The following is a 56375-nucleotide window of genomic DNA, read 5'->3' as shown; positions in this document are numbered from 1 at the left end:
GCGACACGAAGTTTTGCCCGGAGGACGCGAAGGACACGTTCTCCTTCGCTGCGAGCGAGAGAATTTCCTCAAACTTCACCTCGTCCGCCCGGAATCCGCCCGTGTTCATGTTTGCAACATTGTTCGCAATCGTGTTGAGGCGCTTTTCCATGGCCACCTGGGCGGACAGCGCAACATAAAGCGAAGATTGCATCGAGGAACTCCGGCCTTTCTCTCATGAGGGCAGCCTGCGAGGCCGGCCCTGATGGCGCGACATCTGTCTGCCGCATGAAGCTGGCCGAGGGGTAATCGAACAGCCTTGCACGAGGCTTGCTCCCCTGTTTCCAGCTTCGCGCAAGCCTCCGCGCTTAAGACATCCTCAACAGGTTGGACTTTCACAAAAGGGACCACAACTTTGGGCGTTTTGATCGGATTGGCAGTCGCCATTGGCTCGCTCGTGAGCGGCTATGTCGCCATGGGCGGTCACCTGGCTGTTATTTGGCAGCCTTGGGAATACGTGATCATCTGCGGCATCGCGATCGGCACATTCATCATCGCGAACCCCATGTCTCTGGTGAAGGACACGGGTCGGGCCGCGCGCGAGGCGATTTCCGGCACCGTCCCTAAGAGAGATCATTACCTTTCAATCCTGGGGCTTCTTTATGCCCTCATGCGGGAACTGAAGAACAAGCCCCGCAACGAGGTCGAAGGCCATATTGATCAGCCCGAAGAATCGGAGATCTTCAAGGCTTTTCCGAACGTTCTCAAGGATAAGGACCTCACGCTCTTCATCTGCGACTACGCACGGCTGATCATCATCGGCAATGCGCGCCCTCATGAGATCGAGGCTCTCATGGAAGAGGAAATCGGGACTCTCAAGCGTGATCGCCTGAAGCCCTATTATTCCATCAATACCGTCTCGGAGGCGCTTCCGGCCCTCGGCATCGTTGCAGCCGTGCTGGGAATCGTGAAGGCTCTGGGCGCCATCGATCAATCACCCGCGATTCTGGGTGGATTGATTGCTTCCGCGCTAGTCGGAACCTTCGTCGGCATCTTCATCTCCTACGCATTCCTGTCGCCGCTAGCGAACAAGGTAAAGTCGACTCGCGAAAAACAGACCCGCGTCTATGTCATCGTCAAGCAGGCTCTCATCGCCTACATGAACGGCGCCCTCCCCCAGATCGCCGTGGAACATGGCCGTAAGGGCATCTCCGTGGAGTATCGCCCGACCATCGACGAAGTTGAAACCGCGACGACGACCGGTGGCCGTTCCGAAGACCTGAAAGAGGCCGCGTGATGATGAGCGGAGCACAAAGCGCCACCGACATTCGCGACATGCTTCTGGATGCCGCAGGCCTCTCTCTCGATCGCCTGCCGATGCTTCATGTGATCTTCGACCGCATGTCGACCAGTTGCGCCGAGCACCTGCGCCACATGGCGGCATCGCCCATGTACTACTCGCTCAGCGGGCTCGAGAGCGGACGCATCACCGAAATCCTGGAGATGTACGAAGCGAACGCCGTCGCGGGGATTTTTCATGCTCCGGAATGGGACAGCCATATCCTGATCGGTTTCGACCGTGATTTCATCTACACGATGGTGGAGGTGCTCTTCGGCTCCGATGGCTCAGAACCGCCGGTGGAGGAAGCGCGGGGCTTCTCGAACATCGAGCTCAGGATGGCTCAAACGCTCTTCGAGCAGGTCGCCAAGGCTCTGCAGGCATCATTCTCGCTGATCGTCGACACGAAATTCAAGCTCGAGCGCATCGAGACCCGTATGGACTTTGCCGTCATCGGGCGGCGGAATAATCAGGCTGTCGCAGCCAAGTTCCTTCTCCAGGCGCTCAACCGCGGCGGCGAAATGTTCGTCATCATTCCGCAATCGGTTCTCAACCCGATGCGGAAAGCCCTCTCCCATGTGGTGACCGGCGAATCGTCAGGCCGCGACCCGCGGTGGATGAAGCAAATCGCCACGGAAGTGAAGAAGACCGAGGTCACGCTCAAGGCGGTTCTCGAAGAACGCTTCCTGTCACTCGGCGAGATCGCCGATCTCAAGATCGGAGACGTCATCGAACTGCAGGCAACCCCGCGCAGCCGCGTCAAGCTTGAAAGCAATCAGCAGGGTCTCTTCTGGTGTCATATCGGGCAGTCGGAGGGATCATATGTTCTGAAGGTCGATGAACTCATCGACCAGGAAAAAGAGTTTCTGGATGATGTCCTCCCTCGCTAACGCAATCCTGTTCCTTGCTCTCGTGACGACTGCCGTCATGGTCGCGGTCATGTATCGAAAGCTTAAGAGGCTTGATCGCTACCATGCCGAGTATCAGCAGATCTTCGACAAAACCGGAGTTGCGCTGATGACCGCCCAAAACGCCGTGGCGAGCTTCGGCGCGGAGGGAAAGGAGACCCTCGTTCTTCTCAGTCAGCGCATCGAGGAAGCCCAGGCCATCGCCACGCGGCTTGAGCACCTCACTCAAGAGGCACGCCTGCAAAGGCAGTCATACTCCGGCACATCTCACTCATAAGGCCCAATCCGATGACGAATCCCTTCGAGCCCAAACCCCAGGACAAGGCAGTGTGGCAGCAGGAGAACGCCTTTGAAGGCTCCTCTCTGCACGACGACAAGCTGGGTGGCGGAAAGAATCTCGACTCGATCCTGCGCATTCCAGTCACGATCCAGGTTGTCCTCGGTTCCGCAACGATGCCTGTTGCCAATCTGATGAAGCTCGGGCGAGGCGCGATCGTGCCCCTCGATCACAGGGTCGGCGAACCGGTCGATGTCGTCGTGAATGGACGCATCATCGCCCGCGGTGAAGTCGTCGTTGTCGAAGACGACAATTCCCGATTTGGCATCTCACTGACCGAAATTGTCGGTCCTCCTACCAACGATCTTAACGGCTAAGTTGGTTTCACGACATGGTCGCTCACGTTCCCATGAAGGCGAATGGCACAAAGGTCCTGAAAGGACCTGAGCGCGTCGCAACCCTCCTCTTTGCTATGGGAAAGCCTGCCGCAAGCAGGATCCTCAAGCACTTCAGCGAGGAGGAGATTCGCCTTGTCACCAAATCCGCCGCTCAACTTGGACCGGTATCCCCGACCCAGATCGAGCAATTGGTTGAGGAGTTCGCATCGAACTTCACCGACGGCGCGGACCTGGTCGGCGGTGCGGCCCATATCGAAAAGCTGCTGACGGGAATTCTGAGCCCTGAGCAGATCGCCAGCATCATGAGCGAGGTCGTCGGAAACGCGAACAGAAGCATCTGGGAGCGTATATCGACCGTCAGTGAAAGTGCGATTGCCTCCTATCTCATGAAGGAGCACCCGCAGACAGCGGCTCTCATCCTGTCGAAGGTGAAGCCGTCCTGCGCCGCGAAGGTCATGACGCAGTTGCCGCAGCCGCTGCGGAACAATCTTATGCGGCGCATGCTGAGCATGAAACCCATCGTCGACGAGACGATGAAGAACATCGAGAAGACGTTGCATGAGGACTTCATGGCGAACTTCTCAAAGAACGCCGGGGCCGACACGCACGCGAAGATCGCCGACATCATCAACAAGATGGAACGGGACCATATGGAGGATGTCCTGACCAGCCTCTCGTCCGTGCGCCCGAAATCGGCCGAGATCCTCAGAGGTCTGCTCTTCACCTTCGACGATATCGTGAAGCTGACGCCGAAGGATCGCACCACCCTCTTCGACCAAGTGCCTCCGGATCGTGTCGTCCTGGCTCTGAAGGGTACGAACGACGATTTCCGCAAGGTCGTCCTGACCGCTCTCTCATCGCGCGTTCGCCGTATGATCGAGCACGAGCTCAACAGCAAGGAGCCATCCGCCCACCGAGACATCGCAGAGGCCAGACGTACCATTACGGATCTCGCGCTGGAGATGGCCGGTCGAGGGGAGATCGTCATCAACTCAGAAACCGAGGATGAAGCCTACTTCTAGCGCGACGTGCGGAACCGCAGGTCCGCATCAGCGACCCGAAGGGCCACGCCAGTGAAAAGTGGACCCGCTTTTCGTAACCAACGAGGCGCAAGCCCAAGAAATGAGCATCGGATTAGATCCCAGAAGTGGTCTCCACTGTTGGGTCCTATGCTCTAGCAGTCGAACCTCGGATCATGTCTGATACGGACGATAAGGACAGCAAAACAGAAGCGCCTTCCGATAAGAAGGTTCGCGAAGCTCTCGAAAAGGGAAACATTCCCTTTTCGAGAGAAGCGCCCATGTTCGCGTCCATCTTGGGAATCCTGCTCGTTCTCGCATTCTCGGCGCGCAGCACCACCAAGACCCTGACCGAGAAGCTGTCGCTCTTCGTCAATCGTCCGCAGGACTTTCGCCTTGAATCCGGGCCGGACGCGGCTGCACTGATCCAGGCAATAGCCCTTGAGGTCGGTCACTTCCTCCTCCCGATCATTGTCATTCTGGCAAGCTGCAGTCTTGCTGCATCGATATTGCAGAATGTGCCATCCGTTGTCTCCGAGCGGATCAGACCGCAGTGGAACAGAATTTCACCTGTGAGCGGGTGGAAGCGGATCTTCGGCCGCCAGGGTTTAGTGGAATTTTCAAAGTCATTGTTCAAATTCGCAACGATGACAATCGTCAGCCTCCTGCTTCTGAAGTCGGAGCAATATAAGGTTCTGAATGCCATGTTCACCGATCCCTCCCTCCTTCCGGAGTTGATGTTGACCATGGCAATGCGTCTTGTCTCCGCCATCGCCATTGCGACGATCGTCCTTGTTGCGGCGGATCTGCTCTGGGCCCGTTTCAAATGGCACAGCGATCTAAAGATGACGAAGCAGGAGGTTAAAGAAGAGTATAAGCAGATGGAGGGCGATCCGATGGTCAAGGCCCGGATGCGCTCCTTGGCTCAGGACCTGAGCCGCAAGCGAATGCTGGCCGCGGTTCCCAAGGCTACCTTCGTGATTGCCAATCCGACCCACTTTGCCATTGCCATGCGCTACGAGCGCAGCGAGGCGAGCGCTCCGATCGTCGTGGCCAAGGGCAAGGATCTCATCGCACTGAAGATCCGTGAGATTGCCGAAAAAAGTGGCATCCCGGTGATCGAAGACAAGCCTCTCGCAAGATCCATGTACGATCATGTTGAAGTCGATCGGATGATTCCTCCCGACTTCTATAAAGCCGTCGCTCAGATCCTGTTCTACATTCTCACGAGGTCGAAATGAGAGGCCTTCGCGTCGTCGAAGTTGCTGCTCTATTGAGAGAGCATTGGGACATTCAAGCCTTCGAAGAGGTCTTGGCGTGCAACATCAAGGATGTCATCGCCGATTTCTGTCTTGCAGACGCTGAGATCATTCGCTTCTATGCCGATAATCAGTTGCACGGCAACATGGACGAGATGATCACGTCGTCCGCCGAACTCTATTTCAAGGGCGAAACGCTATCCTACGGCTATGTCGCTCACGTAAATTCCGGACAAGAAGATTCGTCGTGTATCGTTCTCGAAATGGAATTCGTACACGATTCCATCACGGTCTTCTTCCAGCTCATCTTCGGCAACTATTACATCGGCGTAAAGATCAACGAAGTTCTATTGGACGTAACATTCCACAAAGCGGATTTCAATCCATCGTCCTTTGAGAGGATTCTTTCATCCGCCCGCTTGCGGCCGCTGCCATCCCGGTTCAAGTCGTCCTACTGCCTTGCCGGAACCGTGCGCCATTGAGCGCAGGACGATCACAGACCGATTCAATGCAAAACAAACTTCTGACAGCGGCGAGTCTGATGGCAGTGGCAGGGGTGATTTCGGCCTGCAACTCGACCGATGCCTCATACAGTCAAGGACCTTGGGGGCCTGGACATGTCCGTCGGAATTACCCGGAATATTCCGCACCATGGGGCGGGCGGCTGCCCGCATCGCCCGAATATGCGATCGGCGGCCCCGTTATCGCTGCGGCCAATCCGATCGAACTCGACATGGCGCGCCCCGAAAGACGGCGCGAAGTCCATCTTGAAGCGGATATAGGTCCTGCCCCCACGACCCAGGACATCGGCATCGCGCGCCCTTCAGATCAGGTCATCCTGGCCGCCCCGACGCCGATTACGCCGGATCGACCATCACGCGCGGCAAACCCAGCCCCTGCTGATAGCCAGTCGAGCCCTCCGGGCATTTTCACGGCACCTCAACGCGCTTCTTCCTACGCAGGAACCTGGAATGCTCGCGTCGGCGCGTCCTCCTGCAAGGTGCAGCTTTCCAGCGTCCCGTCTCTGGATCTTTACAAGGCCTCAACGCAAGGATGTACGCATGAGACCATGCGGAGCGTGAACGGATGGAGCTTCCGCGAGAACCAGGTCATCCTTTTCTCGCGCGGCCAGCTGGTTGCCCGCTTGTCAGGAGCGGAGGCCGCGCTTGCCGGAACATTGAACAGCTCCGGCTCGGAAATCAGGATGTCACGCTAGAGCATCATTCGATGCTCTGGATACCGCTGCCTCAACCGTCCGAAGCCGTCTGTCCGCTGCTCAAGCCAGGAGCATCCGCGCAAAAAGCTCTGGCTCCTGGGGTCCACTGACCGAATCCGGTTGCGACCATGTTGGCAATGACGCGACAGACATATCGCTTTTGTGCCGGATCGTTGTTCGGCCCCGCGTGATAGCGCGCGACGGCCATCGTCCAGGTGTCATGACGCGTCTTGAGCTCACTCAGGAAGCGCGCGGCATATTCCACGTTGGTGCGTGGATTCAACATGCTTTCCAGTGATGGAAAGTTCTCACGATGATAAAGATGATTGATCTGCATGCAGCCGAGATCGATGAGCCTTGCGCCGCCTCTGCTGGCTTCCTGGAAACGCTGCATCGCCTCAGCCGCGCTGCTCGAGAACACGGCCTTTCCTTCAACATTCATGGCGTATGGCTGCAGGCTGCCGCGACGTCCCGTTTCGGTGAGACCGACGGAATAGAGCATGCCCAAGGGAACGCCATATTTCGACGAAGCTCGCATCATCTCTCGTTCGCATAGGCCGCTCGGAGACTGCGCCATGCTCGAGGTGGCGATTCCAATGTTAAAGGTAGATCCCGCCAGTACGGCTACCGCCAGGAGGCAGGCTCTCTTTCCCATCCCTGCGCAGTTCCGACCCGCCTCTGCCATACCGCTCGTCCTGATGACGCGAGGAGTTCCCCTGACCTGCCGCCGCGCCCTGGTCAAAGGCCTGGCCCTGTGACTGAGTTCCTTGCTGAGGACGCTGGAATGAGGAACGGTCATGAGAGGCAGCTTCAGTAGATTGAATGTTGATTGCATCGGGGCGATAACCGGAGACCCGGAGGAGGCTGGACAGCTTCTCCGCATCATTCCTCAGGAGTTCGGCCGTATCCTCGTTTTGAGCTTGAATCTCCATTTCGATACCGTCGCCGGCAAGCCGCATCCTGATCGTCACGAGGCCGAGCTCCGCCGGCTTCAACTGAAGATCCAGGACTCTGAGAACCCCAGCGGATGCTCTCGCCGTGGCGACCCGATTCAAACCATCCTGCTGAAAGGACGGCTGTTGAGGTTCCGTCAGTCCCCTGACATCTTCGATGATGGACTTTGCGAGATGCTGAAGTGTTGATGGCGGAAGAGAAGCTGTTTCCGATTTCGATCCGCCAACCGGCGACTGCTTTTGCAGCTCTGCGCGACCGGAAGCGCGATCCAGGGAAACGTCTTTCACGATTCCTTCTTCCTCGCTTCTCTTTGCAGCCTCGGCTTCGGCAGTCATATCGGTCAAAGCTTGATTTAACCCATCGCCATTGCCTGCCAGCTGGCTTTTCATCTCAGCGCCTTTGGGCTTCACAGGGAGCAGAGTTTCCGTTGTCGGACCTGTCCCTTCGTCTGGAACTGTCGCGCCTGACTCAGTCGATGAGATGCTTAACCCTTCGACAATAGGCCTGAAATGCGTTTCCTGGTTCTGAACCGATACCGCAAGCTTCGATCCCAATCCTGAGTTCGCCGGACTCAGCTCGTCCACCCTCTGCTGCGGCATGGCCAAATTAGCAGATGCAAGGGATGCGCCCGATTGTCCAGCATCGGCATTGCCCCCATTCCCGGTCCGCGCCAGAATGCGGGGGAGAAGATTCTCAAGAATCGAAAGTACGGGACTTCCCGATTGAAGCGCTAAGGTGCCTGCGGAACCGTCGCTCGGCGTCACGTCAGGCAGGAGGGCCTGCAGCGGATCGATTTCGGCGCCATCCAGTTCCGGACTCACCTTGTCCGCTTCACTGCCGAGAAGAATTGTCTCCTGCTGAGACGCGCCGACACCTTCCTTCTGCGAGCGCCCTGAAAAGCCATCCAGGAGCGAACCGAAGTCAGATGTCGCGGCGTTGCCCGAATTCTCTTGGGCGTCCGAATTCACGGATGCGTTGCGCGACTGGGTGTCCACAAGCCTCGGCGTTGTCTGTGACAGAAGATCTAATCGGCTCATCGGCTTGTATACGCCTAGTTCTTAATCAACTTGTCAACGCGGCTTAAGGCGTCACGTGCTTTAGATAGCGCCTGAAGCTGTTCCAGCCCTTGCGCGGGAGCAGAAGCCTCTATCGGCTGACCGACTGCGACCTTGGTCAACTCCGGTTTTGCTGGAACGACCTGCTGAGCCTGGATGTCGGGCATTTTGCGTATCTGGCCTGCCATAGTGAGGGCAGACTCCAGCAAGCCGAGGTCACTCTCTGCGAGAGCCGACCGGTCGAGGCTGCGAAGATCGCTGACGGCACCATCGATGGCCTGAGGCGACGTGATCAACGATGCCGCACGATAGAGCCTTGCTCTTACGGCACTCGCCTTATCTGATCCTACCAGTTCCTGAGCCTTGTCGGCCAGCAATCTGGCCGAGGTGGTGAACCCCTGTTCAATCGATGAGCGCGCTGCCAGAAGATAAAGATCGCGTCTTGCTTCCGGTTCAAGCTCGGACATCATCGCCACGACCCCTTCAAAGCGCGAAGCCTCCTTCCCGAAATCGATTCGCGTCAGCACGGAGGCCAATCGCTGCCGGAAGTTGCCGGCGTAGATCGAGTGGCGATAGCGTCGCAGGTAGTCGGTGGCGAGTGACTGGAACTTTTCCATATTGTTGGTCTGGCTCACCACGAAGACCTGCCTGCGCAGAGCCGCCTCCTCAAGGAGCGTGCCGGGTGCCTGAAGTCGAACGAAGTCCAGCAACTCGTCGGATTTCGCAGCATTCTTTCGCACGACCAGAGCCGATTGAACCAGGGCCAACTGAGCTCCCAGGGTCGGAGGAAGGAAGTGAGGATCCAGGGAGGCCAGCGAATTCTGCGCCGCCTCCTCCCTGCCCTCGACATAGGCCAGTGCACCCTCAATCAATGGCCGGTCATTTTCCGCAATGACGGAGGAGCCTAGTTCCAGAAGTTTTCTCAAGATGCCTGGGTTACCGCCGCTGAGGACGAAGGACACCGCTGCTCGAACATTTTTGCTCGTCTGCCAGGTCTCCGGCTCCAGATTCATGAATCTGTCGTCCAGGATTCCGAGCAGGCCGCGTTGCCCCATATGAGCCTCCGTGGATCCGATCGCAATCTGATCCTGCATCAGATGCAACGTTCGCACGAGCTGCACCGGACTGGGAACTGACGCCGTCTCGGCCCTCTGCTCTCCAGCTTCCTGTGAAGGCGCGGTGTTCTCAGCCATCGCCGCCTGTCCGACGAGGAGCAAAGAGATCGCAATGAGAGGCAATGAAAGACCTTTCATCATGATCACTCCTGCAGAAGGATCTCGACCCGGCGGTTCTGATCCGCATTCGGATCGCTCGGGATCTTCGGCTCACGATCCGCATGTCCCTCGACGCGCACGATTCTGCTCTCGCTCAACCCACCGCGAACGAGCATGTAGAGCGCCATCTGGGCCCGCGCATGGGACAGCCGCCAGTTATCGTAATTGGCCGATTTGAAAGGCCGGGCGTCCGTGTGGCCGCGGATGACGATCTTGCCCGGGCGTGACTGCAGAATTTTCGCGATCTCGGCCATGGCCTTCACGACCTTTGAATGCGGCTCGGCGGAGCCCACGGCAAACATCGTGAAGTCGAAATCGTCCGTCAGGCTGATCAGGGTTCCTGCACCGGTCCGGCGCACCTCGATGTGCGGCTGCGGTGAGACATCCTTCGAAGGCTGGACAGCCTTCAGGATTTCCCTCTTCAGCTCTGCGGCCTTCAGGTCCGCCATCGTGGCCGCATTCGGATCGACATTCGATGCCTGACCGCCCGAATCAGAAGACGTGCCATTCGGCTGGCGTTCCTGACCTTCATTCGGCACAGAGGTCTTTGAGTCCGGTTTGCCGTCAGTCGGAGATTTCCGGCTTAAAGCCGTGATGGCATCTATGACGGCCTTCGAAGGAGCTGGCGCTGCGGTTCCTGGCTTCGAAGGTGTGTCCGTTTTCAGTTCTTCGACCGGGGCGACCTGCCAATACAGGGGATCGAACGGATCCCTGAAGGCCTCCCCTGCCTTGAGGCCAGGCACATCGCTCTCGCCTGGAGTGACATCGGCACCAAGAGTGTCGTGGGGGTTTGCTTCGATCTCATCGGCGATCTTGGCCAAAACGGCATAGGGATCCTGGAAAAGAGCCCCTTCCTTGAAACGCGGCTTCCGTAACTGGTGGGACTTGCCACCCGTCCCCTCGCCGCTTCCCTTCTCCTTGCCGTCCTTGGTGTTGTCCGTTTCATTGTCAGGCGGAACGTTCTGCGGGTCGTCGAGCCCCTTCTTGTTCGGGGTCGACTCGGCCAGTTGGACCGGATTGAAGTAATTGGCAACGCCGCTTCGGGTCTCCTCATCGGTCAGACTGATGAGCCACATCACCAGGAAAAACGCCATCATGGCCGTCATGAAGTCCGCATGGGCGATCTTCCATGCGCCTCCTTTGACGATATCCTCGCCATCGTCGTTCCTGCGAACGATGACGATCTCCTGCTTATTTGAACTCGCCATCGATCATCAGCTTTCTAACGCCTGGGCCAACCGAACCGACCAGGAATGCAATTGCGTTTGAACAAGCGTATCCTGCGCCACGGCACTGACCTCAACGTGCTCGCTCGGAAGAAACTCTATCAAACTCTCGTAATGTCCAAGATGCGACTTCATGGTCGAGAGAAGATCTTCCGGCCCGGAGATCCTCAAAAGTCTTGCATCTCGCCCGGAAAGCAGCGCCGCAAGGACATCCTTGAACTCGGCAAGAGTTTGCTGACGGAAAGCTTCCGAGACAAAAGGCCTGAGGATATTTGCAACTCTCTCCGAGAGGTTCTCCTCGATGCGCTCGACCGCCGCTGAGATCTGAGCCGACATCTGCAGCGCCTGCTGCTCGACCCAGATCGTCCGCTGATCATTCATCTCCTCCAGATGGCGGCCCCTTTCAGCGGCAATGGCATCCTCAAGCTCTCTGTGCGCTCTCTCTCTTTCCTCAGTCCTGACTCTGACTTCTGCAGACTTGATGAGCTCTGCCTGCCGATCAACGATAGGCGGCGGGGGCTGCGGCGGCTCAGGATCGGGCGTGACCTTGACGGCGCGCAGGAGACCGATTCCCGAAGGAGCGCCAGAGGCTGGATTTGAGAAGTCCGCCAAAAGTCTCGCTATCGTGCCTGCCATTACGCGGCCTCCCGTCCGAGCCACTGCTTCAGAACGGCGGCGGCTTGTTCCTCACTGAGTTCGATGATTTGCTCCAGTTTCCGCTGCGGAGTCCGCGGCATCTCGATCAAGTTCTGTTCGTCCGCTTCGGAAGCAATCTGCAGAGCAGCTTCCTTGCTGGCTTCGAGGGCTTCCTCAGCCTCGGCCGCAGCCAGCGCCGCCGCCTGCTCACGCTGGAGCTCGAGCTCGGCCTGATGACGGGCCATGAGCATCCGCACGGCGGGACGCAAGCCGAACCAGATCATCATGGCGCATAGAGCCAGGATGGTCAGGGCGTTCACAACCGTTCCGAACTGGCGCATGAGGATTTCAGTCAGCGATGGACCCGGCACCGGTTGAAGCATTCCACCGTCATCGACAAAGCTGACAGCGGCAACCTTGATCTGGTCGCCGCGGGGCTTGCTGAAGCCTGCCGCGGATGACACGAGCTGCTCGATCTCTGCGATCTTCGCATCGATCTCGGCAGGCGTTGCGCTATCGCCGAGCAGCGACGTGATACGGGACTTGTTCACCAGAACGGCTACGGAGAGATTCTTGATCTGATAGCCGTCGCTGATCGTCTGGACCGTCTTGGACGAAATCTCATAGTTCGTCAGCTCTTCGCGCCGCTGATTGTCCTCGCTCGAGCTGTCACTGGAATCGCCCCGAACGTTCTCATCGGGAAGGTTCTGCTGAACAGTGGTTGGCTTCTGGCCGCTCCTGTTCTGCGAGACTTCGGTTTCCTTGATCGTGCGCGTCGATCGCTCGACCTTCGATTCGGGATTGAAGATCGTTTCGTTGGTGCTGACCTTATCCGTGCTCAGACGGGCAGCCACGCTGACTTCGAAGTTGCCGGTCCCGAGATAGGGCGCAAGCGTGCGGCGCACACTGTCCTGGATTTCCAGGCCGACGGTCTTTTCGAGCCGGGCCATCTTGCCGGTCGCGGCGTTGGCGGCATCATCACCGGACATCAGAAGCGTGCCGTCCGTATTCATGACGGTGACCTTGTCGACCGCCATGCCCGGGATGGCGGCTGCCACCAGATGCCTGATCGCCTGCGCGGACGATGCATCGTCGGAGGGAACGGTACGAATCACGACGGAGGCAGAAGGCGGCTGCTGCTCACGGCGGAAGGAACCGCGGTCCGGCAACACGATGTGAACGCGCGCGGCCTTGATTCCCTTCATGCCCTGAATCGTGCGGGAAAGTTCGCCTTCGAGGGCCCGCACCTTGGTGACTTCCTGCATGAAGGAGGTGAGACCGAGCGAGCCGAGATCGTTGAACAGCTCGTAACCGGATTTCGTGCTGTGCGGCAGTCCCTTCTCGGCGAGCAGCATCCGGGCCTGGGCCGTATTGCCATAGCTGACGAGGAGAGCTGTTCCGTCGGCGCTCACATCGAAGGGAATGCCTGCGTCCTTCAGGACCGCTCCCATCCGCCCGACATCCTCACGGTCAAGTCCTGTATAGAGCGTTTCTTGGGCGGGCCGGCTCAGATAATAGGCGCCGATGCCGACGGATAGGAAAACAGCAAGACCGATCGCGGCCAAGGCAGCCAGGCGGCGGGCGCCCAGCAGCATCAAACTACTCCACAATCTTTCAGCGTGTTGACGACCAGGCATAGAGAATCTCGGTACTGGTGGAAAGTGTCGAGATCACTTGTGCGTCGTCAACCTTGTGCGAAGGTTGCTGCTTGTCCTTTGGCATCCAAGTTTGCGCAGTGCCATGGAAAGAGGGGCGATCAGAAATATGATCGCACCAGGCCGCTCACGAGAATGTTCCAGCCATCGATCAGGACAAAGAATAGGATCTTGAACGGCAGCGCCAGGACGGTTGGGGGCATCATCATCATGCCCATGGACATCACCAGAGTCGCTACGATCATGTCGATGACGAGGAAGGGCAATGCGATCAGGAAGCCGATCTCGAACCCGCGCCGCAACTCGGAGATCATGAAAGCGGGGATCAGGATCCGCAAATCGATCTTCTCCCCCTCGTTGGGCTTGGGATAGTTGACCGCGGCCAAGTCACTGAACATCTGGAGATCCTTGGGCCGCACATGAGTCAGCATGAACTCGCGGAAAGGTTCCGTCGTCTTGGTAAACGCCTCGCCCTCGGAGATGCGATTCTCGGTCAGCGGCCTGACCCCGTCATTCCAAGCCCGGTCGAAGGTCGGCCCCATGACGAAGAAGGTCATGAACAAGGACAGGCTGATCAGGAAAAGGTTGGCAGGCGTGCTCTGGAGACCGAGACCGGAACGCAGGAACGAGAAGGCCACGACGAACCGGGTGAAGCTGGTCACCATGATCAGCAGGCCAGGCGCCAGGGATAGAACGGTCAGGAGGACGACAAGCTGAATGATCCGGCCGCTGACCGCGCCGTCGCCGGCGGGAATGAGCGATTCGAGGCCGGCGATCTGGGCGTGGGCGCTCGTTGCCGCTAGGAAGAATGCACTGGCGAATATGAAACGAAGTGGCATCGGTCACTATGTCTTTCAAGAAAGTGGGGAGGCATCCGCCAAATGAACTGCGAACGCGCCAAAGACTGCTTCCTACTGAACAATCAGGGTTTCAAGCACCAATTCCTGGATCACGCCCTTTGAACGCAATCTCGCACGCTCATTGAGATCCTCCCGCAGGTGGAGGAGACCGCTCGGACCTTGGATCTGTGCCAATGACATGGTGCGGATATAAGACAGGATGTCCTGCCTCGTCTCGGACACCAAGACATCCGGATGCTGTTCGTCACGCGGCTTATAAACAATCGATGCCTCGATCCTGACCCAGTCGCTTTCCGAGCCCGTCAGGTTGGTCACGACCGGGGCGAGTTTCTTGATCGCAATATTGCCCGTATAGGGGCTGACGATCTCGGTCTTCTGATGCAGAGCCTTGTACTTTTCCTCGACCTGCCTCTGAATTCCGGACACCATGACCAAACCAAAGCCTCCGCCGATGGCGGCGGACAGGAGGGTCAGGAGGCCGAGTGTCAGGAGCCAGCGGAGCGACCCCTCTTTGCTCGACACGCTCCCGGAAGGCGCTGGAAGTTCTAAAGCTTTGGCCATTCTTCTCTCGTCCCAAGGATCTGGTTAGAAGGGCGCCACGGCATCGTAGATCTGCTGCCCATAGGCTGGCTGCTGGACTTCCATCAGGCGTCCGCGACCGCCATAGGACACTCGAGCCTCCGCAATCTTGTCATAGCTGATCGTGTTCTTCGGCGAGATATCCCGCGGTCGCACGATTCCGGCAATGTTCAGGATGCGGAGCTCATAGTTCACGCGCACTTCCTGCGACCCGCTGATCACGACGTTTCCGTTCGGCAGAACCTCATTAACGACAGCGGCGACGGAAAGGCGCAGTTTCTCCGATCGATCGATCGTTCCCTGGCCGGTCGAGGAGGATGATGAATCGAGACCGATGTCTCCGGTTCCGTCGGAGTTCCAACCTTTGAAGGAGAACGCATAGGCCAATCCCGCGCTGATCGAGGACTGCCTCGATCTGTCGCTTGCATTGTCGAATTCAGCCTTGTCGTCGATCTGAATATTGACCGTGACGATGTCACCAACCTGCCTTGCCCGCGGGCTCGTGAAGAGATCGGCGCTGGCATTGCTCCAGGTGGAGTTCGCCGCAGTCCGGCCAGTGGCTTTAAACAGATGAGGCAGCGGTTCACGGTCGACGACGACGCCCGAACCGACGGGCGTCATTGCCGGCTCACGACCGATCTCCTCAGGCCGCGTCGCGCAAGCACCGAGAAAGCACAGACCGGCAATCAGGAAAAGATGTTTCAATTCTGCCTCACGGTGTTCTTGTCCCGCTTGGGGGCATCGGTGATGACATTCGCCAGCTGAGCGGCGCGCCCCGGCTCCATTTCATTCAGGACAGCGCTTGCCACTCGCGGATTGAGCTTGGCGATGACAGCCGCCGCAATCTCCTCATCCATATTGGTAAGCTGCAGGGCAGCCGCGTCCGGGCGCATACGCGAATAGATCATGACGATGGTCTCGTCCGCCTTCTCCAGGACCTCGTTCCGGCGGCGCAGCCATTCCTCATATTCGGCGCGCTTGGCTTCCAGGACCTTGAGACGGCCTTCGATCTCCTTCTCCATATCGGCGAGAGCCTGCTTCTGGAGTGCAAAGCGCGCATCGGATGCTGCATCGGCGATATTGGCGCAGTATTGATTGTTCCTGGTGTCCGCCTTGACATCCTGCGCCAGGGCGGCCTGGTGACCAGCCGTCCCGAGAAGCATGCCAGCGGCGAGCGCCATCTGTCGGAGAGATTTGATGATCATGGTCGCGGTCATTGGATCACCAGTTCGGCTTGAAGGGCACCGGCCGTCTTCACGGCCTGGAGGATGGCGATGACATCCGACGGCTTGAGACCCATCTGGTTGAGTCCCTTAACGAGCGTCTGCAGATCCGCCCCCCGGACAATGGCAAGCGGCACCCGCTCCTCGGTAGCTGTGATCTGAGTGCGCGGCACGACGACGGTCTGTCCGAAGGAGAATGGATCCGGCTGCGCCACTTCGGGAGCTTCGGTTACGCGAATCGTCAGAGCTCCATGGGTAATCGCCACTGTCGAGATCTGAACGTTCTTTCCGATTACGACCGTTCCGGTCCGTTGATCCACCACGATCCGCGCCGGCGTGTCCGGCCTGATCTCGAGATCGCCCAACTCGGCAATGAATCGGGTCGCGGCAACATTCTTCGGCTTTTGCAGAACAACCGTGCGGAAATCGCGCGGAGATGCGACCCGAATGCCATAGCGCTGCTGCGCATACTGGTTGATCGCATCGGTGATCAGCGTAGCGGTCTTGTAGTCAGGGTTCTTGAGCTCGAAAGCCAAGGGACCGACGGCATTGAATCCGCCTTGGACTTCCCGCTCGATCAGAGCACCGTTGGGAATGCGCCCTGCCGTCGCCACGCCTGAAGTGAGCGTCTCGGCCTGGCCCTGCGCGGAAAAGCCAGAAACGGCAATCGCACCCTGCGCGACGGCATAGACCTGTCCATCGCCGCCCTGCAGGGCCGTGAGCATCAAAGTACCCCCCTTCAGGGAGGTCGCATCCCCCATCGATGTAACCGTCACGTCGATGCGCGATCCTGCTCCCACGAAGGGAGGAAGGTCAGCCGTGACGATAACAGCCGCGACGTTGCGGGTCCGCAGGTTGATGTCGCGAACGTTGACGCCCATACGGTCCAGCATCGATTGAAGGGACTGCTCGGTAAACTGGGAATTGCGAAGCGTGTCGCCCGTTCCCTGCAGGCCCATGACAAGGCCATAGCCGATGAGCTGGTTATCGCGCACACCTTGAACGGCGGCCACGTCCTTGATGCGTGTCGCGGCATGGCCTTGGAAAGAGACAAGAACCGCGAGAAGGAAGAGGATCGTGCGGAGCATCATTAAAATCCGATCCGAATCCGGCCATCCGGCTGAACCCGACCGGTAATGATCCGGCCGCTATCGACGTTCTTGACCTGGATTGTTTCACCCAGGGTGCCGGATTGCAGTGGGATGCCGATTCCCATGATCGACAGTCCGCCTTCCTCGAACATGATCTGAGTCTGGACGCCGCGTGTCACGAGCTTTGGATCGTCGACCGCGTTCATCGGAATCGGCTCTCCGGGTAAGAGAGTCCGACGCGCCATCTTGCCGGCGAGAACCCGGGGGGATTCGATGACAGCCGTCCGGTAGCGGTAATTTTCCGGAAATGTCCGATCCTTGAGCATCGATTCATTGATCGTGTCGCCGGAATAAATGGTGACCGAGGGAACCGGGAGAACGCGCTCCTCGGCCCTGACAGCCTGGAAGCCTGCCAGGGCTACGGCGCATGCCGTGAGAGCAAGATGAAAGAGATGCTTCATGAGACTATCACCCGGCTTCCAGCTTTAGCGGATGCCCTTCGAAACGGTTCCGGCCATATCGTCGGCGGCTTGGATCACCTTTGAGTTCATCTCGAAGGCGCGCTGAGCGGAAATCAGGTTTGTGATCTCCTTGATCGGATCGACGTTGGAAGCCTCAAGATAACCCTGATGGATCTTGCCGAATCCTGGGTCCGATGGAATGCCCACCGCCGGCGCACCGGAGGCCAGCGTCTCGCGATAATAGTTGCTGCCGATCGGTTCCAGACCGGAGTCGTTGGCGAAATTCGCGAGCGTCAGCTGACCCAGATTCTGAGGCTGAGCCTGTCCGTCGACCTTGGCGAAGACTTCGCCGGATTCGTTGATCGTAACGTCAAGCGTGTTCGCCGGAATGATGATCGGCGGGTTGAGCGTGTAGCCGTCGAGGGTGACGAGCTGCCCGTCCCCATTCTTGTTGAAAGATCCCGCGCGCGTGTAGACGATTTCACCGCTGGGCGCATTGACCTGAAACCAGCCGCGACCGTTCAGGGCAAGATCGTACTGGTTCGATGTATTCGTCAGCGATCCCTGCCGATGCAGATTCCGGATTGCAGCTGTGCGAACGCCGAGACCCAACATGGCTCCCTCAGGAACCGGGCTCGATCCGGCCTGATTGGGAATAGCCTGGGACCGCTCGGTTTGGTAGAGAAGATCCGTGAATTCCGCCCGCGCTCCCTTGAAGGCGGTAGTGTTCACGTTCGAGATGTTGTTGGCAATGACTTCGACGTTCAGCTGCTGTGCATTCATGCCCGTGGCAGCGATTGCGAGCGCTCTCATTTCAATCTCCTTAAATCGCCATCCGAGCAATTTCTTGATAGGCCGCGACCACCTTGTCACGGATGGCGATGGCCGTCTGAAGCGTCTGCTCCGCTGACATCACCGCCTCGACGACCTGCTGCACCGAGGCCTTGCCTTGAATTCCGGTGATCGACGCTGCTTCGCCCGCCTTCATGGTATCGACCGCCGATGTGGCCACCTGGGCCATCATGTCGCTGAAGCTTGTCTGGGACGCGCCGGACACGGCTCCTGCGGCGGGCGAAGTGCCGAAGGTCGGAATCGCTGCGACCGCCGACGGGCGATCAATCATCGAAGAGATTGAGGAAACTGCGCTGACCATATCAGCCTCTCATGAGATCGATGGTTGCAGAAATCATGGCTCTGGCCTGCTTCATCATCTGCAGGTTCGCCTGATAGGATCGATTGGCTTCCCGCATGTCTGCCATTTCGATCAGCATGTTGACGTTCGGCTTCTTGACCATGCCGTTCTCGTCCGCAGCCGGGTTACCGGGATCGTACTCGACTGGAAAAGCGGACTCGTCCTGTCCGACATCCTTGACCGTGACAGAGGCTGCTCCGAGTGTGCGGTCGAGCTCGGATTTGAAGGTGATCGTCTTGCGAGTATAGGGATCGGAACCGGGCGTGCGGCCCGTCGATTGCGCGTTGGCGACGTTTTCCGAAATAACCCGGAGGCGGGCCGACTGAGCCTCCAGACCGGAGCTCGACAGCTTGCTGGATGCAACTAAGGGATCGATCATCACGAAGTCCTCACGCTCGACATCAGCATTCGGTGGAATGACTTGACGACGCTTGTGTTCAAGGAGTGCTGCCGGCTGACCTCACCGGACTTGATGAGTTCCTGCTCAAGGCTGACGGAGTTCTTGGAATAAACCGTGTCCCAGCTATCCGCCTTCTTGACCTTGCTCGCTTCGGCTCTCGACGGGGTGAAGCCGATATGGCCGCCGTTCGTCGCGGCCATGGTCAATTTGGTTTTGTCCAGAACGTCGGCAAAAGGCTCAACGTCCCTGGCCCGATAGCCAGGCGTATTGGCGTTCGCGACATTTCCGGAAATCGTCGTTTGGCGAGCGGCTAGCCATTGAGCCTGTCGCGATGCCAAATCGAACAGATAGACAGGTGCCGTCACAGGGATCTCCAGGCGAGTATGGTAAAGAGGCGTTTAACCCTCCAACCTTGCCCGAGGCTGACTTGGCTGCCGATGAGCGATTCTTAGGAATTTTTAGCCATGGGTGTGACCTGTAGAATCCGGACCGATCGGCGTAGTGCTCGCTGAGGTCGGGAAGAAATGCAATTAAATGTTATATAGATTCAAATTCGATGTTTTGGTGCGCCGTGTTCCCGGCGCGACAATAGTGCAACAGGTTCAGTTGATTTTTCGATTGCTGATCTCGTCACGTTGATGCAATCGCAACGGTGACTTTTATTGCCGAACCGGCGTATCAATTTGTTGTTCAGGGCGATTCTTCGCCATTAAGCTTAGATCCTGCATGCAACGCGGCACATGGGTTGGGGGGAATGACTCATACTTCTGCGTTAAACGACGGATTCAAACTGCGATCAGAGCAAGGCGCTCGACAGGTCGCCGATGCCAACCGCGTTTTCAACTCGGTTCGCGACTTCGCATTGATCACGCTCGACCCTCACGGGAATGTTGTATCATGGAACCGGGGCGCGGAGCACATCTACGGCTGGAGAGCAGATGAAGTCCTGGGTCGCCATTACTCGCTCCTTTATTCATCGGATACTCTGAGCCGCAATAAATCCGTTCAGGCTTTGAGAATTGCCGAGAATTCCGGCCATTACGGCGATCAGGTTCGCTGCACGACGAAGGAAGGTGCTTTCCTCTTATGCAGGGTAACAATCGATGCCGTCGAGGATGAATCGGGACATATCTGCAACTTTGTTCTGACATCTCGCGATGTCAGTCGTTTCATGGCCGCAGAAGCTGCACTGAAAACCCAGGAGGAGCGGTACCGGGCCCTGATCGAGGTGAGCGCGGCCGTTGTCTGGCGAGCCTCGCCAAACGGTTCGATCATTGATGGTGCATCGGGCTGGGAAAGTTCGAACAGTCAAACCCTGAGCGATCTCAATGACTATCCTTGGCTGGAGAACGTCCACCCGGATGATCGTGAGCGGGTAACGTCGACTTGGCTGGAGACACTGGCATCTGAAGAACCCGGCACAAGTGAGTACCGTGTGCGCCGGTCCAGCGGCGAGTACCGCTGGGTCCTGACGAGGGCCGTTCCCCTTCGGGATCCTGATGGCATGGTGCAGGAATGGGTTGGGACGGTCGCCGATATTCATGAACAGAAGTCAGCGGCCGAGCGACTCCGTCAAAGCGAAGAACAGTATCGCGCCCTGATCGAAGCAAGCGCCGCCGTTGTCTGGCGTGCGACGACGGATGGATCGATTACGAAGGTCTGGGGGTGGGAGGCGTTCAGCGGTCAGGCCAAAGGGGAATACACGGGCTACGGGTTCCTGGAAGCCGTTCACCCGGACGATCGCGACAAGCTGTTCTCCCAGTGGCAGACCGTTAGGACCTCAGATGAGCCGCGCATCTTCGAGTATCGCGTTCGGCGCTCGGACGGAGAGTATCGCTGGGTACTGGCGAGAGCCGTTCCTCTTCTGAACGAAGATGGGACCGTCGCAGAATGGGTGGGAACGGTCACTGACATTCACGATCAGCGATTAGCAGAAATGAAACTTCGCAGCAGCGAGGAACGCCTGCGCCTGGCCATTGAAACGACAGCTTTAGGGATCTGGGATCAGGATCTTGTGACAGGTTGCCGACAGTGGATGCCGGAAGCCCGCCAGATCCTGGGCCTGGCACCGGATGTCGACATCACCCGTGAGCTCGTCCTCGGCTGTGTCCATCCCGACGACCGCGAGCATGTGGAGAAGACGTTCTATGCCGATGAGCCTGGCGCCAGCTTGACCTATAGCGGCACGTTCCGGGTCATCCGTGCCGACACCGGTAACGAGCGCTGGGTTACGGCAATCGGCCGCACGATGGTGGATGAAAGTGGCCGGCCCATTCGCAAGATCGGAACGATCCAGGATATCACGGAACGCAAGCTCGCGGAGAATGCCCTTCGCTCAAGCGAAGAGCGACTGCGCACGAGGGAGGCCCACCTCCGATCCATTCTTGAGACCGTCCCCGACGCCATGGTTGTCGCGGATGAGAGCGGCATCATTCGCTCCTTCAGTGCCACGGCCGTGCATATGTTCGGCTATCAGCCGGAAGAGGTCATTGGGACCAACGTCAAGTTTCTGATGCCCCTGCCCTACCGGGAGCAGCATGACGGTTATATCCGCCGTTATCGCGAAACGGGGGAGCACCGCATCATCGGAAGTGGCCGCGTGGCCGTTGCCCAACGCAAGGACGGCTCGACCTTTCCAATGGAAGTACAGGTCGGCGAGATGGAATCCGATGGAGAGCGCTTCTTCACGGCCTTCATTCGCGACCTGACCGAACGCCAGAGAACCGAAACGCGGATGCAGGAGCTGCAATCCGAGCTCGCCTACATGTCCCGCTTCACGGCATTGGGCGAGATGGGGTCGACCTTGGCCCATGAGATCAACCAGCCCCTGACTGCGATCACCAGCTATCTCAAAGGCTGCGGAATGATCCTCAGCGGCGTCGATGGCGAGAAGGTTGATCTCGTTCGACATGCGGTCAACGAAGCGGCTGAAGAGGCTTTACGTGCCGGGGAGGTTATCCGGCAGCTGCGCGAATTCGTCGCCCGCGGAGGCAGCGAGCACCAGATCGAGGGGCTCCAGCGACTTGTCGAGGAGGCCAGCGCTTTGGCTCTGGTTGGGGCCAAAGAGAAGGACGTGAAGGTCGAGTTTGACTTCCCATCGGAAAGCCCGTTGGTCTTTGTGAACCGCGTTCAGATCCAACAGGTTCTGCTCAATCTCATCCGCAATGCCATCGAGGCGATGCAGGATGTGAACCTGCGTGAACTGACGATCAGAGCCAGGACCGTACAATCTGACGCTCTGGTTCAGGTCAGTGTGCAGGACACGGGATCTGGGATCCCGCCGGAGGTCTTGAAGAACCTCTTCAAGCCGTTTACGACCACGAAACAGAGTGGCATGGGGGTTGGCCTCTCGATCAGCCGAACAATCGTGGAATCGCACGGCGGTAAGATCTGGGCAGAATCCGTCCCTGGTGAGGGAACAATCTTCCATTTCACTCTTAGGACTGTCGATAAGGAGGACATGGCCAGTGTCGAACACGCCGATCGTGTATGTGGTGGATGATGACGTTGGAGTGCGAAAAGCTCTCTCGTTTCTGCTGGTATCGGCTGGTCTGAACGTTCGTCTCTACGAGTCTGCAAAAGCGTTTCTCGATGAGGTCAACGATCCAGGCAGATGCTGTATCGTTACAGACGTACGCATGCCTGGTATTGATGGCCTCGAGTTCATTCGCCGTCTTCACGGGCGTGGCCTTAATGTCCCGGTTGTCGTCATGACGGGTCACGCCGACATTCCTCTCGCGGTGGAAGCCATGAAGGCGGGGGCCATCGATTTCCTTGAAAAGCCGTTCAGAGAAGACCGCTTTCTGGAAGTGGTGCGCTTCGCGCTGGTTTGCGACGAGAAAAGTGTCCGCAAAAACCAGGAACTCCTTCGGACGCAAGCGCGGCTGCAATCGTTGTCTCAGCGGGAGCGTCAGGTTCTCGATGGCCTTGTCGCTGGAAAAGCCAATAAGATGATTGCACACGAACTGAACATCAGCATCAGAACGGTAGAGATCCATCGTTCCAATGTGATGTCAAAGATGGAAGCAAAGAGCCTCTCCGAACTGATCCGCATGGCGTTGTTTCTCGAGGTTGCAACCGGCAATTAAGCGAGTACGCCCGCATCGATACCCAAGGCTTGAGGCACACCTCACGGCTCAACCTTCAATTCAAAAATAGGGTGTTCTCATCAATAACTGTACCGCAGCCAGAGTCTGAATTGATGGAACCCCAAGCCCTCCCGCTCAATACCGTTTCCCCATAAGGCTCTGGTATCCGCATGCCTGAAGTTAGACGCATTCCCCCGACTCCTCGCGATCAGGTTGCGGAAGACTTGCCAAGTTCTGCCGGCGATGTTCATGTCGTTACAAACAACAATCGCTGGTCGCGCATCGTTTTTGACTTCAAGGACGTTTCCGGTGATGCGTGGTGCGAGTTCAGTTTTCAAGTCGCTTGGCATCAGGATGAGGAGGCTCAGGCCGTTCATGACTTTGCATCCGTCGGCATCGATTTCTTGACGGAAGACGGTTCAAGCATCGACTTTTCGTATGTTCCAGGGTTGTCGAGAACCCAGATCGATCCTCATAGCTACTATATAGCTGGACCAGTTTACTATGAACGAGGCTGCGAGCCTTTACAGTCAGGTCGCGTACAATTCGCCTTTTTCATCCCGGCTCCGGCACGGCATCTGACGATCAGAATTCGCAGCTGGCGCAACTCGCATCCGTTTACGGTCAGCGATCTTAAAATCCACCAAGCCGTTCAGCCATCAAAAGACGGCCAAGCGACGCATGTCGGCTCTCCGGTCGTTCGCTCGATCATACCGGTTTCACGCCGTACTTGGTGGGATCTAAGCACAACGCCGCAGTGGCAGCGCTACGGCATCGTTCCAGGCCAGCCTTTTGTCGTTCGCGGACAACTCATCAACTGGGGCACAGAGAGTGGCGGGACCTTGGCCCGCATCACTTTCCGTGATGCCCAGGGCAAGGAGCTGGCACCTCCCTATGAGGGCGTCCCATCCTCTCCTGCGGTTGGAACCTTTATCGATATTCCGGTCCACCGACAGACAAGGCGTTTCACGCTCGAACTGACACCTCCTGCACAGGCTGCAACAGTCGAGCTCGGCTTTCAGGTTTGGAAAGCTGAGTCTCTGATCAGCTTGGCGACTCCCCTTGAGGTCTCCATTGGAGACGATCTCCTGCTTGAGAATATTCTGAGAGAAGATAACCCAAGTGCACTTAGCTTCGTGGAAGATGTGTGCACTCGGCTCGGATGCCGACCGAACTCGGAAACGCTCAAGATACGCGCGAGCCCGGTTGATCAATTTATCTCTCCCGAAAGTCTCGGGCCTCTTGTCACCTTTCACGATCGCCTCAGGATCATCCAACATGGCGAAGCATCGACAATTGCCGATCGCCACCTAGCTCTTTGCGACCTTGAGCCATGGCCGATTCCTGAGGTCTTTGAGTGGACGGAAGATCCTTATCGATCCTCGGCTTGGCGCCTGGAATTCCAATCGCTTTCATGGATTCTCGATCTTGCAAGAAGTCCGGAACTCGGCGGGCCTGCGAGGGCAGCGGAACTCGCGATTTCCTGGTCACAGGCCAATCCTTGGGGCCAGCCCAAGGATCCTCTGAGCACCTATCCCTTGTCGATGGCTGTGCGCGCCGAGGTGTTGCTGCACCTGTTGACCTTGGGCGCAACCTCGAAAAGCGGCAAGGATCTCAAGCGTCAACGGGAGATCTTTGCCGAGATCGTAAGATATGGCTTCGCCCTGTCGGAAATTGTAAGTCAGAATATCTTCTCGCCCTCGATCATTCAGCTCCGCACAGCGTGCGCACTGATCGCCATCTCCCGTGTGTTTCCTCATTTTCCTATAGCTCCATACTGGATATCCGTTGCCCTTGCCCAGCTCCGAAGCGGTTTCGATCAACTGATCGGACCTGACGGTTCATCAATCGAGCAGTCTCTGCACTACCGACTTGAGATCGTTTCGATCGGTCTTCTTCTGGTTCATAGTCTCGCAGATGTACCGGGAACTGAAGAATTTCGAGAGCACATTAGCACGCGATTGAAGAATAGCCTCAAGGTCATCGTCGGGATTACAGATCCCGCCGGCATGCTTCCGTCCTTTGGAGACACGCTTCGCAGCCGCCATCATGCATCCTGGCTGCGTCGGTTGATCTCCGGCTACGGCCGATCTCTCCTGTCGGACGCGAAGCTGGCAGAGGAACTGTCGTATCCAACAGGTCCGAGAATGTTTGCCCCCGAAGGAGATGGTATTGTCGCCTTCAGGGACTATGATCGCAGACCTCATTGGAGTTATTTGTGTGCGTCATTCACTGAGCAGCGTCATGAGAACGGCCACTTCGACTGCTCGTCATTTGTGTATACGGCCCGTGGTGTCCAGTGGATCTCTGATCCAGGAGGAGCAAGCCTTTATGATTCCGGTCCAGCCCGGCATTATCTGACCTCCTCAAGCGCCCATAACGTTGCGGCTCCTGACGGGCGCGGGCAATCGTCCGGCATTGGCTGGATTGAAGCTCAAACCTCGCTTAACGATGCCAATATCGTCCGCATTGGGACGAATGTGTACGGCCCGAGCTACAATCACGCCCGGACCTTCATATGCTTGGACAATCTTGACGCTGTCGCGGTCTTTGATCGCTTCCAGAATTCCGGGGGGCTCATTTCATTCGAAGGACTACTTCACTTCGAAGAAAATATTGCGGTTGCTTTGGCGAATTCCAAGCTTGCCATCGGCTTTCGCAACAAAAGCCGCTTGCGCATCATCCCGCATCCGATCGCGGGCGAGTACAGCGGCATGGCCATTCACAATGGTCGCAATGACCGCCCAGGATCTCTGCAGGGTTTTGTTTCTCACCCCCTCGGAGGCCTCCAACCAGCCAATGTCCTGAACTACAGGTTCTCTGGTTCCGACACTATCTGCGGAGGGGTCATTCTTACCATGACCGACCAAGGACTTCGGAGGATCGTGGATCTTTTGGCGCGCCCGGAGGTAAAGAAGCTTCTGGGGTGACTTATGCAAATATCAAGAGACCAGGCGCCCGCTGAGAGGCCTGCCGGGCGATATCTGCAAAAAACTACCCGGCCTCCAGAGAGGCCGGGTAGCGGATCGCACATTGATAGCGATGTCAGCTGAAAAGCGCGTCGATATCGTCCTGAGATGTCACGCCTTTGTCCGTTGTAAGAGCAGGACCATTCAGGAGAGCAGCATCCCCTTGCCGCCGCGCGTCGTCAATCGTCTCAACATCCTTGAAGCTCTCGAGGCCGCCCCAGATATCGATCATGTGATGGACACGCTCTTCGACAAATCTCATCGCATTGACGACTTTGCTGATGCGTTGTCCGGTAATATCCTGGAAGTTGCAAGCTTCGAATATGCTGATGACATGATCCAAGATTTCGCGGGCGATCTCCTGATCCCCTCCGGAGAGACGAGATGACAGGTTGCTGGACAGTTCGTCGACCTTCTCAGCCGCGGCCAGAATTGAATTGGTCGCGGTTTCCGTGCCGAGAACGATAGCTCCGAGCTCATCGGTCACTCTCGTGATTTCCTGCCCTTGAGCGCCTGCGTAGCGAAGCGTCGCAATTTCTCTCTTCGTCCGCTCTATGGCCTCATAAATCGAGTCCAGCTCCACCTTGAGGCGGAGGGCTTCCTGCATATCCCGACGATGCTCTTCCAGCAGAGAGGTCGATATCTCGCGTGCCGGAACGATCGATTCCTTGATCGTTCCGAGCATGCTCATGATCTCGGAGTGCCGCTCCTGCGTTCCTTCATCATACGAGAGCGTAGCCATGCTCGCCTCGATGCGATAGCTCTTATGTGGCTTCATTGCCGTCGCTCACAACCGGTTATCCGCTGAAGACAGCGCTGATCTTGGTTCGCAGCGTTTCAGCATTGAACGGCTTGACGATGTAGTTGTTAACACCAGCCTTCTTGGCCGCGACAACGTTCTCGGTTTTTGCCTCAGCCGTGACCATAATAAATGGCAGCGAGCTTAGCTCGGCGTCAGAACGCACCTGTTGTAGCAGTTCATAGCCCGTCATGGGGGCCATGTTCCAATCGGAGATCACAAGACCGTATTTCTTGGCCTTCAACTTCTCCAGCGCCGCCTGCCCATCGGAGGCATCGTCTACATCATTGAAACCGATCTGCTTGAGAAGATTGCGAAGAATTCTAACCATCGTCTGATAGTCGTCGACGACGAGGACAGGGGTAGAAAGATCAAGACTCACGGCATTACACCCTCAGTAAACATAGAAGTGGAGATGGGCCACTAGACCCATTTTTATGCGGCTTCCCGCTCGGTTTCGAATGCCAGAACGGCGTCGACATCGAGGACGATCAGCAGTTTGTCATGTAGCTGATGCACCCCTTGCGAGAGGCCGACCCAGCCTCGGTCCATGTGAACCGGGTTGGGCTGCATCTCATCCGCGTCGAGCTTGAGCACCTCTCCCACTTCATCCACGAGCAGGCCGTAGGCCTCCCCATGGTTTTCAAGACCAACGGCCATCCGCCGTTCTGCACCGCTGGAATCCCCTAATCCGAGACGACGGCGAAGCGAAACGGCAGTAACCACGCGGCCACGCAGATTCAGAAGACCTGCGATTTCTCCTGGCGCGAGTGGAACCGTCGTCATCTCACTGACGACGAAAACATCGTGAACCCGGCTTATCGGAAGGCCAAGCAGCTGTCCTGCAACCGTGACCGTCACGAATTCCATCTGCTTGGAATTCGTTTTCGTTACACCGGAAGTGATCGGTTCGATTGGTCTCATGGTTACGCAGCCTCTTCAAACGATGCATTGATCTCAGCCAGTGCGGAGAGCAGGCCCCGGCGGTCAATTTTCGAAACAATCTCGGAAATTCGCAATTTCCTCGCCAAAGCGATCTGCTGCGCATCAGGTTTGACGGTCATCCCGATAACGGGTGTCGAGCTATGATGCGGATCGGCGCGCAACGACGCGACGAGCGCAAATCCGGAATGCCCTGAAAGCTCCAGATCCGTCACGATCACATCGACCTGCAGTCCATTGGACAGGAGGCGAACTGCCTCCTGGGCCGTCGCTGCCGTCTGAACGCGATAGCCGGAGGCCTTCAGAACCGGAACAAGCATGTCGCGGAAGAAAGTCGAACTGTCGACCAGGAGCAGAGACTTATCCGGCCCATCACGACGATCCTTGCGCGACCAGGTCTCGAGGACCATGGGCAGGTAATGCGCAACGTTGACGATCTCGGTCGTGCGACCGCGAACGACCGCCGACCCGACCAGATCGGATCGCTCCGCAAGCAGTTCCACGTCGAGCTTGTCCTCGACGATATCCACGATCTCGGCAACGGCAAGGCCCATGGAAACGTCGCCATCGGAGAACACCAGCAGGGATTGCATGCCTTGCCGCTTGATCGCGAGCTCCTCATCGCAGGAGACCAACGGCATCAGGCGTCCACGGTATTGAACGACCGGCCGACCGCTCGACCACTCGATGGTAGAGGCCTCGATTTCCTCGAGGCGCGTCACGAGGGAAAGCGGGACGGCCTTGAGGCTCTCGCCTCCGCCGCGGAAGACAAGCAGGCTTGTCATTTCGTCTGCCGCCACGATCGTCTGCTCGAGACCTGCGTCGCTCTGGAACTCGTCACTGTCAGCGCCCGATCCGACCATACGGGCAAGCCCGTTGGGATCTATGATGAGGACGACGGCGCCGTCGCCCAGGATCGTGTTGCCGGAGAAGAGCTGGATGTGCCTGAGCTTGGAGGACATCGGCTTCACGACGATCTCCTCCGTATGGAAGACACCATCGACGAGAATGCCGAAGCGCTGGTGGGCAACCTGGGTCACAACGACGAAGCCATGATTGGCATCCTCGTTGCCGGAAAGGCCCATGACCTTCGAAAGTGGGACAATCGGCAGCAACCGATCGCGCAGGCGCAGGATCGGCGTTCCGTTTATGCGCTCGATGGAATGCTCTGAGGTGGGCGATACTCTCACCAATTCCGAGACAGCCACCTGCGGGATAGCAAACCGCTGGTCCTTGGAGGCCACGATGAGGGCCGCGACGATGGCCAGGGTCAGCGGGATCTTAATCATGAAAGTCGTTCCACGCCCCTGTTCGGAGCGGATATCGACAGTGCCGCCAATGAGCTCGATATTCGTCTTGACGACATCCATGCCGACGCCACGCCCCGACACCGACGTGACTTTCGCTGCTGTCGAGAATCCAGGATGGAAGATGAACTTGGCCACCTGGGCATCGCTCATGCGTTCCACTTCGGCGTCGCTGGCGATGCCTCTTTCGACAGCCTTCTTCCGGATGGCCGCGAAATTCAGTCCCTTGCCGTCGTCGGCGATCTCAATCGTGATCGAGCCACCTTCATGATAGGCATTGAGACGGATCGTTCCCTTCTCGGGCTTTCCAGCCGCCTTGCGGTCGGCCGGGCTCTCGATGCCATGGTCGGCCGAGTTGCGGACCATGTGCGTGAGAGGATCCTTGATGACCTCCAGCACCTGCCTGTCGAGCTCGGTGTCGGCGCCCTGCATGACAAGCTCGATTTTCTTCGAAAGCTCGTTCGAGAGATCGCGGACGACACGCGGGAGCTTCTGCCACGCATTGCCGATGGGCTGCATGCGAGTCTTCATGACGCCGTCCTGCAACTCGGCCGTGACCTGCGACAGGCGCTGCAGGGGCACCTTGTAGCCGTGGTCCTCGGAGCTTCTCCGGGCAATCTCAAGCAACTGATTCCGGGTCAGAACGAGCTCGGACACCATGGTCATCAGATGCTCAAGCGTATCCACATTGACGCGGATGGTTTGAACCTTACCGGCGATCCCTTCTCCGCTCTCGCTCGAATCCGAAGTTTCGGCGCTCTTTTTGGACGCCTGTGAGGGAGGCGGAGGAGCCGTCGCCTCCACCTTCGCGGCGCTTGCAGCAGGCTTCTCGATGACGAGGGGGGCGGGACCCGGAGCTTCGCGGAAAGCGCGCTCAAGTTCGTCGAGAGAAACCTCGCCGGGCTTCAAGGCTCGTTCGAGGACCTGATAGGTCAGCGTACCCGAGGACGAGACCTTTTCCGGTCCTGGCGCCTCTTGGAAAGCTCGCTCAAGCTCGTCCAAGGAGACTTCTCCCGGCTTCAGCTCACGTTCGAGCACCTGGTAGACCATCTGTCCCGAAGTTTGCTGTGGGGCCGACTGAGGAGCGGGCGCTGGAGCTACGGCTTCCTGCGAGGCCATCTTGTCCAGCATCTCGATCAGATCGTTGTCGGAGCCGTCCGGCTCTGCGCCTTGGCGCTCCAGCTCACCCAGGATCTCCTTGATCCTGTCGAGGGTCGCGAGAATCAGCGAGACGGCCGGAGTCGTGACGGGCATCCCATCACGGAACTTGCCCATGAGGGTCTCGGCCGCATGCGCAAGTGCTTCGAGACGCGGCAGACCAAGGAAACCGCAGGTTCCTTTGATCGTATGCACCAGGCGGAAGATGTTACTGAGGATGGCTTCGTTGTTAGGATCTTGCTCGAAGCGGACCATCTCCACGTCGACCGTTTCGAGATGCTCGTTGGTCTCGGTTAGAAACTCCAGAAGAAGGTCGTCCATTGCCGTATCTCAACTCTTACTACGCGACCTGACGGGCACAGATCATCGAGCCCCTCAAGATGGGTGAATCGTGCGGCCTTCACGCCGGCAAGAAAGAGCTGGACCTCATGTCCACGCTTGGAGAGTCGAAGGGCAGCATCCTGGTCTGCACTCAGGAACCGGCGAACATCAACCCAATGGCGAATGCCTCCGGACGGAGATTTGCAGCGTTCTTGTTGCGACTTTGTCTGGACAGCCCGGCATCTCTGAGAGCCGAGAAACAAAGATCCGGAACGCTTCCCCTACCCTTTGAGCCTCAATTATGACGTTGAGGAAGAATATGTCTCCGTTCCCTGCAATAAAGTTAACGCATTGAGGGACCGATCAACTAATTTCAGAATCTCAGGCCAATTACGGATGAATTTTTATGCTGTTGCACGTGAGGGCATCCGGCCAGCGCATCAGCGCACTCGGGCGAACGATCCGTGGTCATGCATCAGAGACCGCACCTGACGCCGGCCTAGAATGAAGGAGCGTGAGATCCAAACTCCTTCCTTTTAACTCCGCGTGATGATCGCATCATGGCCGTTGAAAATGAACAGCCACCCGCGAAGGTTCTATTTCGCGAGTGGCCCGTTTTTATCGTTCTAATCGTGAAACCGCGCCTGCTCTCTCGGTTCGCCGGGCCGCCTGGTCTCCAGCGAGCCGTCAACACTCAGGCTAGGAAGCCGCGCCGACGTAAGAGTAACCGATGTAGCGCTTTGCATCGATGGGATCATATCCAAGACGCTGGCGGAGCTTCTTGCGCAACTTGCTGATATGCCCCTCGACGACGCTGTCTTCGACATCGTCGCTGTAGATCCCATAGACCGCATCGAAGATCTGCTTCTTGGTCAGGCGATGGCCTCTCTTGCGAACCAGGTATTCGAGGATGTGCCGCTCGCGGCGCGGGAGCGCCAGAGGCAATCCATCGACCTCCGGATCGCGGCCGTCGAAGAAGACTTTGAGCCTTTCTGCATCGTTCTGCGGCTTCTTGCCGGCATTCGCATTCACTCGCCGCCAAACCGCTTCCGAGCGGGCAAGGATTTCGCGGACATGGACAGGCTTGCGAACGACGTCGTCGAATTTTGCCGTGAAAAGCTCCAGCGTCTCTTCAAGGGAGCGGACATCGCTCAAGGCAATGATCGGCGCCTTGGAGTAGCGACGAATGCTTTCCGCGGAGTGAACCCGCTCTTCGAAGCTGCCAAGCACGAAGCCCTGAACGGCTTCGAGATCGGAATTGGAGGCCGATTCCAGCCAGTCGTTAAATTCGTCTGCAAATAAGCCAAGGGAGGATATGCCTTCACGCTTGAAGCTCGCAACATATCCGGACGTTACCATCTGCCGGTCATCGACGACGATATACATTTTCTTCTGCCCCGCCTTAGTAATTAAGTGCGTTTTACGTATCTATTATTGCCGCTTGCAATTTTTTTACTCAACTTGTTCGCGATCTGCGGCGATGTCCAGAAGGTATATTTCGTTGCTCCCGCGGACAATACGTAAATAAAGGGAGCGCTCTCAGGGTTATGGTTAATGCCCCTTAACGAACCTTAAGCAGTTCTTACGACAGGTTTTGAGGGAAGCGGCCGACAGGCGCTTTCTCCGGCAGGCACACCAAGAGTCTGACAAGACAGATGTTTTTCCAGGAGCGACGTATCAGAGTTGCGAAGCCGTTCCCATACAGGGTTGCTTCGAAACTGAATCACTACGTATTTCCCGCAATTTCATCATACGTAGTTACACTCAGTCAGAGACGGGGCCGGCCTTCAGCGATAGAAGCGGTCTGACCGAATCTCATGGTGGGAGACCAGGATTCCACTACGCCCCAGCTAACCGTGTATGATTTAGTGCACGATGAAGGTTGCGTGAGGCATGTCTCTCTTCATGGCTGCAATTTAGAATCCTGACCTAAACTCCTGAATTGAGATTTGCTGCTTCAAGACAAGCATCAGATCCAGAAGTCATAACAAGCCCCGAGTGCGGTTCTTTGTTAACTGTAAATGATCGAGGAGTTCCGCCGCTTCTTGACCACGACCGGGCCAAAAAGTTATTTCTTGAACCGACTATAGTTCAAATTATTGCGGACAATACGTCAGTCAGCACTATGGCACGCCCTCTTTATGGGCCGGCATGACGCTCTGCCATTTTACCGGTTTTAAGCCCGGATATTCTGCAAGCGACGGATAGAGGTTCGCTCGAGGCATGATGCCATTCCGTTGTGTCGGTCAGACTCCGACATGTCCTGAATACTCAGATGCTTCCGAGCGGGCAGTTTTCGAATGGTAGAATGTTCTGGTCACAGCACTCTGCCTCCATGGAAGGAGGTCGACCGTCTTGCTGCACTCCAGAAGTTCGACATTCTGGATACCGGCCCGGAAGTTGAGTTCGACAGCATTGCAAAGATCGCAGCACAGATCTGCGACGCTCCAATCGCAGTCATTTCCTTCCTGGATGAGCACAGGCAGTGGTTCAAAGCCAGGATCGGCCTTGAGCTCGCCGAGACGCCCCGCGAGATCTCCATCTGCAACCATGCCATTCATCAGCCGGGATTGCTCATCATTCCCGACATGGCTGCCGACCCTCGATTTCGAGACAGACCCGCTATCGAGGAATGTGCTGAACTGTCCTTCTATGCGGGGGCGCCTTTAAGGACGAAGGGTGGCTTGCCGCTTGGGATGCTATGCGTCCTCGATCGTGAACCGCGCCCTCAGGGGCTGAGCGAACGGCAGAAAGAGGCGCTGATGGGCCTCGCTCAGGCCGTCATGACTCAGCTGGAGTTGAAACTCGCCACCAGGGCTGCAGCGGCCAGCGAAGAGTTCACGCAGCGTCTTCTGTCAAGTTCCGACGATTGTATCAAAGTCTTCGACCTTCAGGGTCGCCTCCGCTTCATGAGTCAGGGGGGCCTGCGTGCGATGGAGGTGACAGACTTCAGCACGATCGAGGGGCGCACCTGGACAGATCTCTGGAGCAGCATTGCCGGAGAAGAGGCATACGAAGCAGTCGAAAAGGCCAAGGCCGGCGGGACCGGCCGCTTTCAGGGCCCCTGTGCAACCGCGACAGGGACGCAGAAGTGGTGGGATGTGGTCATAACCCCCATCATGACCCGGAATGGAAGTCCGCAAGGCTTTCTGTGCATTTCTCGTGACATCACGGAGTTTCGGCGAACTGAGCAGAGCTTACGCAAGAGCGAGAAGCGTCTCCGCACGCTGATCGACGTCATGCCGCTCTCTTTCACATCGCCACAGGTGGTCTGGTTCAGCGATCCGGGCGGCGAATTCACATACTGCAACGATGTCTGGTACGAGTACACAGGCTTGCAGCCTGACAGGGGAAGCAAAGGATGGATCGCGGTCATCCATCCTCTCCATCGTAACCGGGTTCTGGAGCGATGGAAGGAGACGCTCGAAAGCGGCATATCCTTCGAACTGGAAATGCCTCTTCGCCGTGCATCCGACGGGATGTATCGCTGGTTCATTGTTCGGGGACAGCCCCTCAAGAACGAGCAAGGCAAGATTGAACAATGGTTCGGCATTGCCATGGATATTCATGAGCGCAAGCAATCCGAGCAGGCGCTCAGCGAGAGCGAGGAACGCCTTCAGCTTGCCCTGAAGGCTGCGCATATGATCGCGTGGGAGTTCAACCCACTCACAGGGGCCACGACACGGTCCGAGAACTCGCTTGCTCTCCTGGGCATCACGTCCGGAGCCGACAAGACCTTCATGACCGGGATTCATCCGGAAGATCGTCAGAGGGTAGAGAACTTTCTGGAGCGGATACAGATCAGCGGCTCGGACTCGGTTGAATGCCGCTATGTGATGCCGGGCGGTGAAATCCGATGGCTGCGGGCGCGGGCAGAGAAGGCGGGCCCCGATCGAATCGTAGGCGTCACGTTCGACATCAACGAGCAGAAGGAGGCGGAAGAGGAAATCTGGCGCTCGGCCAATCACGATGCGCTCACAGGCCTCCCCAACCGCAATCTCTTCCAGCGTCGCCTCGAGACGGCTCTTACCGCAGCCAAGCAAAGCGGCACGAGCATGAGCCTCCTGCTGATCGATCTGGATGATTTTAAGGATATCAACGATACCCTCGGTCATGACGCGGGTGACGCCCTGTTGCAGGAGACAGCGCGCCGTCTCTCCGCCATGGTCCGAGGGTGCGATACCGTGGCTCGGATCGGCGGCGATGAGTTTGCCGTGCTCGTCGTCGATCCGCTCAAGCTCGAGAATGCGACGCGCCTGGGTGCCCTGATTGCGGAGACGTTGCGCCAACCCTTCACTTACCAGAAACGAACCCTCGTCAGTCGCGTGAGCATCGGCATCGCAGCCTTCCCCGAGCATGACGGGACACCGGCGGAGCTGGTCAAGGATGCTGACATTGCCATGTACCAGGCGAAGTCTCAGGGCCGCAACCGGGTCGTTACCTACTCGCCTGAGATGCGCAGGGTCATTGAGCAGCGCGTTTCTCTGGGCCGAGGAATGCGTGAAGCAATCGCCAACGATGAGATTATCCCGTTTTACCAACCGAAGGTGAGCCTCTCGACAGGTGAGATCGTCGGTCTCGAAGCGCTGGCGCGCTGGCAACATCCGAGCAAGGGCATTCTAACACCAAGCTTCTTCGGAGCCGTCTTCGAGGACCATGAAATTGCAACCTCCGTCGGCAAGCTTCTGATCTCGAAGATTGCAGCGGATGTGCGCCAATGGCTCGATCAGGATCTGCCCTTCGGTCGCATTGCGCTCAACTTGTCTCCAGCTGAGTTCGGCCAATCGGGTCTTGTCGATAACATGTTGAGAACACTCGAATGGCTTAAGGTTCCGGCCGTCTTCTTCGAGGTCGAGGTCACGGAAACGGTCCTTCTCGGAAGAAACTCAAGCAACGTTTCTTCCGCACTTGCGCAGTTTCGCCAGCATGGTGTCCAGATCGCTCTCGACGATTTCGGCACCGGTTATGCCTCGCTGACCCATCTGAAACAGTTCCCGGTCGATCACATCAAGATCGACCGAAGCTTTGTGCGGGATCTGGAGCATGATTCCGATGATGAGGCCATCGTCGCCGCCGTCATCAGTCTCGGCCGAAGCCTGCAGCTTCAGGTGACGGCGGAAGGCGTGGAAACGCACGGTCAGGCGCGGCGCCTGCGTGAGTTGGGCTGTGACCATGCTCAGGGTTATCTCTATTCAAAACCGATGGCCGCGTCGCAGGTTCCAGATCTCCTGACACGCTGGAGTACAATGCTCGTGAAGCCCCGCAACGAGAGAAACGTCAAGCTGCTGAGCGGCTAGCGCATCGTGCGGACCCGAAGGGCCAGCCAAGAGAAGGGAGCATTCCCGCCTTCTGATCCTCGCGGCGTCGCTTGGAACGCCAGTCCTTGACCCATGTTATCCTTCAAAGCGCTCGAACGAGCCGATCAAAGGAGAATGCGGTCAAAAGGCTGGACGAGGAAAAGCGTATGGAGTCTCCTGTATTCAATCAGTCTTTAGCCCGTTGCCGGATCCTGGTGGTCGAGGACGAGTACTTCATCGCTGACGATATGGCCAAGGCCCTGGAAAAGCTTGGTGCAGAGGTCGTCGGGCCCGCTGCCGATCAGGAGAAGGCTTTGGCTCTTCTCTCGTCAGCGGAGCTGATCGACGCGGCCGTGCTCGATATCAACCTGCGCGGGGCGACTGTTTTCCCGATTGCGGACATCCTGATCGAACAGGGCGTGCCCTTCGTGTTTGCAACCGGCTATGCTCCGGCATCAGTGCCTCCAGTCTATGCTGGCATTCCCCGGTGGGAAAAGCCCTTCAATCCGGGCGACTTGGTCAGATCCCTGCCGAAGCTGGTCAGGGAAGCACAATAGTTCCCGGATCTGAGGCCACTGCTGCGCATGGCCTTCTTTCGACCCTGCCTGAACCTCCCAAGCTTGCATCGGTGTTGACCACTGCATCGTGCTAAGGTTGGGATGATAAGGCAAGGAGTCGTCCGGATGAGCGTTACCATTTCGAGCCCACGAATGCAGGCCCAGGTGTCCGAGAACGGCGCTGAACTCATTCGGCTCCAGGACAAGGAGGGCCGGGATCTTTTGTGGGACGGCAACCCTGCCTTCTGGACCGGGCGTTCTCCCCTGCTCTTTCCTGTCGTCGGCCGTGTGAGGAACGACCGCATACAGGTCGCCGGATCGGAATATGCGCTGCCGAAGCACGGCTTTGCACGCATCTCTCGCTTCGAGCCTGTAGAGGCCGATTCATCCCTGTGCCGCTTTCGCCTTAGTTCCAGCGAGGCCACGCTCAAGCAATATCCATTCCCATTCCAGCTCGACGTGTCCTACGGAATCGAGGACGCCACACTGACGATCACGGCATCGGTCACCAATACCGGTTCCGCGATTATGCCGGTCTCCTTCGGTTTCCATCCGGCGTTTCGCTGGCCCCTGCCCTATGGAGCGCCGCGCGACGTTCACGCGATCCGCTTCGAGCGTGATGAGCCGGCTCCCATCCGCCGGCCTGTCGACGGCCTTATCGGCCACGATGCCGAGGCCAGCCCCGTTCAGGCACGCGTGCTGTCCTTGCGCGACGATCTTTTCGAAACGGATGCCCTTGTCTTCGACCGTCTCGAGAGCCGTTCCGTCACCTATGGCGCACCGGATGGCGGTTCGATCCGCGTCGATTTTCCGGATATGCCGCATCTGGGCATTTGGACCAAACCCGGAGCCGGCTACATCTGTATCGAGCCATGGCAGGGTCACGCCGATCCCGAGGGCTTCGAGGGCGAATTCGCCACCAAGCCTGGCGTCGTTCTCGTTCAGCCAAGTGACACGCGAAGCTTCGAGATGACTATCACCGTCAGCAGCGCAGGCCTCGGAGAGATTTACCGCAAAGCTTGGTTTGTCGAGGTATGAGCCTGACCTCAATGGCTCGTCACGAGCTCGCGGATGTGCTGAACCACATCCTCGCTGGAATATGGTTTCGGCACAAAGCGCCCGTCATCGGGGATCTGCCCGCGATGGGGTTTGTGATAGGCGGATGAGATCAACAGAGAAATGTGCGGCCATCGCTGCTGAACGCTTTCAGCAAGGTCGAGACCATTCATGGACCCGGGCATATCGATATCCGTGAAGAGCACCTTTACGTCATCGGAACAGGATTCCAGCACGGCAAGGGCTATATCGGCATTGGCAGCTTCCAACACATGAAAGCCAGCATTCTGCAAATCGTCAGCCGCTGCCATCCGCACGAGGAGTTCATCCTCGACAAGCAGGACGACTGGGCTGTTATCTGAATAAGTGTTCATCATGTGCGATGGAACGAAACTAACCTATGTTAGTTCCTACTGCTCAGGTAGTTTTCCAAGCGGGGGAGCGGAACATGGCGTCGCACAAATTCAAGATTGGAGACCAAGTGCGCTTGGTCAAGTTCGCCAGCACGAATACCGTTGAGGCCTTTCTCAACATGGTGACGACCATCGATGTCACGCGGCCGCAGGAGACATGGGAGGTCACCCGCCTGCTGCCGGCGGATAGCACCGGCTTCCAGTATCACATCAAGGGCAACCAGGAAGGCCCGGAGCGCCTCGTACGGGAGGAGCAGCTCCAGCCCGCCTGACAGATCGGCCCTCTCATGAAGCGAGACCGGAAGCGCCGCTTGGCAGCGAAGTTACTGGCGGCGCTCCCTTTCAAACGTTGCAGCAACAGCCGTCTCAGCCCGCCTTGCGAAGTGGGGTTTCGGCAGCCTGATCGGGTACGGATTGGCTCCGCTTCCGGAAGTCGTGCAGCTCCTGCCGAACCGTATCGAGAACCGGATTGAAGGTCGGCCCGTGCTCCTTCGCAATCTCGACGAGCACATCGATCGCCCGGAGCAGACGCTCCTCGGTCACCGGCTCCCACTTGCGTCCTGACCACTCGTCCATCTCAGATCCTCCTCGGTGGATTGAGACAGACACTGGTCCAGAGAATCTTGCATCCGGGTTAAGGCCCACGATCAAAATACCGGCATGCACAGCCCGGTTCGCCCCTTCCTGACCCGGTCGCGCTCGCGGCCAGGCCCAGCGGTATGAGCGATCCCGGAACTGCTTGTGTCCGATAAGTGCGTGGAACCGCTGCGTGAATCGGGCAGTTTACGGTTGAGCCGGGCCATCGGGCCGGCACCCGATAAACGAGGCTGTGTCCGAGTATGGCGAATAACCCGGCTATTCAGCAATCTGGAGTGCGGCAATCCTCTTCTTTCTCGGCGGTCACGACCATGTGGGCCGTGGTTCTCGGATGGGCGCTCGTGCGCCTCGTGGCTGGCGGAGAGCGCCGTTCCATCCCGGCCGACGCCGGACGACCGTCCTCGCACCCGGCACGGGCCGCAGGACAAGCACGGAATACCGACTCGGACTTTGCGGAAAAGCAGCATGCTCCACCGCAGGCCGCCGCAGAGAAGGGGCGAGGGCGGAGCGCCGATACGCCAGCCGAGATCCCGGCGCGCGGATGGAAGGACATCCTCTGGCGCACCTATGAAGAGTTCGGCAAGGACCGCATCATGTCGGTTGCGGCCGGCGTGACCTATTACGCATTGCTCGCCGTCTTTCCTGCGATTGCAGCCCTCGTCTCCATCTACGGTCTCTTCGCCAATCCGGCGACGATCCAGGATCACCTGAATACCCTATCGGGCGTTCTCCCCGGAGGGGCTCTCGATATCATTCGCGAGCAGATTATCCGCATCGCCTCCCAGGGCGGCGGCACTCTCGGGTTCGGTTTCATCTTCGGCTTGGGACTGTCCCTCTGGAGTGCCAATGCCGGCATGAAGGCCATCTTTGATGCCCTCAATATCGTCTATGGCGAGGAGGAGAAGAGAAGCTTCATCAAGTTGAACCTTCTGTCTCTGACCTTCACCCTCGGCGCCATCGGCTTCATTCTGTTTGCGCTGGCCGGAATCGTGGTTCTTCCGATCATCCTCAACTTCGTCGGCATCGGTTCGGGAGCGGAGACGTGGCTCGCGCTCGCGCGCTGGCCACTGCTTCTGATCGGGATCGTGCTCGGTCTGTCTCTGATCTATCGCTTCGGCCCCAGCCGCGACAAAGCCGAGTGGAAGTGGGTGACGCCCGGCGGTCTCATCGCCGCTGTTCTTTGGCTCGCCGCCTCCATGCTGTTCTCATGGTATGTGGCGAGTTTCGGAAGCTACAACGAGACCTACGGTTCGCTCGGCGCCGTCATCGGCTTCATGACCTGGATCTGGATCTCGACCATGATCGTCCTGCTCGGCGCCGAGATCAATGCTGAGATGGAGCATCAGACGGCCAGGGACACCACCGAAGGCGCTCACCAGCCCATGGGCGTTCGCGGTGCGAAGATGGCCGATACGATCGGTGTGGCGAAGACCTAACGCTTCGATCAGGGAGAAACGTCTTCAGTCACTTTCCTGAGCGCATCTCTCGGACACATAGTCCATGCGCGCAGCGCTACCGGGCTCGACGCCTCTTTCCGCGCACCACTTCGCAAAGCTATCTGGCTCGATGATGATGCGTGCGATCCGAAGCCCCGCCTGCCTGCCGACATCTTCGTTGTTCTGAGCCGCAGCCAGCCAGGCATTGTAGGTTGGGGCAAGATTGTGTCGATCGGCCATCATGTCACGGATGCGGGGATAATCCTCTCGACGGTACCAGGGCAGTCCGATCCGACGGGGCGCATCCGCCATTCACGAATCTCCGGACAATCGGCACCGAACCCACCTCGAAGAAGGTCCGGTGCCGCAGCATTCTTTCAGCTCAGCAAGTAGAACACCGCCGGAGCGGCCGTCAGCAGCCCGGCTGTCGTGAACAGCATGAGCCGATGATCGGGATTCGCGATGCGATGAACCTTCCGTGCCGTTGAGCCTGCTTCCATGCTCCAGCCATTCATGCAGGAGCAGAGAAGGCGATGGGAGGCCCCCTCGGACAATTCGAAGAATTCCATGGCATCCCCGAGCGTGTCGCCCTTGAGGCCAGCAGCCCGCAGGACCGGATCCTCGAAGGCGACCGTGATGGGGGATTCGTCGGACCTCAGCTCCGGCCGTTTGTCCTTGGGGACGAACTCGATCTCGCCCAGAGACCTCAAGCGCCGTTTCGGCTGGCGCTCCAGAACTTCGGCCCAACGCTCGAGGCGTTCGCGGCGGGACAGGAAACCTTGATTGAACTCATGCACTTCAGCGACGCTACGCAGCTTCTCTACAGGCTTGTGTTCCATAGGTATTCTCCTGCAAGGGAGCCGACCCTCGAAACCAGGGCCGAGCCCAGGGAACCCTATGATCGCGCAAGTCCCTGGCTTTTTTGCGTCAAAGTATCCTTCAAAAGAGCGTCTCGTGCGGGTGGGCCACGTGCTCCTGGAAGATCGCACCGGTGGCGGGCTCCACCTCTTTCAGCACCACCGCATAGCCCCAGAGATTGGCCACCATCTGAAGGACCCGCTGAGCGTCATCCTTGTGCAGCAGGGTCCGGTTGAGGACGTGATGATGCAGGATCAGGCGCCGGTCTCCTGCGAGGTCGACATCGACCACCTGGATGTCGGGGTCGCTCCAGCCGACATCGTAGTGGCGCGACAGGGAACGCCGCAGACGGCGATAGCCCCGCTCGTCATGAATCGCCTCGATCATGAGCTCCGGCTGATCCGGATCATCGACGAGATGGAACATGCGCCATTGCCGGATCAGGTGCGGACTCAAATATTGCGAGATGAAGCTCTCGTCGCGGTAATTTGCCCACACCTCGCGCAGCACCGCCATGGCATCGCCGCTGCCGGCAATGTCAGGGAACCACTCACGATCCTCCGCTGTCGGCTTCGTGCAGATGCGCTCGATGTCCTGCATCATGCCGAAGCCGAGCGCATAAGGATTGATGCCACCGTAATGCGGATCGTCGAATTCCGGCTGCCGGGTGACATTGGTGTGCGATTGCAGGAATTCGAGGAAAGCGCCGTCGCTGATCTGCTCCGTCTCGTGCAGGCGGGTCATGATGCGATAGTGGCAATAGGTGGCGCAGCCCTCGTTCATCACTTTGGTCTGGCGCTGCGGATAGAAGTATTGCGCGATATGGCGCACGATGCGCAGAACCTCGCGCTGCCATGACTGCAGGCGCGGCGCAGACTTCTCGAGGAAATACAGGATGTTCTCCTGCGGCAGTTCGAGAAGGGCACGGCGGCGCTCCTCGCTCAGTTGCGGCTTTGCGGCTGCTCCCTTGGTCGGCACCGTGCGCCACAAATCGTTGAAGGTCTGCTCCTGGTGACGATGGCGTTCTTCTTCCCGCCGCTCCTCCGAACGCAGGTCCGGCCGCTTCTTGCGCGGATAGCGATGGACGCCGTGGGACATCAAAGCATGGGCCGCATCGAGCACCCGCTCCACGGCCGCATGCCCATAACGTTCCTCGCAGCGCGTGATGTAGCCCTTCGCGAATTCGAGATAATCCAGGATCCCGTCCGCGTCGGTCCATTCCTTGAACAGGTAGTTGTTCTTGAAGAAATGGTTATGGCCGAAAGCGGCATGGGCGATCACGAGGGTCTGCATCGTCGCCGTGTTCTCCTCCATGATGTAGGAGATGCACGGATTCGAGTTGATGACGATCTCGTAGGCCAGTCCCATGAGTCCCTGGCGGTAGCTCGATTCATGCATGGCGAAGCGCTTGCCGAAGGACCAGTGCTTGTAGAACAGAGGCATGCCGATCGAGGCATAGGCGTCGAGCATCTGCTCGGCGGTGATCACCTCGATCTGGTTGGGATAGACGTCGAGCCCCAGCTCGCCGACGGCGATGGCTTCGACCGCGTCGTTGATCCGCTGGATCGTGCCGAAATCCCAATCCGGTCCATGGAAGAGCAGGCGGTCGCGCCCGATTACGCTCATGGCACCCTTGCTCCGACTTCAGCATCGCGCCGGCGGAAGAGCTCGCGGAAGACGGGGTAGATCTCGCGGCGGTGGTTCACCTTGCGCATGGCGAGGTTGGCCCCTCCGTCCTGCAGGGTCTCATAGGTCTGCCACAGGGACGTCTTATGGTTGATGAAACCTGTCTGCATCCGGTCGCTGTCACTGCCGACTTCGAGATAAGCGTAATACTGGCAGACCGGCAGGATCACATCGCGCAGAAGAGTCGCGCTGGTGGTGCCGTCATTCGGCGAATTGTCGCCGTCCGAGGCCTGAGCCGCGTAGATGTTCCACGCATCCGGCGAATAGCGCTCCTCCACGATCCGCTGCATCTCCCGCAACGCCGAGGACACTACCGTGCCGCCCGTCTCGGGGCTGTTGAAGAAGGTCTCCTCGTCCACCTCCTTGGCCTCGTGAGTGTGACGGATGAAGACGATCTCCACGTGCTTGTAGCGCCGCGTCAGGAAGATGTAGAGCAGCATGTAGAAGCGCTTGGCCAGGTCCTTCATGTGCTCGGTCATGGAACCCGACACGTCCATAAGGCAGAACATCACCGCTTGGGCGACTGGCTTCGAGACCGGCTCGAAGCGGCGATAGCGCAGATCGATGGGATCGATATAGGGGAAGCGCTTGGTGCGTTGCTGCAGCAGCTCAAGCTCCTGCCGCAGGGCGGTGAGGCGCTCGGAGGGGCCTTCCTGTTCTTCGAGACGGTCGATCTCTTCCTGGAGGCGAAGCAGATCCTCCGTCTTCGGCCGCCGCATGGCAATGCGGCGGGACAGGGCGTTGCGCATGGAGCGCAGCAGGGCGAGGTTCACGGGAGAGCCGGTGACCGTATAGCCCGCGCGCCGGAGGCCTTGCGTCTCCACGGTCGCGACGCGCCGCTTGGCCAAGTCGGGCAGCTCCAGGTCGTCGAGGAAAAGATCGAGAAATTCGTCGCGGGTCAGGACGAAGCGGAAATCGTCCTCGCCCTCCCCACTGTCGCCACCGGCCGCGCTGCCGCCACCGCCGGGCGGCCTGTCGATGGTGTCGCCTTCCACGAAGCGCTTGTTGCCGGGAAGGATGTGATCGTGCACTCCGCCCTCGCCGGACCGCCGGAAGCTGGGTTCGCGAACACCATCGGCGGGGATCGAGACCTCCCCTCCCCGTTCGAGATCGGTGATATCCCGATCGCCTGCGGTCTGGCGTACGGCCCGCTGAATCTGCGCCTTGGCACGGCGCAGGAAGCGTTGACGGTTCGCCAGACTCTTGCCCCCTGGGTTGAGGCGCCGGTCGATGATGTACATAGGAACGCCTGATCTGCCTCCGTCTTCTGTCAGCCCGCCTGCTTCACACGCATGTACCACTCCACCAGACGCCGCACCTGGCGCTCGGTGTAGCCACGCTCCATCATCCGCAGCACGAACTCGCCGTGCTTTTTCTCGGTCTCGCTGTCCTTCTTGGAGCCGAAGCTGATCACGGGCAGGAGTTCTTCGACCTGCGAGAACATCCGGCGCTCGATCACGTCTCGGATCTTCTCATAGCTCGTCCAGGACGGGTTGCGGCCATGGTTGCCGGCCCGGGCGCGGAGCGAGAACTTGACCACCTCGTTGCGGAAATCCTTCGGGTTGGCGATGCCCGCCGGCTTCTCGATCTTGGTCAGCTCCTGGTTCAGGAGCTCCCGGTTGAGAAGCTGGCCGGTATCGGGATCCTTGAAGTCCTGATCCTCGATCCAGGCATCGGCATAGGCCACGTAGCGGTCGAACAGGTTCTGGCCGTAATCGTGGTAGGATTCGAGATAGGCCTTCTGGATCTCGTGACCGATGAAGTCCGCATAGCGCGGCGCCAGCTCGGCCTTGATGAACTCCAGATACCGCCGCTCCACGTCCTGGGGCAGCTGCTCGCGCCGCAGCGACTGTTCGAGCACGTACATGAGATGGACCGGATCGGCCGCGACCTCGATCGTGTCGTGGTTGAAGGTGGCAGACAGGACCTTGAAGGCGAAGCGGGTCGAGATTCCATCCATGCCCTCGTCGACGCCGGCCGAGTCCCGATATTCCTGCAGGCTGCGCGCACGCGGATCGACCTCGCGCAGGCTCTCGCCGTCATAGACACGCATCTTCGAGTAGAAATTCGAGTTCTCATGCGCCCGCAGCCGCGACAGAACCGAGAACCGGGCCAGCATCTCCAGCGTAGCTGGAGCACAGGGAGCGCCGGCCAGTTCCGAGCTGCGGATCAGCTTCTCGTAGATCTTCTGTTCCTCCGTGACGCGCAGGCAGTAGGGCACCTTGATCACGTAGATGCGGTCGATGAACGCTTCGTTGTTCTTGTTGGTGCGGAAGGTCTGCCATTCCGCCTCGTTGGAATGCGCCAGGATGATGCCACTGAACGGGATCGACCCGATGTTCTCCGTGCCGACATAGTTGCCCTCCTGCGTCGCCGTGAGCAGGGGATGCAGCATCTTGATCGGTGCCTTGAACATCTCGACGAATTCGAGAATGCCCTGATTGGCGCGATTGAGGCCGCCGGAATAGCTGTAGGCGTCGGGATCGGCCTGGGACAGGGTCTCGAGCTTGCGGATATCGACCTTGCCCACGAGAGACGAGATATCCTGGTTGTTCTCGTCGCCCGGCTCAGTCTTGGCAATGGCGATCTGCCTCAGGCGGGACGGGTTGATCTTGATCACCCGGAACTTGGAGATGTCGCCCTTGAACTCGTCGAGGCGCTTGATCGCCCAGGGGCTGAGCAGATTGGTCAGCCGACGCTGCGGAATGCCGTAGCGCTCTTCGAGCATCGGACCCATCTGTTCCGGATCGAAAAGACCGAGCGGACTCTCGAAGACCGGGCTGATCTCGTCGCCCGCCTTCAGCACGTAGATGGGATTGACCTCCATCAGGGATTTCAGACGCTCGGCAAGGGAGGATTTGCCGCCGCCGACGGGGCCGAGCAGATAAAGGATCTGCTTGCGCTCTTCCAGGCCTTGGGCGGCGTGGCGGAAGAAGCTGACGATCATCTCGATCGTCTCTTCCATGCCGTAGAATTCGGAAAAAGCTGGGTAGACCCGGATGGTGCGGTTCATGAAGATGCGGCCGAGGCGCGCGTCCTTTGACGTATCGACAAGCTGGGGCTCGCCGATCGCTGCCAGGATGCGCTCGGGAGCGCTCGCATACATCATGGGATCGTTGCGGCACCCTTCCAGGTATTCCGCGAGGGACATCTCCGCCTCGCGGCGGGTTTCATAGGTCTTCAAGAAACTCGAGAACAGGTCGTCGGAATGATGCATGGCGCCACCGAAATCCAATCCCTCTCAGAGATAACTATTGTGCACCGCTAAGGTTGCTCAGACCATGCGATACTATGATGCGGTCGAAATGATGCGGCGTACTCCTTTTGTCATGGCGGAGAAAAAGCAGGTCGCGACAGGTTCAATTCTGTTGGAGTGACCTGTGCGCCTTGAATAATATGCCCGCCCTCAACAGCTAGAGTCGCGGATTGCGGGCGGGACAGCAAGTTAAAGTTTCTCAAAGACACCCGAAATCCACTGTGCCTCATTGCCGCCTGCACCACCGTGCCTCGGCTTTCCATGAGCCATCGCAAGGCCTTACCCAAGAGATTGGATTGGCAGAGTCGGAATACTAGACACAGGCGGTCAATTGAACGTGACCTTGTGCATAAAGACGATTACGCCGCGACACCGGACTCCTTCGACCACCTCCTTCAAGGGTCCTGGCCCGGCTCCCATTCCGGTCCGATTTTGCGGGAAGAAACCTCCTGTCCCTCCGTTGACGACGGTCCGATCGAGCCTATCGTCTGTTGCACTTCAGTGCCTCTGCGCGCCGTCGCGCCGCTAGGTCTTGCATTCCCCGCCGCCCGAAAATTCGGAGAATATTCCCGTGACCAAAGCTTTTGGCTATGCCGCCCAGGACGCGACCACACCGCTTGCCCCTTGCCGCTTCGAACGCCGGGAGCCGCGAGAGAACGACGTCCAGATCGAGATTCTTTATTGCGGCGTCTGTCACTCCGACTTGCATACGGTCCGTGCGGAATGGGGTGGCACTCTCTTTCCCTCACTGCCAGGCCACGAGATCGTCGGCCGTGTCACACGCGTCGGCGACGGCGTGCAGAAGTTCAAGGTCGGCGATCTCGTCGGCGTCGGCTGCATGGTGGATTCCTGCCGCACCTGCAGGAGCTGCCGCGAGGGCCTGGAGCAATACTGCGAGGTGGGCTTCACCGGCACCTATAACGGCCCGGAGCAGGGCACGGGCGCCAATACCTATGGCGGCTATTCCGACCTCATCGTGGTCGATGAGAGCTTCGTCCTGAAGGTGCCGGAGGGCATGGACCTGGCCGCAGCAGCGCCTCTCTTGTGTGCGGGGATAACCACCTATTCCCCCCTGCGCCGCTGGCGCGTGCAGCCCGGCCAGAAGGTCGGCGTGGTCGGCCTCGGCGGCTTAGGCCACATGGCGGTCAAGCTCGCGCGGGCCATGGGGGCGCATGTGGTGCTGTTCACCACCTCCCCCAACAAGCGCGAGGATGCCCTGACCCTCGGCGCCCATGAGGTTGTCGTGTCCAGGGATTCGGAGGCTATGAAGGAGCATGTGAACAGCTTCGATTTCATCCTCGACACCGTCGCCGCGCCACACGACCTCGACGCCTATCTCGTGCTTCTCGCCCGGGACGGCGCCATGGTGCTCGTGGGCGCGCCGGCCGAGCCGCACCCGGCCACGACGGTGTTCAATCTGATCATGAAGCGGCGCCAGCTTGCCGGCTCCCTGATCGGGGGAATCCCGGAGACGCAGGAAATGCTCGATTTCTGTGCCCAGCACGGCATCACCGCCGAGATCGAGATCATCCCGATCCAGAAGATCAACGAAGCCTATGAACGCATGCTCAAGAGCGACGTGAAGTACCACTTCGTGATCGATATGGCATCGCTGAAGCAGGAAGCGGCTGCTTAGCCCAACGGGTCGATCCCATAAGCCTCGCATCGTGCGGAAGGCCGCAGCCGCTTTCCGCACGATGCCTCGGCAACGGCGACCGCTTCCACTTCGCAGGAACAGAGAAAGTTCCTGCCCGTTAACGGCCAAGTCACTCCGTTTGCGGCGCCGGCTCGCCCGGCGGGATTGGTCCCATGCATGTTTTCTGAAACATGGCGGCTCTTGAAGGTGGCATTCGCGGGCTGGTGGAATAACCGCGCCATGAGCCTTGGCGCCTCCATCGCCTTCTTCACCGTCTTCTCGCTGGCTCCCATGCTGCTTGCCGCCATCGCGGTCGCGGGACTGGCCTTCGGACGGGAGGCGGCCCAGGGCGCCATCGTGGCCGAACTCGGCGGTCTGATCGGGACCAGCGAGGCGTCTGCCCTTGAGGCCATGATCGCCAGCGCCAGCAATATGGGCTCCGGCATCCTCGGCACCACCATCGGCATCACGACCTTTCTTCTGCTGGTCACCGGGGCCGTGGTGGAATTGCAGGACAATCTGAACATTATCTGGAAGGCGAAGCCGCCCGCGAATTACGGCGTTCTGGATTTCATCCGCACGCGGCTCGTCAGCCTCGCCATGGTCCTCGGGATCGGCTTTCTGCTGCTGGTGTCGCTCGTCATCGACACGGGGCTGACCGCCGTCGGACACTATCTCGAGGCCAATTTCTCAGGCGCCACGATCATCCTGCGCTTTCTGAACAGCTTGGTCGCCTTCGTCATCGCGACCCTCCTGTTCGCGATGATGTTCAAGCTGCTGCCGGCCGTGGACCTGCGCTGGAGCGATGTCTGGACCGGATCCCTGGTCACCGCGCTCCTGTTCACCCTCGGCAAGTTTTTGATCGGATACTATCTCGGCAAGAGCAACATCGCGTCGAGCTACGGTGCCGCCGCGTCCATCATCACGATCCTGCTCTGGATCTATTACTCGTCCCTGATCCTGCTCTTCGGCGCCGAATTCACGAAGGCCTATGCCGAAAGCCGTGGGAGCCTGGGTTCCAGGCACGTGCCGGAACTGACACAGGAAACGAGCCGGGATTTCCCGGCTCGTTTCCCATAAATCATCGCTTGAGGCTTATTCGGCTGCCTGCCCCATGGCCGGGGTGACATCGTGGAGGCCGCCCAAAACCTCCTCGCCCGAGGCCTTGTAGTTCTTCACCGAGCTCGTCCACTGCCCCCAGACATTCGAGTCGATTGTGTCGCCGTTCCTGCCAAGATTCTGCAGGCGGCGCTTTTCCTCGTCGGTCAGGACCTGCTTCGGCAGCGGGGGCAAATTTTTCACGTCATCGGCCGTGATGCCGAGCATCTTCCCGACACGGGTGCCGTAATCGTCATGCACCATCAGGAAGTGCCACACCATGCGCTCCTGCACGTCGCGCTCGCACTGGCCGAGCAGCGTGCCCATGTTGTGAACGAGATCGTCGCGCTCCCAATCCATCATGGTGCAGTAGCGGCCACGAGCATGGATGTAATCGTTGCGCCGCTCGATCACGCTGCGGGTCAGACGCCCGCGCACTTCCGGCGGATTGTTGGGCTCCTCGCGCGGCGTCTCATGCAGGCCGTGATGAATCGACGGCTCGTAATTCACATGTGGATTCTGCCCCGGCGCCAGATCGCGGCGATAGGCCATCGTCCCACCGTTCAGGTTCGTGTGCACCTTGGCATTCTTGGCCTGATTGACGGGCAGCTGCAGATAGTTCGTGCCGACGCGATAACGCTGGGTGTCGGAATAGGAGAAGGTGCGGCCTACCAGCATCTTGTCGTCGGAGAAATCGAGCCCGTCCACGAGGACACCGGTGCCCATGGCGATCTGCTCGTTCTCGTTGAAGTGATCGTCCACATTCCGGTTCAGGGTCATGACGCCCAGGTGCCGCAACGGAAAATCCTTCTCCGGCCAGATCTTGGTGTCGTCCAGCGGATCCCAGTCGAGCTCCGGATGGTCATGATCGTCCATGATCTGCACGTACAGATCCCATTGGGGATAGTCGCCGCGCTCGATGGCCTCGAAAAGATCCTTGGAGGCCGAGCCGAGATCCTGTCCCTGCACCTTGGCCGCCTCGTCCGCCGTCAGGCTGGCGACGCCGCAGCGCGGATGGAAATGGTACTTGACCAGGACGGTATCGCCTTGCGCGTTGACCATCTTGTAGGTGTTGACCCCAAAACCCTCCATGTGCCGGTAGCTCGCCGGAATGCCGCGCGGGCTGAACAGGTGGGTCAGCATGTGCATGGATTCGGGCGTCTGACTCATGAAATCGAAGATGCGGTTCGGCTCTTGGCGGAAGGTGACCGGATCCGGCTTCAGGGAATGGATGACATCGGGAAACTTGATGGCATCGCGAATGAAGAAAACGGCCAAGTTGTTGCCAACCAGATCCCAATTGCCATCCTCGGTGTAGAACTTCACCGCAAAGCCGCGCGGATCGCGGGCGACCTCGGAGGAATCGCGACCGCCGATCACGGTCGAGAAGCGGATGGCGAGCGGCGTCTTCTTGCCGGCTGTCTGGAACAGCTTGGCCCGGGTGTATTTCGACGCGGGCTCGTCGCCGATCTTGCCGGTCACCTCGAGTTCGCCGTAGCACACGAAGCCGCGGGCATGGACGACCCGTTCGGGGATGCGCTCCCGATCGAAGTGAGTGATCTTCTCAAGAAACTGATAATTCTCCAGCGTAGCCGGGCCGCGGCTGCCCACGGTGCGCTGGGACTGGTTGTTGGCGACGGGATGACCCTGCCTGTTCGTCAGGACCCGATCGGATGCTTCCGAAGGCGTTTTGGGGTTCTTGGCCATGGCGATCTCCCTTGACTGACGGTTGATTGCGACACGCCCCCGCGAGATTGTAAGAACCCACGGCAATCAGCGCCAATCGATAATCCTGAGACGCATGATCAGATTATCTGATTGAGAGCTGTCCGCAGAAAGGCGCGCGTTTACGGAGGCAACCTCCGCAACCGGCAATGGTTGCGCGCCTCTGCGCACGAAACGCGGAAACCGGTTCAATGCGGCGCAGGTCGGGGATCGGTGCGTTCAGCGAAAGATGCGGTCGCCCTGCTCGTCGATGATCTGCTTGCCCTTGGTGACCGCAAACATGGCAGCCTCATCCTTGCTGGGATGGGTTTCCGCCCGCACGAAGCGGTGCTCCTTCATGCCCGTCTCGAAATCCTTCTCGATCACCCCGGCCGTCTGGAATCCGCCCTTGGAGGAATAAGGCGCCGGCCGGATGCGAAAGCCCTTGTATTCCACAGCCTCGGCGGCAAGTTCCTCGCGTTCGCCAGCATTGCCTCCGCCTGCGAGACGGTTCCAGAGGTCCTTGAAGATCGATGCCATTGCTGTCCCTGAACAAGGGTTGATTCGAGAACCGCAGCATAGCCGGGACGCCGCAGACGGGCGAATCCTCCGGGCCATCCCATCACGATCCGATGATCGGAGTGAGCCTTGCCTTCAAACGCCTTGACGCCACGCCCCCTGCGGCCAACTCTGGCCATCTGTCTGGCTCAGAGACCAGGGGTTTATCATGAAACTTCCTCTGTTCGGATTATGCCTTTTCGGAGCCCTCCTGACCGGCGGCATCGCCGTCGCCCATCATGGCTGGGGCAGCTACGATGCGGGCCGGGTCATGACGATCACCGGCAATGTCGAGCGGGCCGATTGGGAGAACCCACACGTCATGGTGATGGTGCCCTACCAGGGGAAAAGCTGGGAGGCGGTGCTCGCGCCCCCGTTCCGCATGAACGCACGCGGGCTGAACCCCGACATGATCAAGCCCGGAACGCAGGTCAGGCTCGAAGGCTATCCCTCCACCCGCACCGCAACGGAAATGCGAGCCGAGCGGATCGTCGTGAGCGGCAAGACCTACGAACTGCGCTAGGCCTCCCATGTATCTCGATTTCCTTGCCGCACTGGAGGGCTCCTGGCTCGGCCATACGGGACGTCATTCCGCTTGGCTCTATACGATCTCAAATTTGCTGCACGTGCTCGGGGCAGCCTTCGTCGTCGGCGGCATTGTGGTCTTCGACCTGAAGGTTCTGGCCGAGCACGGTAAGCATGCATGGCAGGTCGGGCGCTATGCCATCCCCCTCGCCGCCGTCGGCCTTGCAATGCAGATCCCGACCGGAACGCTTCTCTTGGCCGTCGAAGCGCGCGCGCTCGGGGTAAATCCGGCTTTCTACGTGAAGCTAGCCTTCATTGCCTTGGGGCTCGTCAACGTCGCCCTCTTTCACGCCCGTTTCGGAACGGCCCTGCGGGCTGGCACGCTGCCGCCGGAAGCCCGTGCCTATGCCCTTGTCTCTCTCATTGCCTGGATCGTCGTGCTCTTGGCAGGGCGAATGATCGCCTATTTGTAGCTTGGCACGTCATCTTCATTGTTCGATCATCAACTCTTCCGAGCGGGGTTCTTCATGCGCTTGTGGCTGGCGCTTTGCGGAATTGTCCTCTGCGGCGCCGCCTGGGCCAACCCGGGAGCGTCAACGGAGACCGTCGAGCAGGCCTTGTGCCGGCTGATCGAAGGGGCGGCTCGGACCCAGCAGATCCCGCACGATCTGCTCACCCGGCTGATCTGGCAGGAGAGTTCGTTTCGCCCACGCGTCGTCAGCCCTGTGGGCGCACAGGGCATCGCCCAGTTCATGCCTGGCACGGCTAAGGAAAGAGGTCTGACCGATCCCTTCGATCCCGAGCAGGCGATCCCCAAGGCCGCGGAATTCATCGCCCATCTCGCGGAACAGTTCGGCAATCTGGGGCTTGCGGCCGCCGCCTATAATGGAGGGCCTGCTCGGGTGACCTCCTGGCTCGCCGGCCAGGGAGGATTGCCTGCCGAAACGAGGAACTACGTGATCGCGGTGACGGGCCGTTCCGCCGAGGAATGGGCGGCGGATGCCAAGGAGCGGAAGAACGCCGACGATCGGCAAGCGTCAGAGCAGAGCTGCCAGCAGATCGTCGCCACCCTGCGCATTCCCGGGCGTGGCGATACCCTTGAAGCGCCCTTCGCTCCGTGGGGCGTTCAGCTTGCCGGCAACTTCTCGAAGGAGCGGGCCCTCGCCACATTCAGGCGCGCGAGCCAAGCCTATGCTTCACTCCTGAAGGACATGCGTCCGATGATCATCGGAACGCGGCTGCGCTATCGCGGCACGCGCACCTTCTACCGGGTCCGGGCACCGGCTGAAACGCGGCAGGCGGCGGAACAGCTGTGTCGCAACATTCGCACGGCCGGCGGCAGCTGCATCGTGCTGCCAAGTTGAAAAAGCCTGCACCACGCGAATGGTGCAGGCTTTCTTAGAACCCGAATGGACCGAGCGATCAGCGGCGCTGAGGACGGAGCGAGCGGGCGAGCTCGCGGATGACATTGTCCTCGATGTTGAGGTTCAGATCATTGTCGTCGCCGGCATCGTCATCGCCCAGATCCGCATCGACCGGAGCGGCGGGCCTGGACAGGACGCCCCGCTGAGGCTGCGCCGTTCTCTCGCCTGCTTGCGCGGGTGCGGCTGGCGCGTTGCGTGTCGGGGCTGCGGCTTGCGCCGGTGCGTGCGGAGTGTAGCCGCGCGGGGCGGAGTACCGATTTTCGAGCGTGTCGAGCAGGCTGTTGAGGGCGGCGTTCGACATCGGAACGTCGGGCGCCTGCGGTGCGCCTTCCAAAGCGATGGACCGATTCTGATAGGCCACTTCCGTCGTCACATCCGAACCGAACCAGGACAGGGGCCGGAAATCCCTGGCCTCCTCGTCGCTCTCGAACGGAACGGAGATGAGGTCCAAGGGGCCCGGCGTCACGAAGCGGACGATCTGGATGTCGCGGGTTCCGACAGTCAGGTGGGTGAGCAGATAGTCAAGCTTGCCGGGCGTCACGTCGAGAAGCGCCTCGGCATGAGCGCGCGGAACCTCTGTGCGCTCCTCGATCGGCCCATTGGGACCCGCATGAAGCAGGACGAGGCTGCCCTTGTCGCCTTCCACGACCACGAAGGAACTGCGGTCAGCCTGGTTGGGGAAGTGGCCTTCCGTCACACGATTGCCCCCCCGCTCCTTGCGGATCAGACGTGCAAGGGAAGAAGCAATGAGATAACGCCGGGAAGTAACCATATTAAGTTCTCTACTATTAACGGAGCGCCACTCACCGGCTCGCAGAACTGGCAGCATCCATTCTCAATAGAACGAAATTGCAATTCAATTTTCCACGCCAACAGACCTGGACTTGAACGCAACAACGTTTGCCACTGCAGAAGTTCGAGCTTGTAAGTGCAAGTTCTCTTGGAGGCCTATGATGGCGTTCCCATGGCAAAGTTCAATGGATTGGGCCAAAAGCTGCCTGAGTTTTGTCGATAAAGTTAACGCCACTCGGGATGCCGTGCTGGCAGCCCGTTGGAATCCGAAAACGCATACCGCTTCGCCCGGCAGAAACCGCGATTCCGCAAGCTCAGCTATCACATAAGTTAATGGCCTCGGCATCTCACAGATTGAGATGCCGAGGCCGCGCAAGTTGCGAGAGTACTCGCCTTACTCGCTTCCCTTGGTCTTCGGCACGTAAGGCCCATTGCCGTCGAAGGTATAGGCGGTCTTGACCGTGGTGTAGAACTCCTGCGCGTAGCGGCCCTGCTCGCGCGGACCGTAGCTCGAGCCCTTCCGGCCGCCGAACGGCACGTGATAATCCACGCCCGCCGTCGGCAGGTTCACCATCACCATGCCGGCCTCGGCATTGCGCTTGAAGTGCGAGGCGTATTTCAGGCTTGTGGTGCAGATGCCCGTCGACAGGCCGAACGGCGTGTCGTTGGCCAGTTCCAGCGCCTCGTCGTAATCCTTCGCCCGGGTCACGGTCGCCACCGGCCCGAAGATCTCTTCACGCGCCACCCGCATCGTGTTGCTGACCTCGGTGAACAAAGCCGGCGCCAGATAGAAGCCGGGCGTGTCGCGCTTCAGAAGCTCGCCGCCAGCCACCAGCTTAGCGCCTTCCTCCTGACCGATCCTGATGTACTTCAGATCCTGGTCGAGCTGGCTCTGGTCGACCACCGGGCCGATCTGCGTGCCGCTTTTAAGGGCATCGTCGATGACGAGCCCCTGCATGCGCTTCTGCATGGCATCCACGAACTTGTCGTGGATGCCCTCGGTCACGATCAGACGCGAAGAAGCCGTGCAGCGCTGGCCGGTGGAGAAGAAGGCCGAGTTGACGGCGCAATCCACCGCCACCTTCAGGTCGGCGTCGTCGAGCACCACCATCGGGTTCTTGCCGCCCATCTCGAGCTGCACCTTCTTCATCGGATCGGAGGTGACGCAGGTCTGGGCGACCTTGCGGCCCGTCGGCACGGAGCCGGTGAAGGAGATGGCGGAGACCTTCGGGCTGTTCAGCATGGCCTCGCCGACCACCGAACCGCGGCCCATGACCAGATTGAACACGCCGGCCGGCACGCCGGCGCGGATGATGATCTCGGACAGCGCATGGGCCGAGCCCGGCACGAGGTCGGCCGGCTTGAACACCACCGTGTTGCCATAGGCGAGCGCTGGCGCGATCTTCCAGGCCGGAATCGCGATCGGGAAGTTCCACGGCGTGATCAGGCCGACGACGCCGACCGGCTCACGGGTGATCTCGACATCGATCAGCGGCCGCACGGACGGCACCTTCTCGCCGGCCATGCGCAGGCACTCGCCGGAGAAGAACAGGAAGATCTGGCCGGCCCGGGTGACCTCGCCGATGCCCTCGGGCAGGGTCTTGCCTTCCTCGCGCGACAGCAGGCGGCCGAGTTCCTCCTTGCGAGCGAGAATCTCGTCGCCGACGGCCTTCAGGATATCGTGGCGCTGCTGGATCGAGGAGCGCGACCAGGCCGGGAAAGCATCGTAGGCGGCGGCAATCGCGCGCTCGGCCTCGGCCACGGAGGCGCGGGCATACTCACCCACCACATCGTTGGTGTTCGATGGATTGACGTTGGCCGAGGCTTCCGTCGCCGACAGCCACTCGCCCGCAATGTAATTCTTCGTCATCGTTAACCTGCCTGTCTGGTGTTGATGAGGCCCCGTTGGGCCAGGTTGGACATGAGAGCGCCGATGCCGAAGGTCCACGGCTCGCATTCGGAGCTCGGCTTCATGCGGTTCATCAGCGCTCCAAGCTTGGGAGCCGCAATGGTGACGATGTCACCGCGCTTATGCGTGAAGCCCATGCCGGCATCGTCCCGGTCCTGCGTCGGCGCGAACATCGTTCCGAGGAACAGCGCGAACCCATCCGGATACTGATGGTGCGGACCGACGGTCTGCGCGACGAGATCTTCGGGATCGCGGCTGATCTTCGTGATCGACGACGAGCCTTCGAGCTTGAACCCGTCCTCACCCTCGACCGTCAGCGTCACATTGGTCTGGCGAACATGGTCGAGAGAGAAGGTCTCGTCGAAGAACCGGATGAACGGGCCGATGGAACAGGAAGCATTGTTGTCCTTCGCCTTCGAGAGGAGCAGCGCGGAGCGTCCTTCGAAATCGCGCAGGTTCACGTCATTGCCGAGAGTCGCGCCGACGATCTTGCCTTGAGCGGTGACGATCACCACCACTTCCGGCTCGGGATTGTTCCAGGTGGATTTGGGATGCAGGCCCGCATCCATGAAGGCTCCGACGGCCGAGAGCGTCGGTGCCTTGGTGAAGACCTCAGCATCGGGGCCGATGCCCACTTCGAGATACTGGCTCCACGCTCCCTGAGCGACGAGAACCTCTTTCAGGGCCATGGCCTCCTGAGATCCTGGTTTGAGCCGGCTCAGATCGTCGCCGACGAGTCGCAGAACCTCGGCCCGGATGGCAGCTGCGGCACTGGCATCGCCCCGCGCCCGCTCTTCGATCACACGCTCCAGCATGGAGACGGCGAAGGTGACGCCAGCCGCCTTGATGACCTGAAGGTCGATGGGGGCGAGAAGCCAGGGTTTCGATGAATCGCGGCTGTCCGGCGCAGTATTGCCCGCAACCTCCTCAAGAGATCCAACTCGCTCGCCCTGCGCCGTCTTCACCACACGCGCCGGATCGTCCATGG

The 56375-nt window shown here is 59.0% G+C and carries 55 protein-coding genes and 1 pseudogene (2 of these 56 cut by a window edge); 22 read left to right on the top strand and 34 right to left on the bottom strand.

The window, feature by feature from the left end; all coding sequences use genetic code 11:
* Window positions 1-193, bottom strand: the 5' end (the start) of a protein-coding gene (flgF, locus tag JO965_RS03785) for a flagellar basal-body rod protein FlgF (RefSeq protein ID WP_203442386.1). 533 nt of this gene lie to the left of the window's left edge; 193 of the gene's 726 nt are visible here — the first part of the coding sequence; its start codon is at window positions 191-193; its stop codon lies beyond the left edge, outside the window.
* Between the two features lie 201 nt (window positions 194-394).
* On the opposite strand from flgF, the gene motA reads away from it, so the two are divergent.
* The 8 genes from motA to JO965_RS03745 all read left to right on the top strand — a co-directional run bounded on the left by motA (window position 395) and on the right by JO965_RS03745 (window position 6395).
* On the top strand, window positions 395-1276 hold the full coding sequence (gene motA / locus JO965_RS03780; protein WP_203442385.1) for a flagellar motor stator protein MotA: 882 nt from the start codon (window positions 395-397) through the stop codon (window positions 1274-1276).
* Window positions 1276-2208 (top strand): flagellar motor switch protein FliM, encoded by a 933-nt coding sequence (locus JO965_RS03775; RefSeq protein ID WP_203442384.1) that lies wholly within the window; start codon window positions 1276-1278, stop codon window positions 2206-2208. The genes motA and JO965_RS03775 overlap by 1 nt, the downstream gene beginning before the upstream one ends.
* On the top strand, window positions 2189-2503 hold the full coding sequence (locus JO965_RS03770; RefSeq protein ID WP_203442383.1) for a hypothetical protein: 315 nt from the start codon (window positions 2189-2191) through the stop codon (window positions 2501-2503). Before JO965_RS03775 ends, JO965_RS03770 begins: the two co-directional genes overlap by 20 nt.
* Window positions 2504-2514: 11 nt before the next feature.
* The gene (gene fliN / locus JO965_RS03765) at window positions 2515-2880 is read left to right on the top strand and encodes a flagellar motor switch protein FliN (RefSeq protein ID WP_203442382.1); all 366 of its coding nucleotides are present in this window, start codon (window positions 2515-2517) and stop codon (window positions 2878-2880) included.
* A 14-nt stretch (window positions 2881-2894) separates the two neighbouring features.
* Entirely contained in the window at window positions 2895-3923 is a 1029-nt protein-coding gene (locus JO965_RS03760; RefSeq protein WP_203442381.1) for a flagellar motor switch protein FliG, read from the top strand.
* 173 nt (window positions 3924-4096) lie between these two features.
* Complete coding sequence (gene flhB, locus JO965_RS03755; protein ID WP_203442380.1) at window positions 4097-5161, top strand: flagellar biosynthesis protein FlhB; 1065 nt, start codon at window positions 4097-4099, stop codon at window positions 5159-5161.
* Window positions 5158-5661 carry a hypothetical protein gene (locus tag JO965_RS03750; RefSeq protein WP_203442379.1) on the top strand — a complete coding sequence of 168 codons (504 nt, stop codon included), beginning with the start codon at window positions 5158-5160 and terminating at the stop codon, window positions 5659-5661. The genes flhB and JO965_RS03750 overlap by 4 nt, the downstream gene beginning before the upstream one ends.
* Before the next feature lie 26 nt (window positions 5662-5687).
* Window positions 5688-6395 (top strand): AprI/Inh family metalloprotease inhibitor, encoded by a 708-nt coding sequence (locus JO965_RS03745; protein WP_203442378.1) that lies wholly within the window; start codon window positions 5688-5690, stop codon window positions 6393-6395.
* A 31-nt stretch (window positions 6396-6426) separates the two neighbouring features.
* Here the strand turns inward: JO965_RS03745 and JO965_RS03740 are convergent, their stop codons facing one another.
* The 16 genes from JO965_RS03740 to flgB form a co-directional block, all read right to left on the bottom strand.
* A complete protein-coding gene (locus JO965_RS03740) occupies window positions 6427-7050 on the bottom strand; it encodes a transglycosylase SLT domain-containing protein (RefSeq protein ID WP_371826828.1) in 624 nt (207 codons plus the stop codon).
* Entirely contained in the window at window positions 6995-8344 is a 1350-nt protein-coding gene (locus JO965_RS03735) for a flagellar hook-length control protein FliK (protein ID WP_203442376.1), read from the bottom strand. Before JO965_RS03735 ends, JO965_RS03740 begins: the two co-directional genes overlap by 56 nt.
* 56 nt (window positions 8345-8400) lie before the next feature.
* Window positions 8401-9660 carry a chemotaxis protein MotC gene (locus JO965_RS03730; RefSeq protein WP_203442375.1) on the bottom strand — a complete coding sequence of 420 codons (1260 nt, stop codon included), beginning with the start codon at window positions 9658-9660 and terminating at the stop codon, window positions 8401-8403.
* 2 nt (window positions 9661-9662) lie between these two features.
* Window positions 9663-10886: a MotB family protein gene (locus JO965_RS03725; protein ID WP_203442374.1), complete on the bottom strand. Its 1224-nt coding sequence runs from the start codon at window positions 10884-10886 to the stop codon at window positions 9663-9665.
* Window positions 10887-10892: 6 nt separating this feature from the next.
* Window positions 10893-11285, bottom strand: a complete 393-nt coding sequence (locus JO965_RS03720) for a hypothetical protein (RefSeq protein WP_203442373.1) — start codon at window positions 11283-11285, stop codon at window positions 10893-10895.
* A gap of 254 nt (window positions 11286-11539) precedes the next feature.
* The gene (fliF, locus tag JO965_RS03715) at window positions 11540-13177 is read right to left on the bottom strand and encodes a flagellar basal-body MS-ring/collar protein FliF (protein ID WP_203442372.1); all 1638 of its coding nucleotides are present in this window, start codon (window positions 13175-13177) and stop codon (window positions 11540-11542) included.
* A 119-nt stretch (window positions 13178-13296) separates the two neighbouring features.
* Complete coding sequence (gene fliP, locus JO965_RS03710) at window positions 13297-14034, bottom strand: flagellar type III secretion system pore protein FliP (RefSeq protein WP_203442371.1); 738 nt, start codon at window positions 14032-14034, stop codon at window positions 13297-13299.
* Window positions 14035-14106: 72 nt separating this feature from the next.
* Entirely contained in the window at window positions 14107-14616 is a 510-nt protein-coding gene (locus JO965_RS03705) for a flagellar basal body-associated FliL family protein (protein ID WP_203442370.1), read from the bottom strand.
* Between the two features lie 24 nt (window positions 14617-14640).
* Entirely contained in the window at window positions 14641-15339 is a 699-nt protein-coding gene (gene flgH, locus JO965_RS03700; RefSeq protein WP_203442369.1) for a flagellar basal body L-ring protein FlgH, read from the bottom strand.
* A complete protein-coding gene (locus JO965_RS03695; protein ID WP_246776735.1) occupies window positions 15336-15839 on the bottom strand; it encodes a MotE family protein in 504 nt (167 codons plus the stop codon). The genes flgH and JO965_RS03695 overlap by 4 nt, the downstream gene beginning before the upstream one ends.
* An 8-nt stretch (window positions 15840-15847) precedes the next feature.
* The gene (gene flgI / locus JO965_RS03690; RefSeq protein ID WP_203442367.1) at window positions 15848-16948 is read right to left on the bottom strand and encodes a flagellar basal body P-ring protein FlgI; all 1101 of its coding nucleotides are present in this window, start codon (window positions 16946-16948) and stop codon (window positions 15848-15850) included.
* Window positions 16948-17409 (bottom strand): flagellar basal body P-ring formation chaperone FlgA, encoded by a 462-nt coding sequence (gene flgA / locus JO965_RS03685; protein WP_203442366.1) that lies wholly within the window; start codon window positions 17407-17409, stop codon window positions 16948-16950. The genes flgI and flgA overlap by 1 nt, the downstream gene beginning before the upstream one ends.
* Before the next feature lie 24 nt (window positions 17410-17433).
* Window positions 17434-18222 carry a flagellar basal-body rod protein FlgG gene (gene flgG, locus JO965_RS03680; RefSeq protein WP_203442365.1) on the bottom strand — a complete coding sequence of 263 codons (789 nt, stop codon included), beginning with the start codon at window positions 18220-18222 and terminating at the stop codon, window positions 17434-17436.
* A gap of 10 nt (window positions 18223-18232) precedes the next feature.
* Window positions 18233-18562, bottom strand: a complete 330-nt coding sequence (locus JO965_RS03675; protein WP_203442364.1) for a flagellar hook-basal body complex protein FliE — start codon at window positions 18560-18562, stop codon at window positions 18233-18235.
* Window position 18563: 1 nt separating this feature from the next.
* Window positions 18564-18980 carry a flagellar basal body rod protein FlgC gene (gene flgC / locus JO965_RS03670; RefSeq protein WP_203442363.1) on the bottom strand — a complete coding sequence of 139 codons (417 nt, stop codon included), beginning with the start codon at window positions 18978-18980 and terminating at the stop codon, window positions 18564-18566.
* Window positions 18980-19366, bottom strand: a complete 387-nt coding sequence (gene flgB / locus JO965_RS03665; protein WP_203442362.1) for a flagellar basal body rod protein FlgB — start codon at window positions 19364-19366, stop codon at window positions 18980-18982. The genes flgC and flgB overlap by 1 nt, the downstream gene beginning before the upstream one ends.
* Before the next feature lie 389 nt (window positions 19367-19755).
* Between flgB and JO965_RS49265 the strand changes: the two are divergent.
* The 4 genes and pseudogenes from JO965_RS49265 to JO965_RS03650 all read left to right on the top strand — a co-directional run.
* Window positions 19756-20886 (top strand): annotated as a pseudogene (locus JO965_RS49265) (PAS domain S-box protein); the annotation flags it as partial.
* A gap of 51 nt (window positions 20887-20937) precedes the next feature.
* Window positions 20938-22503: a PAS domain S-box protein gene (locus JO965_RS47680; RefSeq protein WP_246776843.1), complete on the top strand. Its 1566-nt coding sequence runs from the start codon at window positions 20938-20940 to the stop codon at window positions 22501-22503.
* Window positions 22469-23089: a response regulator FixJ gene (gene fixJ, locus JO965_RS03655; RefSeq protein ID WP_203442360.1), complete on the top strand. Its 621-nt coding sequence runs from the start codon at window positions 22469-22471 to the stop codon at window positions 23087-23089. The genes JO965_RS47680 and fixJ overlap by 35 nt, the downstream gene beginning before the upstream one ends.
* Window positions 23090-23259: 170 nt before the next feature.
* Complete coding sequence (locus JO965_RS03650; RefSeq protein ID WP_203442359.1) at window positions 23260-26019, top strand: heparinase II/III family protein; 2760 nt, start codon at window positions 23260-23262, stop codon at window positions 26017-26019.
* Window positions 26020-26134: 115 nt separating this feature from the next.
* Here the strand turns inward: JO965_RS03650 and JO965_RS03645 are convergent, their stop codons facing one another.
* The 5 genes from JO965_RS03645 to JO965_RS03625 all read right to left on the bottom strand — a co-directional run bounded on the left by JO965_RS03645 (window position 26135) and on the right by JO965_RS03625 (window position 31971).
* The gene (locus JO965_RS03645; RefSeq protein ID WP_203442358.1) at window positions 26135-26836 is read right to left on the bottom strand and encodes a protein phosphatase CheZ; all 702 of its coding nucleotides are present in this window, start codon (window positions 26834-26836) and stop codon (window positions 26135-26137) included.
* Between the two features lie 19 nt (window positions 26837-26855).
* Entirely contained in the window at window positions 26856-27239 is a 384-nt protein-coding gene (locus JO965_RS03640; protein WP_203442357.1) for a response regulator, read from the bottom strand.
* Between the two features lie 53 nt (window positions 27240-27292).
* Window positions 27293-27781 (bottom strand): chemotaxis protein CheW, encoded by a 489-nt coding sequence (locus JO965_RS03635; RefSeq protein ID WP_203442356.1) that lies wholly within the window; start codon window positions 27779-27781, stop codon window positions 27293-27295.
* A 2-nt stretch (window positions 27782-27783) separates the two neighbouring features.
* Window positions 27784-30585: a hybrid sensor histidine kinase/response regulator gene (locus JO965_RS03630; protein WP_203442355.1), complete on the bottom strand. Its 2802-nt coding sequence runs from the start codon at window positions 30583-30585 to the stop codon at window positions 27784-27786.
* Between the two features lie 699 nt (window positions 30586-31284).
* Window positions 31285-31971 carry a response regulator transcription factor gene (locus JO965_RS03625; protein ID WP_203442354.1) on the bottom strand — a complete coding sequence of 229 codons (687 nt, stop codon included), beginning with the start codon at window positions 31969-31971 and terminating at the stop codon, window positions 31285-31287.
* Between the two features lie 914 nt (window positions 31972-32885).
* Here JO965_RS03625 and JO965_RS03620 point away from each other — a divergent pair.
* The 3 genes from JO965_RS03620 (at window position 32886) to JO965_RS03610 (ending at window position 37477) form a co-directional block, all read left to right on the top strand.
* Complete coding sequence (locus tag JO965_RS03620; RefSeq protein WP_203442353.1) at window positions 32886-35882, top strand: EAL domain-containing protein; 2997 nt, start codon at window positions 32886-32888, stop codon at window positions 35880-35882.
* Window positions 35883-36049: 167 nt separating this feature from the next.
* On the top strand, window positions 36050-36439 hold the full coding sequence (locus JO965_RS03615; protein ID WP_203442352.1) for a response regulator: 390 nt from the start codon (window positions 36050-36052) through the stop codon (window positions 36437-36439).
* A gap of 126 nt (window positions 36440-36565) precedes the next feature.
* Complete coding sequence (locus JO965_RS03610) at window positions 36566-37477, top strand: aldose 1-epimerase family protein (protein WP_203442351.1); 912 nt, start codon at window positions 36566-36568, stop codon at window positions 37475-37477.
* Window positions 37478-37485: 8 nt separating this feature from the next.
* Here JO965_RS03610 and JO965_RS03605 read toward each other — a convergent pair whose 3' ends face one another.
* Window positions 37486-37806 (bottom strand): response regulator, encoded by a 321-nt coding sequence (locus tag JO965_RS03605; RefSeq protein ID WP_371826860.1) that lies wholly within the window; start codon window positions 37804-37806, stop codon window positions 37486-37488.
* A 137-nt stretch (window positions 37807-37943) separates the two neighbouring features.
* On the opposite strand from JO965_RS03605, the gene JO965_RS03600 reads away from it, so the two are divergent.
* A complete protein-coding gene (locus JO965_RS03600) occupies window positions 37944-38180 on the top strand; it encodes a hypothetical protein (RefSeq protein WP_203442349.1) in 237 nt (78 codons plus the stop codon).
* A gap of 94 nt (window positions 38181-38274) precedes the next feature.
* On the opposite strand, the gene JO965_RS03595 is transcribed toward JO965_RS03600, so the two are convergent.
* Window positions 38275-38484 (bottom strand): hypothetical protein, encoded by a 210-nt coding sequence (locus tag JO965_RS03595; RefSeq protein WP_203442348.1) that lies wholly within the window; start codon window positions 38482-38484, stop codon window positions 38275-38277.
* Between the two features lie 263 nt (window positions 38485-38747).
* Here JO965_RS03595 and JO965_RS03590 point away from each other — a divergent pair, with 263 nt between their 5' ends.
* On the top strand, window positions 38748-39941 hold the full coding sequence (locus JO965_RS03590; protein ID WP_203442347.1) for a YihY/virulence factor BrkB family protein: 1194 nt from the start codon (window positions 38748-38750) through the stop codon (window positions 39939-39941).
* Between the two features lie 24 nt (window positions 39942-39965).
* Here JO965_RS03590 and JO965_RS03585 read toward each other — a convergent pair whose 3' ends face one another.
* The 5 genes from JO965_RS03585 to JO965_RS03565 form a co-directional block, all read right to left on the bottom strand.
* Window positions 39966-40253: a hypothetical protein gene (locus JO965_RS03585; protein ID WP_203442346.1), complete on the bottom strand. Its 288-nt coding sequence runs from the start codon at window positions 40251-40253 to the stop codon at window positions 39966-39968.
* Between the two features lie 65 nt (window positions 40254-40318).
* Complete coding sequence (locus JO965_RS03580; RefSeq protein WP_203442345.1) at window positions 40319-40780, bottom strand: hypothetical protein; 462 nt, start codon at window positions 40778-40780, stop codon at window positions 40319-40321.
* A gap of 100 nt (window positions 40781-40880) precedes the next feature.
* Window positions 40881-42425: a SpoVR family protein gene (locus JO965_RS03575; protein ID WP_203442344.1), complete on the bottom strand. Its 1545-nt coding sequence runs from the start codon at window positions 42423-42425 to the stop codon at window positions 40881-40883.
* A complete protein-coding gene (locus JO965_RS03570; protein ID WP_203442343.1) occupies window positions 42422-43726 on the bottom strand; it encodes a YeaH/YhbH family protein in 1305 nt (434 codons plus the stop codon). Before JO965_RS03570 ends, JO965_RS03575 begins: the two co-directional genes overlap by 4 nt.
* 29 nt (window positions 43727-43755) lie before the next feature.
* Window positions 43756-45702, bottom strand: a complete 1947-nt coding sequence (locus tag JO965_RS03565; RefSeq protein ID WP_203442342.1) for a PrkA family serine protein kinase — start codon at window positions 45700-45702, stop codon at window positions 43756-43758.
* A gap of 610 nt (window positions 45703-46312) precedes the next feature.
* Between JO965_RS03565 and JO965_RS03560 the strand changes: the two genes are divergently transcribed.
* Together JO965_RS03560 and JO965_RS03555 are read left to right on the top strand one after the other, a co-directional pair.
* Window positions 46313-47377, top strand: coding sequence for an NAD(P)-dependent alcohol dehydrogenase (locus tag JO965_RS03560; RefSeq protein ID WP_203442341.1), 1065 nt, complete (start codon window positions 46313-46315; stop codon window positions 47375-47377).
* 177 nt (window positions 47378-47554) lie between these two features.
* A complete protein-coding gene (locus tag JO965_RS03555) occupies window positions 47555-48457 on the top strand; it encodes a YihY/virulence factor BrkB family protein (RefSeq protein ID WP_203442340.1) in 903 nt (300 codons plus the stop codon).
* A gap of 15 nt (window positions 48458-48472) precedes the next feature.
* On the opposite strand, the gene JO965_RS03550 is transcribed toward JO965_RS03555, so the two are convergent.
* Both JO965_RS03550 and JO965_RS03545 read right to left on the bottom strand, forming a co-directional pair.
* Window positions 48473-50182 (bottom strand): catalase, encoded by a 1710-nt coding sequence (locus JO965_RS03550; protein WP_203442339.1) that lies wholly within the window; start codon window positions 50180-50182, stop codon window positions 48473-48475.
* A 237-nt stretch (window positions 50183-50419) separates the two neighbouring features.
* Window positions 50420-50719 carry an HlyU family transcriptional regulator gene (locus JO965_RS03545; protein WP_203442338.1) on the bottom strand — a complete coding sequence of 100 codons (300 nt, stop codon included), beginning with the start codon at window positions 50717-50719 and terminating at the stop codon, window positions 50420-50422.
* A gap of 187 nt (window positions 50720-50906) precedes the next feature.
* Between JO965_RS03545 and JO965_RS03540 the strand changes: the two genes are divergently transcribed.
* From JO965_RS03540 to JO965_RS03530, 3 genes are read left to right on the top strand one after another with little or no spacing between them, the layout of a single operon-like run.
* On the top strand, window positions 50907-51260 hold the full coding sequence (locus JO965_RS03540; protein WP_203442337.1) for a DUF6152 family protein: 354 nt from the start codon (window positions 50907-50909) through the stop codon (window positions 51258-51260).
* A 7-nt stretch (window positions 51261-51267) separates the two neighbouring features.
* Complete coding sequence (locus tag JO965_RS03535; RefSeq protein ID WP_203442336.1) at window positions 51268-51735, top strand: hypothetical protein; 468 nt, start codon at window positions 51268-51270, stop codon at window positions 51733-51735.
* Between the two features lie 54 nt (window positions 51736-51789).
* Window positions 51790-52626: a lytic transglycosylase domain-containing protein gene (locus JO965_RS03530; protein ID WP_203442335.1), complete on the top strand. Its 837-nt coding sequence runs from the start codon at window positions 51790-51792 to the stop codon at window positions 52624-52626.
* Between the two features lie 58 nt (window positions 52627-52684).
* On the opposite strand, the gene JO965_RS03525 is transcribed toward JO965_RS03530, so the two are convergent.
* The 3 genes from JO965_RS03525 to JO965_RS03515 all read right to left on the bottom strand — a co-directional run.
* On the bottom strand, window positions 52685-53458 hold the full coding sequence (locus tag JO965_RS03525) for a hypothetical protein (RefSeq protein ID WP_203442334.1): 774 nt from the start codon (window positions 53456-53458) through the stop codon (window positions 52685-52687).
* A gap of 414 nt (window positions 53459-53872) precedes the next feature.
* The gene (locus JO965_RS03520) at window positions 53873-55348 is read right to left on the bottom strand and encodes an aldehyde dehydrogenase family protein (RefSeq protein WP_203442333.1); all 1476 of its coding nucleotides are present in this window, start codon (window positions 55346-55348) and stop codon (window positions 53873-53875) included.
* Between the two features lie 2 nt (window positions 55349-55350).
* A protein-coding gene (locus JO965_RS03515) for a fumarylacetoacetate hydrolase family protein (protein WP_203442332.1) crosses the window boundary here: on the bottom strand, window positions 55351-56375 show its 3' portion. 172 nt of this gene lie beyond the right edge of the window; only the last 1025 of its 1197 coding nucleotides appear in the window; the start codon falls outside the window, past its right edge — the gene reads right to left on this strand; its stop codon occupies window positions 55351-55353.

The organism is Microvirga sp. VF16, assembly GCF_016864375.1.
In the GTDB taxonomy this organism is placed as follows: Bacteria; Pseudomonadota; Alphaproteobacteria; order Rhizobiales; family Beijerinckiaceae; genus Microvirga.
This window is presented reverse-complemented; position numbering and strand designations above follow the sequence as displayed.

What these genes read in the sequence shown, in the direction of transcription:
- JO965_RS03775 (WP_203442384.1), top strand. Translation starts at nt 1,276, where the DNA reads ATGATGAGCGGAGCACAAAGCGCCACCGACATTCGCGACATGCTTCTG.
- JO965_RS03770 (WP_203442383.1), top strand. Translation starts at nt 2,189, where the DNA reads ATGATGTCCTCCCTCGCTAACGCAATCCTGTTCCTTGCTCTCGTGACG.
- fliN (WP_203442382.1), top strand. Translation starts at nt 2,515, where the DNA reads ATGACGAATCCCTTCGAGCCCAAACCCCAGGACAAGGCAGTGTGGCAG.
- JO965_RS03760 (WP_203442381.1), top strand. Translation starts at nt 2,895, where the DNA reads ATGGTCGCTCACGTTCCCATGAAGGCGAATGGCACAAAGGTCCTGAAA.
- flhB (WP_203442380.1), top strand. Translation starts at nt 4,097, where the DNA reads ATGTCTGATACGGACGATAAGGACAGCAAAACAGAAGCGCCTTCCGAT.
- JO965_RS03750 (WP_203442379.1), top strand. Translation starts at nt 5,158, where the DNA reads ATGAGAGGCCTTCGCGTCGTCGAAGTTGCTGCTCTATTGAGAGAGCAT.
- JO965_RS03745 (WP_203442378.1), top strand. Translation starts at nt 5,688, where the DNA reads ATGCAAAACAAACTTCTGACAGCGGCGAGTCTGATGGCAGTGGCAGGG.
- JO965_RS03740 (WP_371826828.1), bottom strand. Translation starts at nt 7,050, where the DNA reads ATGGGAAAGAGAGCCTGCCTCCTGGCGGTAGCCGTACTGGCGGGATCT.
- JO965_RS03730 (WP_203442375.1), bottom strand. Translation starts at nt 9,660, where the DNA reads ATGATGAAAGGTCTTTCATTGCCTCTCATTGCGATCTCTTTGCTCCTC.
- JO965_RS03725 (WP_203442374.1), bottom strand. Translation starts at nt 10,886, where the DNA reads ATGGCGAGTTCAAATAAGCAGGAGATCGTCATCGTTCGCAGGAACGAC.
- JO965_RS03720 (WP_203442373.1), bottom strand. Translation starts at nt 11,285, where the DNA reads ATGAATGATCAGCGGACGATCTGGGTCGAGCAGCAGGCGCTGCAGATG.
- fliF (WP_203442372.1), bottom strand. Translation starts at nt 13,177, where the DNA reads ATGCCTGGTCGTCAACACGCTGAAAGATTGTGGAGTAGTTTGATGCTG.
- fliP (WP_203442371.1), bottom strand. Translation starts at nt 14,034, where the DNA reads ATGCCACTTCGTTTCATATTCGCCAGTGCATTCTTCCTAGCGGCAACG.
- JO965_RS03705 (WP_203442370.1), bottom strand. Translation starts at nt 14,616, where the DNA reads ATGGCCAAAGCTTTAGAACTTCCAGCGCCTTCCGGGAGCGTGTCGAGC.
- JO965_RS03695 (WP_246776735.1), bottom strand. Translation starts at nt 15,839, where the DNA reads ATGATCATCAAATCTCTCCGACAGATGGCGCTCGCCGCTGGCATGCTT.
- flgI (WP_203442367.1), bottom strand. Translation starts at nt 16,948, where the DNA reads ATGATGCTCCGCACGATCCTCTTCCTTCTCGCGGTTCTTGTCTCTTTC.
- flgA (WP_203442366.1), bottom strand. Translation starts at nt 17,409, where the DNA reads ATGAAGCATCTCTTTCATCTTGCTCTCACGGCATGCGCCGTAGCCCTG.
- flgG (WP_203442365.1), bottom strand. Translation starts at nt 18,222, where the DNA reads ATGAGAGCGCTCGCAATCGCTGCCACGGGCATGAATGCACAGCAGCTG.
- JO965_RS03675 (WP_203442364.1), bottom strand. Translation starts at nt 18,562, where the DNA reads ATGGTCAGCGCAGTTTCCTCAATCTCTTCGATGATTGATCGCCCGTCG.
- flgC (WP_203442363.1), bottom strand. Translation starts at nt 18,980, where the DNA reads ATGATCGATCCCTTAGTTGCATCCAGCAAGCTGTCGAGCTCCGGTCTG.
- JO965_RS47680 (WP_246776843.1), top strand. Translation starts at nt 20,938, where the DNA reads ATGAAACTTCGCAGCAGCGAGGAACGCCTGCGCCTGGCCATTGAAACG.
- JO965_RS03650 (WP_203442359.1), top strand. Translation starts at nt 23,260, where the DNA reads ATGCCTGAAGTTAGACGCATTCCCCCGACTCCTCGCGATCAGGTTGCG.
- JO965_RS03645 (WP_203442358.1), bottom strand. Translation starts at nt 26,836, where the DNA reads ATGAAGCCACATAAGAGCTATCGCATCGAGGCGAGCATGGCTACGCTC.
- JO965_RS03635 (WP_203442356.1), bottom strand. Translation starts at nt 27,781, where the DNA reads ATGAGACCAATCGAACCGATCACTTCCGGTGTAACGAAAACGAATTCC.
- JO965_RS03630 (WP_203442355.1), bottom strand. Translation starts at nt 30,585, where the DNA reads ATGGACGACCTTCTTCTGGAGTTTCTAACCGAGACCAACGAGCATCTC.
- JO965_RS03625 (WP_203442354.1), bottom strand. Translation starts at nt 31,971, where the DNA reads ATGTATATCGTCGTCGATGACCGGCAGATGGTAACGTCCGGATATGTT.
- JO965_RS03620 (WP_203442353.1), top strand. Translation starts at nt 32,886, where the DNA reads ATGGTAGAATGTTCTGGTCACAGCACTCTGCCTCCATGGAAGGAGGTC.
- JO965_RS03615 (WP_203442352.1), top strand. Translation starts at nt 36,050, where the DNA reads ATGGAGTCTCCTGTATTCAATCAGTCTTTAGCCCGTTGCCGGATCCTG.
- JO965_RS03610 (WP_203442351.1), top strand. Translation starts at nt 36,566, where the DNA reads ATGAGCGTTACCATTTCGAGCCCACGAATGCAGGCCCAGGTGTCCGAG.
- JO965_RS03605 (WP_371826860.1), bottom strand. Translation starts at nt 37,806, where the DNA reads ATGGCAGCGGCTGACGATTTGCAGAATGCTGGCTTTCATGTGTTGGAA.
- JO965_RS03600 (WP_203442349.1), top strand. Translation starts at nt 37,944, where the DNA reads ATGGCGTCGCACAAATTCAAGATTGGAGACCAAGTGCGCTTGGTCAAG.
- JO965_RS03595 (WP_203442348.1), bottom strand. Translation starts at nt 38,484, where the DNA reads ATGGACGAGTGGTCAGGACGCAAGTGGGAGCCGGTGACCGAGGAGCGT.
- JO965_RS03590 (WP_203442347.1), top strand. Translation starts at nt 38,748, where the DNA reads ATGGCGAATAACCCGGCTATTCAGCAATCTGGAGTGCGGCAATCCTCT.
- JO965_RS03585 (WP_203442346.1), bottom strand. Translation starts at nt 40,253, where the DNA reads ATGGCGGATGCGCCCCGTCGGATCGGACTGCCCTGGTACCGTCGAGAG.
- JO965_RS03580 (WP_203442345.1), bottom strand. Translation starts at nt 40,780, where the DNA reads ATGGAACACAAGCCTGTAGAGAAGCTGCGTAGCGTCGCTGAAGTGCAT.
- JO965_RS03575 (WP_203442344.1), bottom strand. Translation starts at nt 42,425, where the DNA reads ATGAGCGTAATCGGGCGCGACCGCCTGCTCTTCCATGGACCGGATTGG.
- JO965_RS03570 (WP_203442343.1), bottom strand. Translation starts at nt 43,726, where the DNA reads ATGTACATCATCGACCGGCGCCTCAACCCAGGGGGCAAGAGTCTGGCG.
- JO965_RS03565 (WP_203442342.1), bottom strand. Translation starts at nt 45,702, where the DNA reads ATGCATCATTCCGACGACCTGTTCTCGAGTTTCTTGAAGACCTATGAA.
- JO965_RS03555 (WP_203442340.1), top strand. Translation starts at nt 47,555, where the DNA reads ATGTTTTCTGAAACATGGCGGCTCTTGAAGGTGGCATTCGCGGGCTGG.
- JO965_RS03550 (WP_203442339.1), bottom strand. Translation starts at nt 50,182, where the DNA reads ATGGCCAAGAACCCCAAAACGCCTTCGGAAGCATCCGATCGGGTCCTG.
- JO965_RS03545 (WP_203442338.1), bottom strand. Translation starts at nt 50,719, where the DNA reads ATGGCATCGATCTTCAAGGACCTCTGGAACCGTCTCGCAGGCGGAGGC.
- JO965_RS03540 (WP_203442337.1), top strand. Translation starts at nt 50,907, where the DNA reads ATGAAACTTCCTCTGTTCGGATTATGCCTTTTCGGAGCCCTCCTGACC.
- JO965_RS03535 (WP_203442336.1), top strand. Translation starts at nt 51,268, where the DNA reads ATGTATCTCGATTTCCTTGCCGCACTGGAGGGCTCCTGGCTCGGCCAT.
- JO965_RS03530 (WP_203442335.1), top strand. Translation starts at nt 51,790, where the DNA reads ATGCGCTTGTGGCTGGCGCTTTGCGGAATTGTCCTCTGCGGCGCCGCC.
- JO965_RS03525 (WP_203442334.1), bottom strand. Translation starts at nt 53,458, where the DNA reads ATGGTTACTTCCCGGCGTTATCTCATTGCTTCTTCCCTTGCACGTCTG.
- JO965_RS03520 (WP_203442333.1), bottom strand. Translation starts at nt 55,348, where the DNA reads ATGACGAAGAATTACATTGCGGGCGAGTGGCTGTCGGCGACGGAAGCC.